General features: G+C 42.1%; 57 protein-coding genes and 1 pseudogene (1 of these 58 running past the window's edge). 22 read left to right on the forward strand and 36 right to left on the reverse strand.

Features of this window, described 5'->3' with window-relative positions; genetic code table 11:
* From FTV11_RS02140 to FTV11_RS02150, 3 genes are all read right to left on the reverse strand, one after another.
* Nucleotides 1-643 (reverse strand): PIN domain-containing protein (locus FTV11_RS02140; protein ID WP_257223141.1); only part of this gene is annotated, 643 nt, incomplete at its 3' end.
* Between the two features lie 25 nt (nucleotides 644-668).
* Nucleotides 669-1670, reverse strand: a complete 1002-nt coding sequence (locus FTV11_RS02145; protein ID WP_180073310.1) for a hypothetical protein — start codon at nucleotides 1668-1670, stop codon at nucleotides 669-671.
* 132 nt (nucleotides 1671-1802) lie between these two features.
* Nucleotides 1803-2048, reverse strand: a complete 246-nt coding sequence (locus FTV11_RS02150; protein WP_180073311.1) for a SlyX family protein — start codon at nucleotides 2046-2048, stop codon at nucleotides 1803-1805.
* 34 nt (nucleotides 2049-2082) lie between these two features.
* Between FTV11_RS02150 and FTV11_RS02155 the strand changes: the two genes are divergently transcribed.
* The 4 genes from FTV11_RS02155 to FTV11_RS02170 all read left to right on the forward strand — a co-directional run bounded on the left by FTV11_RS02155 (nucleotide 2083) and on the right by FTV11_RS02170 (nucleotide 7115).
* A complete protein-coding gene (locus FTV11_RS02155) occupies nucleotides 2083-3987 on the forward strand; it encodes an ATP-binding cassette domain-containing protein (RefSeq protein ID WP_180073312.1) in 1905 nt (634 codons plus the stop codon).
* Nucleotides 3988-4173: 186 nt separating this feature from the next.
* Nucleotides 4174-4935, forward strand: coding sequence for a 3-oxoacyl-ACP reductase (locus tag FTV11_RS02160; protein ID WP_180073313.1), 762 nt, complete (start codon nucleotides 4174-4176; stop codon nucleotides 4933-4935).
* 99 nt (nucleotides 4936-5034) lie between these two features.
* Nucleotides 5035-5970, forward strand: coding sequence for an LpxL/LpxP family Kdo(2)-lipid IV(A) lauroyl/palmitoleoyl acyltransferase (gene lpxL, locus FTV11_RS02165; RefSeq protein WP_180073314.1), 936 nt, complete (start codon nucleotides 5035-5037; stop codon nucleotides 5968-5970).
* Nucleotides 5971-6002: 32 nt separating this feature from the next.
* Nucleotides 6003-7115, forward strand: coding sequence for a glycosyltransferase family 4 protein (locus FTV11_RS02170; RefSeq protein ID WP_180073315.1), 1113 nt, complete (start codon nucleotides 6003-6005; stop codon nucleotides 7113-7115).
* Nucleotides 7116-7292: 177 nt separating this feature from the next.
* Here FTV11_RS02170 and FTV11_RS02175 read toward each other — a convergent pair whose 3' ends face one another.
* Together FTV11_RS02175 and FTV11_RS02180 are read right to left on the reverse strand one after the other, a co-directional pair.
* Nucleotides 7293-7598: a hypothetical protein gene (locus FTV11_RS02175; RefSeq protein WP_257223142.1), complete on the reverse strand. Its 306-nt coding sequence runs from the start codon at nucleotides 7596-7598 to the stop codon at nucleotides 7293-7295.
* A gap of 370 nt (nucleotides 7599-7968) precedes the next feature.
* Nucleotides 7969-9096: an endonuclease/exonuclease/phosphatase family protein gene (locus FTV11_RS02180; RefSeq protein ID WP_180073317.1), complete on the reverse strand. Its 1128-nt coding sequence runs from the start codon at nucleotides 9094-9096 to the stop codon at nucleotides 7969-7971.
* A 183-nt stretch (nucleotides 9097-9279) separates the two neighbouring features.
* Between FTV11_RS02180 and asd the strand changes: the two genes are divergently transcribed.
* The 5 genes from asd (at nucleotide 9280) to truA (ending at nucleotide 15187) form a co-directional block, all read left to right on the forward strand.
* Nucleotides 9280-10398, forward strand: a complete 1119-nt coding sequence (gene asd, locus FTV11_RS02185; protein WP_111884081.1) for an aspartate-semialdehyde dehydrogenase — start codon at nucleotides 9280-9282, stop codon at nucleotides 10396-10398.
* Nucleotides 10399-10541: 143 nt separating this feature from the next.
* Nucleotides 10542-11975 (forward strand): hypothetical protein, encoded by a 1434-nt coding sequence (locus FTV11_RS02190; protein WP_180007153.1) that lies wholly within the window; start codon nucleotides 10542-10544, stop codon nucleotides 11973-11975.
* A 75-nt stretch (nucleotides 11976-12050) separates the two neighbouring features.
* Nucleotides 12051-13361, forward strand: a complete 1311-nt coding sequence (locus FTV11_RS02195) for a fimbrial protein FimV (protein ID WP_180073318.1) — start codon at nucleotides 12051-12053, stop codon at nucleotides 13359-13361.
* A 49-nt stretch (nucleotides 13362-13410) separates the two neighbouring features.
* Nucleotides 13411-14373: an asparaginase domain-containing protein gene (locus FTV11_RS02200; RefSeq protein WP_180007259.1), complete on the forward strand. Its 963-nt coding sequence runs from the start codon at nucleotides 13411-13413 to the stop codon at nucleotides 14371-14373.
* Between the two features lie 16 nt (nucleotides 14374-14389).
* Nucleotides 14390-15187 (forward strand): tRNA pseudouridine(38-40) synthase TruA, encoded by a 798-nt coding sequence (gene truA, locus FTV11_RS02205; protein ID WP_078189716.1) that lies wholly within the window; start codon nucleotides 14390-14392, stop codon nucleotides 15185-15187.
* Nucleotides 15188-15316: 129 nt separating this feature from the next.
* Here the strand turns inward: truA and FTV11_RS02210 are convergent, their stop codons facing one another.
* Entirely contained in the window at nucleotides 15317-16324 is a 1008-nt protein-coding gene (locus FTV11_RS02210) for an AraC family transcriptional regulator (protein WP_078189717.1), read from the reverse strand.
* A 231-nt stretch (nucleotides 16325-16555) separates the two neighbouring features.
* On the opposite strand from FTV11_RS02210, the gene infA reads away from it, so the two are divergent.
* The 3 genes from infA to FTV11_RS02225 all read left to right on the forward strand — a co-directional run bounded on the left by infA (nucleotide 16556) and on the right by FTV11_RS02225 (nucleotide 17866).
* Entirely contained in the window at nucleotides 16556-16777 is a 222-nt protein-coding gene (gene infA, locus FTV11_RS02215) for a translation initiation factor IF-1 (protein WP_001284370.1), read from the forward strand.
* A 153-nt stretch (nucleotides 16778-16930) separates the two neighbouring features.
* Nucleotides 16931-17305 (forward strand): hypothetical protein, encoded by a 375-nt coding sequence (locus FTV11_RS02220; protein ID WP_180007150.1) that lies wholly within the window; start codon nucleotides 16931-16933, stop codon nucleotides 17303-17305.
* Nucleotides 17306-17419: 114 nt separating this feature from the next.
* Complete coding sequence (locus FTV11_RS02225) at nucleotides 17420-17866, forward strand: hypothetical protein (protein WP_306669366.1); 447 nt, start codon at nucleotides 17420-17422, stop codon at nucleotides 17864-17866.
* Nucleotides 17867-17940: 74 nt separating this feature from the next.
* Here FTV11_RS02225 and leuB read toward each other — a convergent pair whose 3' ends face one another.
* The 5 genes from leuB to FTV11_RS02250 all read right to left on the reverse strand — a co-directional run bounded on the left by leuB (nucleotide 17941) and on the right by FTV11_RS02250 (nucleotide 22291).
* Nucleotides 17941-19020: a 3-isopropylmalate dehydrogenase gene (gene leuB / locus FTV11_RS02230; RefSeq protein WP_078192754.1), complete on the reverse strand. Its 1080-nt coding sequence runs from the start codon at nucleotides 19018-19020 to the stop codon at nucleotides 17941-17943.
* A gap of 41 nt (nucleotides 19021-19061) precedes the next feature.
* Nucleotides 19062-19625, reverse strand: coding sequence for a hypothetical protein (locus FTV11_RS02235; protein WP_078189720.1), 564 nt, complete (start codon nucleotides 19623-19625; stop codon nucleotides 19062-19064).
* 109 nt (nucleotides 19626-19734) lie between these two features.
* A complete protein-coding gene (gene leuD, locus FTV11_RS02240; protein ID WP_078189721.1) occupies nucleotides 19735-20385 on the reverse strand; it encodes a 3-isopropylmalate dehydratase small subunit in 651 nt (216 codons plus the stop codon).
* Nucleotides 20386-20484: 99 nt separating this feature from the next.
* The gene (leuC, locus tag FTV11_RS02245) at nucleotides 20485-21933 is read right to left on the reverse strand and encodes a 3-isopropylmalate dehydratase large subunit (RefSeq protein WP_180026617.1); all 1449 of its coding nucleotides are present in this window, start codon (nucleotides 21931-21933) and stop codon (nucleotides 20485-20487) included.
* 157 nt (nucleotides 21934-22090) lie between these two features.
* A complete protein-coding gene (locus FTV11_RS02250) occupies nucleotides 22091-22291 on the reverse strand; it encodes a hypothetical protein (RefSeq protein WP_180026618.1) in 201 nt (66 codons plus the stop codon).
* On the opposite strand from FTV11_RS02250, the gene FTV11_RS02255 reads away from it, so the two are divergent.
* Complete coding sequence (locus tag FTV11_RS02255; RefSeq protein ID WP_078189723.1) at nucleotides 22290-22526, forward strand: DUF2061 domain-containing protein; 237 nt, start codon at nucleotides 22290-22292, stop codon at nucleotides 22524-22526. The two genes, FTV11_RS02250 and FTV11_RS02255, sit on opposite strands and share 2 nt — an antisense overlap.
* Nucleotides 22527-22654: 128 nt before the next feature.
* On the opposite strand, the gene FTV11_RS02260 is transcribed toward FTV11_RS02255, so the two are convergent.
* Nucleotides 22655-22864, reverse strand: a complete 210-nt coding sequence (locus FTV11_RS02260; RefSeq protein WP_180026619.1) for a hypothetical protein — start codon at nucleotides 22862-22864, stop codon at nucleotides 22655-22657.
* A 466-nt stretch (nucleotides 22865-23330) separates the two neighbouring features.
* Between FTV11_RS02260 and FTV11_RS02265 the strand changes: the two genes are divergently transcribed.
* A complete protein-coding gene (locus tag FTV11_RS02265; RefSeq protein ID WP_078189725.1) occupies nucleotides 23331-24194 on the forward strand; it encodes a LysR family transcriptional regulator in 864 nt (287 codons plus the stop codon).
* Between the two features lie 197 nt (nucleotides 24195-24391).
* On the opposite strand, the gene FTV11_RS02270 is transcribed toward FTV11_RS02265, so the two are convergent.
* From FTV11_RS02270 to FTV11_RS02280, 3 genes are all read right to left on the reverse strand, one after another.
* Nucleotides 24392-24634: a DUF2789 family protein gene (locus FTV11_RS02270; protein ID WP_078189726.1), complete on the reverse strand. Its 243-nt coding sequence runs from the start codon at nucleotides 24632-24634 to the stop codon at nucleotides 24392-24394.
* A 96-nt stretch (nucleotides 24635-24730) separates the two neighbouring features.
* Complete coding sequence (locus FTV11_RS02275) at nucleotides 24731-25204, reverse strand: DUF2628 domain-containing protein (RefSeq protein WP_180026620.1); 474 nt, start codon at nucleotides 25202-25204, stop codon at nucleotides 24731-24733.
* Between the two features lie 93 nt (nucleotides 25205-25297).
* On the reverse strand, nucleotides 25298-25954 hold the full coding sequence (locus tag FTV11_RS02280) for an HAD family phosphatase (protein ID WP_078189728.1): 657 nt from the start codon (nucleotides 25952-25954) through the stop codon (nucleotides 25298-25300).
* 181 nt (nucleotides 25955-26135) lie between these two features.
* Between FTV11_RS02280 and FTV11_RS02285 the strand changes: the two genes are divergently transcribed.
* From FTV11_RS02285 to FTV11_RS02300, 4 genes are all read left to right on the forward strand, one after another.
* Nucleotides 26136-26615: an RNA pyrophosphohydrolase gene (locus tag FTV11_RS02285; RefSeq protein WP_180010168.1), complete on the forward strand. Its 480-nt coding sequence runs from the start codon at nucleotides 26136-26138 to the stop codon at nucleotides 26613-26615.
* Nucleotides 26616-26692: 77 nt separating this feature from the next.
* Nucleotides 26693-28990, forward strand: a complete 2298-nt coding sequence (gene ptsP / locus FTV11_RS02290; RefSeq protein ID WP_168377918.1) for a phosphoenolpyruvate--protein phosphotransferase — start codon at nucleotides 26693-26695, stop codon at nucleotides 28988-28990.
* Between the two features lie 79 nt (nucleotides 28991-29069).
* Nucleotides 29070-29498, forward strand: a complete 429-nt coding sequence (locus tag FTV11_RS02295) for a hypothetical protein (RefSeq protein WP_180048825.1) — start codon at nucleotides 29070-29072, stop codon at nucleotides 29496-29498.
* A 67-nt stretch (nucleotides 29499-29565) separates the two neighbouring features.
* A complete protein-coding gene (locus tag FTV11_RS02300) occupies nucleotides 29566-29727 on the forward strand; it encodes a hypothetical protein (RefSeq protein WP_180048824.1) in 162 nt (53 codons plus the stop codon).
* A 22-nt stretch (nucleotides 29728-29749) separates the two neighbouring features.
* Here the strand turns inward: FTV11_RS02300 and FTV11_RS02305 are convergent, their stop codons facing one another.
* Complete coding sequence (locus FTV11_RS02305; protein ID WP_180042069.1) at nucleotides 29750-29950, reverse strand: hypothetical protein; 201 nt, start codon at nucleotides 29948-29950, stop codon at nucleotides 29750-29752.
* 195 nt (nucleotides 29951-30145) lie between these two features.
* A complete protein-coding gene (locus FTV11_RS02310; protein WP_180073319.1) occupies nucleotides 30146-31807 on the reverse strand; it encodes an acyl-CoA dehydrogenase family protein in 1662 nt (553 codons plus the stop codon).
* 91 nt (nucleotides 31808-31898) lie between these two features.
* Between FTV11_RS02310 and FTV11_RS02315 the strand changes: the two genes are divergently transcribed.
* Nucleotides 31899-32507: a TetR/AcrR family transcriptional regulator gene (locus FTV11_RS02315; protein ID WP_180073320.1), complete on the forward strand. Its 609-nt coding sequence runs from the start codon at nucleotides 31899-31901 to the stop codon at nucleotides 32505-32507.
* 204 nt (nucleotides 32508-32711) lie between these two features.
* Here FTV11_RS02315 and FTV11_RS17025 read toward each other — a convergent pair whose 3' ends face one another.
* The gene (locus FTV11_RS17025; RefSeq protein WP_257223144.1) at nucleotides 32712-32837 is read right to left on the reverse strand and encodes a hypothetical protein; all 126 of its coding nucleotides are present in this window, start codon (nucleotides 32835-32837) and stop codon (nucleotides 32712-32714) included.
* 265 nt (nucleotides 32838-33102) lie between these two features.
* Nucleotides 33103-33390: a hypothetical protein gene (locus FTV11_RS02320; protein WP_180073321.1), complete on the reverse strand. Its 288-nt coding sequence runs from the start codon at nucleotides 33388-33390 to the stop codon at nucleotides 33103-33105.
* A 1046-nt stretch (nucleotides 33391-34436) separates the two neighbouring features.
* On the opposite strand from FTV11_RS02320, the gene FTV11_RS02325 reads away from it, so the two are divergent.
* A complete protein-coding gene (locus FTV11_RS02325) occupies nucleotides 34437-35957 on the forward strand; it encodes a catalase (RefSeq protein ID WP_111884100.1) in 1521 nt (506 codons plus the stop codon).
* 81 nt (nucleotides 35958-36038) lie between these two features.
* On the opposite strand, the gene FTV11_RS02330 is transcribed toward FTV11_RS02325, so the two are convergent.
* From FTV11_RS02330 to hcaE, 9 genes are all read right to left on the reverse strand, one after another.
* Entirely contained in the window at nucleotides 36039-37094 is a 1056-nt protein-coding gene (locus FTV11_RS02330) for an MBL fold metallo-hydrolase (protein ID WP_078192767.1), read from the reverse strand.
* A 60-nt stretch (nucleotides 37095-37154) separates the two neighbouring features.
* Nucleotides 37155-38096 carry a cation diffusion facilitator family transporter gene (locus FTV11_RS02335; RefSeq protein ID WP_078192768.1) on the reverse strand — a complete coding sequence of 314 codons (942 nt, stop codon included), beginning with the start codon at nucleotides 38094-38096 and terminating at the stop codon, nucleotides 37155-37157.
* A gap of 231 nt (nucleotides 38097-38327) precedes the next feature.
* A complete protein-coding gene (locus tag FTV11_RS02340; RefSeq protein WP_180021141.1) occupies nucleotides 38328-39230 on the reverse strand; it encodes a DMT family transporter in 903 nt (300 codons plus the stop codon).
* 434 nt (nucleotides 39231-39664) lie between these two features.
* Nucleotides 39665-40900, reverse strand: coding sequence for a 3-phenylpropionate/cinnamic acid dioxygenase ferredoxin--NAD(+) reductase subunit (hcaD, locus tag FTV11_RS02345; RefSeq protein WP_180024487.1), 1236 nt, complete (start codon nucleotides 40898-40900; stop codon nucleotides 39665-39667).
* An 11-nt stretch (nucleotides 40901-40911) separates the two neighbouring features.
* On the reverse strand, nucleotides 40912-41874 hold the full coding sequence (locus FTV11_RS02350) for a 3-carboxyethylcatechol 2,3-dioxygenase (protein WP_180073322.1): 963 nt from the start codon (nucleotides 41872-41874) through the stop codon (nucleotides 40912-40914).
* A gap of 65 nt (nucleotides 41875-41939) precedes the next feature.
* Complete coding sequence (gene hcaB / locus FTV11_RS02355) at nucleotides 41940-42758, reverse strand: 3-phenylpropionate-dihydrodiol/cinnamic acid-dihydrodiol dehydrogenase (RefSeq protein ID WP_078192772.1); 819 nt, start codon at nucleotides 42756-42758, stop codon at nucleotides 41940-41942.
* 2 nt (nucleotides 42759-42760) lie between these two features.
* Nucleotides 42761-43087 carry a 3-phenylpropionate/cinnamic acid dioxygenase ferredoxin subunit gene (gene hcaC, locus FTV11_RS02360; protein WP_067763933.1) on the reverse strand — a complete coding sequence of 109 codons (327 nt, stop codon included), beginning with the start codon at nucleotides 43085-43087 and terminating at the stop codon, nucleotides 42761-42763.
* Complete coding sequence (gene hcaF, locus FTV11_RS02365; RefSeq protein WP_067763936.1) at nucleotides 43087-43605, reverse strand: 3-phenylpropionate/cinnamic acid dioxygenase subunit beta; 519 nt, start codon at nucleotides 43603-43605, stop codon at nucleotides 43087-43089. Before hcaF ends, hcaC begins: the two co-directional genes overlap by 1 nt.
* A complete protein-coding gene (hcaE, locus tag FTV11_RS02370) occupies nucleotides 43602-44969 on the reverse strand; it encodes a 3-phenylpropionate/cinnamic acid dioxygenase subunit alpha (RefSeq protein ID WP_078192774.1) in 1368 nt (455 codons plus the stop codon). Before hcaE ends, hcaF begins: the two co-directional genes overlap by 4 nt.
* Nucleotides 44970-45248: 279 nt before the next feature.
* Here hcaE and hcaR point away from each other — a divergent pair, with 279 nt between their 5' ends.
* Nucleotides 45249-46154, forward strand: coding sequence for a DNA-binding transcriptional regulator HcaR (hcaR, locus tag FTV11_RS02375; protein WP_180002937.1), 906 nt, complete (start codon nucleotides 45249-45251; stop codon nucleotides 46152-46154).
* A gap of 406 nt (nucleotides 46155-46560) precedes the next feature.
* Here hcaR and FTV11_RS02380 read toward each other — a convergent pair whose 3' ends face one another.
* The 8 genes and pseudogenes from FTV11_RS02380 to FTV11_RS17295 all read right to left on the reverse strand — a co-directional run bounded on the left by FTV11_RS02380 (nucleotide 46561) and on the right by FTV11_RS17295 (nucleotide 55135).
* Nucleotides 46561-47418, reverse strand: coding sequence for an alpha/beta fold hydrolase (locus FTV11_RS02380; protein WP_168377928.1), 858 nt, complete (start codon nucleotides 47416-47418; stop codon nucleotides 46561-46563).
* Nucleotides 47419-47711: 293 nt separating this feature from the next.
* Nucleotides 47712-48992, reverse strand: a complete 1281-nt coding sequence (locus FTV11_RS02385; protein ID WP_168377929.1) for an OprD family outer membrane porin — start codon at nucleotides 48990-48992, stop codon at nucleotides 47712-47714.
* 536 nt (nucleotides 48993-49528) lie between these two features.
* Nucleotides 49529-50548, reverse strand: a complete 1020-nt coding sequence (dmpG, locus tag FTV11_RS02390; protein ID WP_180048815.1) for a 4-hydroxy-2-oxovalerate aldolase — start codon at nucleotides 50546-50548, stop codon at nucleotides 49529-49531.
* Nucleotides 50549-50559: 11 nt separating this feature from the next.
* Nucleotides 50560-51456, reverse strand: a complete 897-nt coding sequence (locus FTV11_RS02395; protein WP_180048814.1) for an acetaldehyde dehydrogenase (acetylating) — start codon at nucleotides 51454-51456, stop codon at nucleotides 50560-50562.
* 36 nt (nucleotides 51457-51492) lie between these two features.
* Entirely contained in the window at nucleotides 51493-52290 is a 798-nt protein-coding gene (gene mhpD / locus FTV11_RS02400) for a 2-keto-4-pentenoate hydratase (RefSeq protein WP_078189749.1), read from the reverse strand.
* Between the two features lie 689 nt (nucleotides 52291-52979).
* Nucleotides 52980-53648, reverse strand: coding sequence for an HAD-IA family hydrolase (locus FTV11_RS02405; RefSeq protein WP_111884106.1), 669 nt, complete (start codon nucleotides 53646-53648; stop codon nucleotides 52980-52982).
* Nucleotides 53649-53799: 151 nt separating this feature from the next.
* Complete coding sequence (locus FTV11_RS02410; RefSeq protein WP_078189751.1) at nucleotides 53800-54771, reverse strand: RluA family pseudouridine synthase; 972 nt, start codon at nucleotides 54769-54771, stop codon at nucleotides 53800-53802.
* Nucleotides 54772-54826: 55 nt separating this feature from the next.
* A pseudogene (locus tag FTV11_RS17295) lies at nucleotides 54827-55135 on the reverse strand (hypothetical protein).
* A 394-nt stretch (nucleotides 55136-55529) separates the two neighbouring features.
* Between FTV11_RS17295 and FTV11_RS02415 the strand changes: the two are divergent.
* On the forward strand, nucleotides 55530-57671 hold the 5' portion of the coding sequence (locus tag FTV11_RS02415; protein ID WP_180026629.1) for an Rne/Rng family ribonuclease. Its footprint extends 1287 nt past the window's final position; the window shows 2142 of its 3429 coding nt (coding positions 1-2142); the start codon lies at nucleotides 55530-55532; its stop codon lies off the right edge, out of view.

Here is a 57671-nt window from a genome sequence, read left to right on the forward strand (position 1 = left end):
CAGTTTGTTTATTTGATTTCAAAAACTTCTGCAAACTTGGATCTTGATAAAATATTTTACTATTATCCAAGCGGATAATTTTGTGTTTTTTTAATAACTCAACTAAAACCTTGGCAACATCATCACTCACTTTAAGTATAGCTTTAAGTGAGTTTAATAAACTTTCTAACTTTGCAGGTCTAGCTGCATTTTTTGTTAAATATTCACAATATTGAAAAATTAGCTCACCCACATTTTGCTCAGCTTTCACTTCGTTAATTACATGAACAGAAACTAGCGGCTTTTCATGAATAATTTTAGCTTCAAATTTAGCTATTTTTAATAAATCAACAACATACCCCATGGAATGATCATTAGACATAACATCAAAACTAAATTCCTTAGCCGAAACTTGTGTAGAAAGTTGGCCTGCAATAAATGTTAGTCCAAAATCAGCTGCATCCTTCCCAATCTTTGGCATTTTTAATACTTTTAGTTTGCCATTCATAATAAATGGAGAGAGCTTAACCAAACCATCCAAGCTAAAACTTATTGGAGACTTGGCGTAAACTAAATAAATAGATGAGTATTGCTTTAAATAAGTTAGCAACTCATTTTCAGTTTTATGCAAATTTTCAATATCAAGTAATAATATTTTTTTCATAGCTCACCCATTTAATTATTTTATATTAATTCAGGAACATCTCGTGGCTATACAGCACTTCGTGACCATTCCAATAGATATATCCTTTTTCGATCAACTCTTTAAGTAATAATCGAACGTCAGATTGTGGGAACATTTGCTCCAATAAATCACGTAAGGCATAGATATCTTTTGGTTTATCTGACTTTAATTCATGCAATTTTCGGATCACTTCCATTTGCACAGGATCAATCTTATTGAAATTTTTAAATAAGCCTTGCTGTGCAGCCTGAATCATCGACGCCGTATCATCAGTATTTGAGGTTTGATCTTCGAGTGAAGCAGTAAATGCATTCAGGTCTGTTTTTATCGGCAATGTTGTTTCAGCAGTCGTATTTAAATCTAGCTGCACCCATTGTTTGAGTACTTTTTTTCGAATCGAAATCTGCTCATCAAAGCGTTTGACGATTTTTAGATTGATCAACATACCGACCAAATGCTGAGCTTTTTCGCTAGAGACTTGCAAAATATTCATCAATGAGTTTTTCAGTTTATCCAAACTGTTGGGTTTGCCACTGAGTTTTTCCAGACCATCACAATAGTGTTTAATCAGTAATAAATCAGGTTTATTCCGAATGGTTTCTAGGTCAGGAATTTTATACTTCACTTTATGTGAAACTTCTTGTTCTGATTGAATTTGAATAAGATGTGCGCTGAGTCCAGTGCCGTTCAATTGTTCCATCAGTAATTCAATATCAGGCATTGCTGAAATCACTTCAATATGCGCATCTGGATCCATCAAGGCCATCAGTTGCCCCACAATCACCGCATATTCAAATTCTTTTTGCGGCGTTTCTGGAATATCCAAAACCACCAATTGACCACTCGCGATCCACCCTGCAATTTCAGTCAAATCTTCAAGTGCATATTCAAATTTTCCGCTGCAGCTAAACACATACAAAGTACTGTAATGTTCAATGATATTGCGCAATAGATTTGCTGTGGGCGGGTTATTTTCCAAATCTAGCAGGACAACTTTTTGACTCATGAGATGAAATAATGGGTTTCGATCAGCAGATGCGGTGCATTAGACCTGTCACGCTGCAAAAGGTCAAATAAATTTACACCAATCCACAGCTTTGGCGCTGATTCGTCATCTGCCTGTCATTCAAAATCGACATTAATAATGCGGTGGGCGGTTGGTCATCGGGTCAAATGCCGCAATACCTTCAGATAAATCTGCCGATTCAATACGACGATACAACATCTGCATTTGTTTCTTTAAATCAGCGATTTCGGCGTTTTGACGCGCAACTTGACCATTCAGTTGGTCAACTAAATCATCTAAAAATGCAATTCGGACTTGCAAATCTTCAATGGGTGCGGAAAATGACGCCTGTTCATCAAGATTTTGTTGTGTAGTCAATTTACACTCCTCATATAAGATTTCAGGAAACATTATGGCCTATATTACTTTAAGGGACGTCCAGCTTGCGTTTGGCGGACCTTCCCTACTCGACGGCGCGAACTTCAGTTTAGAGCGTGGCGAACGAGTGTGTCTAATCGGTCGTAATGGTGAAGGTAAGTCTACTTTACTTAAACTGATTGAGGGAACTTTATTGCCAGACGGCGGTGAAGTTTCATTGCAAAATGGCATTACGATTTCAATGCTTGCGCAAGATGTACCCATGGATTCGGGCAAAGTCGCTGATATTGTAGCCGATGGTGCTGGTGAAGCTGCAACTGTTCTACGTGCTTATCATGAAGCCAGCGAAGCCTGCGTACTCGGCGATATGGACGCCTGTGAGCGCATGGGTAACTTACAACATCAGATGGATCAAATGGATGGCTGGTCACTTGAAACCAAAGTGAATGCTATCCTCAGTAAAATGGGCCTAGACCCAGAAGCTGACCTTGCAGATTTGTCTGGTGGTCGTAAGCGTCGTGTTCTATTGGCACGTGCTCTCTTAACGCAGCCCGATGTATTGCTACTCGACGAACCAACCAACCATTTGGACGTTGAAAGTATTGAATGGCTCGAAAAATTCTTACTCGATCAAAACAACTTAACCCTGTTGTTTATTTCGCATGACCGTTCATTTGTCGACAATATTGCGACTCGTATTGTGGAACTTGACCGCGGCATTTTGCGTAGCTATGAAGGCAACTATTCACGTTACCTCGAACTCAAAGCTCAGCAAATGGAAGCGGAAGAGAAACAAAATGCGCTATTCGATAAAAAACTCGCTGAAGAAGAAATGTGGATTCGTCAGGGCATTAAAGCGCGTCGTACCCGTAACGAAGGTCGTGTTCGTGCCTTAAAAGCGTTGCGTGAAGAGTCTAAAGCACGTCGTTCACAACAAGGTAAAGTGAGCATGGCAACGCAAGATGCGCAGCGCTCAGGTAAAGTGGTCTTTGAAATTGAAAACTTAGCTGTGCAATTTGGCAACAGTGCTCCAATCATCAAAGACTTCTCGGCGCTGGTATTACGTGGTGACCGTATCGGTTTAGTCGGTGACAACGGTGTGGGTAAAACCACCCTCATTAAAGCTATTTTGGGTGAGCAAGAACATACTGGTACAGTAAAAACAGGTACACAGCTTGAAGTTGCTTACTTTGATCAGCTTCGAAATGCACTTGATCTTGAAAAATCAGTGAAAGATAACGTCTCTGAAGGCTCAGACCATGTCGATGTAAACGGTAGCCGTCGTCACATCTACAGTTATTTACAAGACTTTTTATTCTCTCCAGAACGCGCACGTACACCAGTTAAAGCACTGTCTGGGGGTGAGCGTAACCGTATTCTGTTGGCGAAACTGCTACTGAAACCATCGAACCTGATTGTGATGGACGAACCGACCAACGACTTGGATATGGTGACGCTTGAACTGTTAGAAGAAATGCTCAGCGCGTACAAAGGCACACTGTTACTGATTTCGCATGACCGTGCCTTTATGGACAACGTGGTGACGTCGACTTGGGTCTTTGATGGTAAAGGTCAAATCGATGAATACATCGGTGGTTACCAAGACTATTTGGAACAGCGTCCTGACCAAACTGTCGTGGATCAAAAAAGCGATGTGAAAAAAGCCATGGCTAAAGCCGAAGCCGCGGCTGCCGCTGCCGTGCCTAAAAAAGTCAAGCTCAGCTATAAAGACCAACGTGCCCTAGAACAACTACCGACTGAAATTGAAGCATTAGAACAAGAGCAAGCTGAATTGTCTGAAAAATTAGCCGACGGTTCTTGGTTCATGACTGACGCCGATGCTGCCACTAAAGCATCACAGCGTCTTGCTGAAATTGATGACGAAATGCTAGAAAAAATGGAACGTTTAGATGAGCTAGAAATGCTCGCTAAAGGCTAAGTCCACAAATATTCCACACAGAAAAAGCCGTATTTCGATACGGCTTTTTTTATCTCGTATGACTCGACTGAATTATTAGATCGGATGACTCAGTTTCAAATTGGAGCATGCAGCGTCTGTAAAGACGATTCCGCTAATGTGAAAAGCTTGCTATGGTGACACTCAACATTAGATTGGGTCACGAACATGCAAATTTCAGATCAAATTGTCTTAGTTACAGGAGGCGCACGTGGCCTCGGTTTGGCAATTAGCCAAACTTTAATAGCTGAAGGCGCACGCGTGGTCGTGAACTATCTATCCAGTCAAACTGCAGCAGAACAATTGACTACCGAATTTCCTCAGCAAGTGTTTGCCTATCAAGCAGATGTCACTGATAAAGCTCAAGTAGAACAGCTTTTTGCCGCAGCAAGAGCACATTTTGGTGCCTCAATCACCTCTGTCGTGAATAATGCCCTCATCCATTTTCAATTTAATGGCGATGCCCGTCCTAAAATGGAAGAACTGACTGCACAGCACTTACAGCAACAATTTGATGGAGCAGTCGTCGCTGCACTCAACACCACTCAAGCGGCGCTTCCCAAGATGAAAGCACAGGGTTTTGGTCGCATTGTGAATATTGGTACCAACCTGGTACAAAACCCTGTCGTGCCTTACCACGACTACACTGCAGCAAAGGCAGCGCTGTTGGCCTTCACCCGCACAGCGGCGCATGAACTGGGTGAGTTTGGGATTAACGTCAATATGCTTTCTGGTGGCTTATTACAAAGCACCGATGCCAGTAAAGCGACACCCGATGCCGTGTTTGATTTAATCGCGGCATCGACACCTTTACGCACAGTGACCACTGCTGAAGAATTTGCTGCGGCCATCATGATGTTCTTGTCCCCTTACTCACGTGCGGTCACCGGGCAGAATTTGATTGTCGATGGCGGTTTAGTCAAAGGTTAAGTCAAAGGTTAAGTCTGATGCAGCATGAGGTTGAACTTTCTCTTTCAATTCAGCTTCATGCTAAACTGAACCCTATTTTTTAATCTTTGATTTAGCCCTATGAGTCAAAAGCCAACATATCAACCCGGAAAATTCCAATGGTCTTTCTTACTTCCTCAGTATTGGGGAATTTGGATAGGGATTGTATTTCTTATGATTTTGGCGATTCTTCCGTGGGCAATTCAGTATCGACTTGGGCAATTCCTCGGTTCTGTCGCATTTAATAATCTCAAATCACGTCGTAAAACCACGATTCGCAACTTGGAAGTTTGCTTTCCTGAATGGACAGCAGAACAGGTTGAGGCCAATGCACGACAGGTTTTTATCGACCAAATGATTGGCATTTTTGAAACTTTAAATGCATGGTACAGTCCGCAGTGGTTCAAAAATCGGGTGCAAATTGAAGGCTTAGAACATATTCAAAATGCACAAGCTGAAGGCAAAGGTATTTTACTCCTCGGCACACATTCTACCCTGCTCGATGCTGGTGGCTATTTATGCGCACAGTTCTTTGAGCCGGATGTGGTTTATCGTCCGCAAAATAATCCGCTGTTGGATATGTTGATTGTGCGTTGCCGTGCCACCATCTATGCCAACCAAATCGACCATGATGATATGCGTGGCTTGATTCGCAATCTGAAAAATGCCCATGCCATTTGGTACAGTCCCGATCAGGACTTTGGTTTAAAACAAGGGGTCATGGCACCATTTTTTGGTACTCCCGCAGCCACTGTTACTGCGCATCGTCGCTTATTAAAAATTGCTAAAGCCGTGGCGATCCCATTGTATTTTTATCGAGATGGCGACATCAGCAACCCTCAATATCATGTATTGATTGAACCTGCTTTGGACAATTTTCCGAGTGACGATGAAGTTTCGGATGCTATTCGAACCAATAAAATTATTGAAAATCAGCTGCGAATCGCACCGACACAATACATGTGGTTCCATCGCCGCTTTAAAACCCGCCCACAAGGCTATGACAAAATCTATTGAGTTCAACTCAGCACATAAAAAAGAGAAATGCTATGAAAGTGATGCAGCTTTTACCTGAATTGAACAGTGGTGGTGTCGAGCGAGGAACCTTAGAAATAGCTCGTGCTTTAGTGACCGCCGGTCATGAGTCCTTAGTGGTTTCAAATGGTGGCCGTATGGTGACTCAATTGGAAGCCGAAGGCTCAACTCATCTCACGCTCGCAATCCATAAAAAAGCCTTATCAAGCTTATGGCAAATTCGTCCTCTACGTAAACTGATTGAGCAACATCAACCAGATATCGTGCATGTGCGCTCACGTGTCCCCGCGTGGCTCACGCATTTTGCCCTCAAAGAGATTCCTGCAAACAAACGACCTCACCTGATTTCAACTGTACATGGCTTTTATTCGATAAATCGCTACAGTCAAATCATGACGCAGGCTGAAAAAGTCATTGCGGTCTCGGATAGTGTTGTCAAATACATCACGGACAACTACAAAAACTGTCCTACCAAGGACATTGTGCGTATTTATCGTGGCATTGACCCCGCTGCTTTTCCGCATGGTTATCAACCCTCAGCACAGTGGCTCAATCAAACCCTAAAAGATTTCCCTGAACTAGAAAATAAGCGTCTGATTTGCTTACCAGGCCGTATCACCCGTTTGAAAGGTCATGAAACCCTGATCCATTTAATGGAACAGCTACAAACACAGTATCCCGACGTACATGCGGCGGTGGTCGGGGGTGCTGATCCGAAAAAAGCAGCTTATTTACAAGAAATGCAAGACAGCATTGCGGCGAAAGGACTGAGTGATCGGATTACTTTTGTCGGTCACCGTTCAGATATCCGTGAATGGTTAGCTTTTAGCGATTTGGTTTTATCTTTGTCGAGCCAAGCGGAAACCTTTGGACGGACTGTACTCGAAGCACTGTCTGTCGGTACACCTGTGATTGGTTGGAACCGTGGTGGCGTAGCTGAAATTTTATCGAATGTCTATTCGCAAGGTTTAGTCACTGTCGATGATGAAACACAATTACTCGACACTTTAAAGTTGCATTTAGACCAACCACAACACGTGCAGCCTATCAGTATGTTTAGTTTAAAAGAGATGTGTGACCAGACTTTGGAGTTGTATACGCAGGTGGTCTCTCAGCATTCAGCTTGATTGACTACACTCCATAGATCTTTGCTGTGCAGGATAACGCTCTGGAAATATTTTTAATTCAGCAACTAGATCTGCATCTAGAAAGGATATTGTGAAATGCACAATATCCTTTTTTATTATGAATGACTCAATGGTGATTCAACCCTACTATTTAGCCCTTCAATTTCGCGCTTCCACTTAGCCCTTCCACACACGGTATCGAGCCATTAACCAGAGGATTAGCGGCAGCAATAAGACATTTAAAATATGTTGCAAACTTTGCCCTATACGCCAATAGCCTCTATCTAAAATATCATGCCGTACATTAAACAATTCCAACCCCACTGCGACAACCACAACGGTCCAAATCGCATAATGTGATTTCAATTGGCGGTGATGGCAAAAGGCCACAAAAAAAAACAGGATTAAGCCAATGTAAATGGAAAGTGCATCCGTAGATAAGTGTGTAATCTGCAATATTTTCTGGTGCCATTCGGACAGCATAGAACGCCTCATACCTATATTTTTATTGGAAATTCATCACCTTTTCTTGGCACACTGTATAAAGAAATTGATCAAAAGAAAAGCAAAAATATGTATATCACAAAAGCAAAACCCGAGTTCTGCATCCTGCAAAACTCGGGTCTATGAGGTTGTGCTTTCACAAGTATTCTTTTTATTTTTTATTGGCTTTCCTTTCCTGCATCCGTTCCGTGATGCTTCCATCGGCTTCGTCTTCCTTAGTGGGATGTTCCGTTCCCAGTTCCATGTGCCGATGAACAAAGAATAAGTCAATACACTTGACCTGACCATTCGTCAGAAGCCGAAAGCTGTGTAAGCTATTTCTTACACTTTTCTCTTAAATCAAACAAAATCAAGGTGCCTTCGTACCATCCTTATAATCACGGGCGATTTCATCAGTCACAATCTTCTCCTCTTCCTCAGCTTTTTCTATACCCTCCTGAATTGCCTCTTGCGCTTCTTGTTCATCTTCATCTGTTTGCTCTAATTCTTCTTGGATTTGCTCAAATACCCTGCATGTTTGCAGCACCACATAGACTGGAAAATGGTCTGAACCGATATTGGGCAAGCGTTCCATATGTACCAATGCAAAATCTGTACTATGAAAAATATGGTCGAGCGACCAACGCAGCAGTGGATAATTGGCATGAAAGGTATTTACGAAATGCCGTCCAACACGTGGGTCTAAAAGCCCACTGATTCGTTGAAAGAGTCGTGTGGTCCGTGACCATGCCACATCATTCAGGTCCCCCATAACAATGCAACTTTCATCTAAATCTTTAATCTGATCGCCCACAATCAGCAATTCTGCATCGCGTAAAGTTGAATCTTTGGCTTCTGTTGGACTTGGCGGTTTGGGATGTAAACAATACAGTTGAACCTGATTTCCTGATGCTAAGGTGACTCGGGTGTGGATCGAAGGAATTTCATCACTGAGAATAAATTTGACTTCAGTTTCACTAAGTTCTAACTTGCTATACAAATGCATGCCATACAAATTATCCAAAGGTACGGGTACGCGATAAGGATAATCAGCTTCAATCACTGCCAATTCATTTTGCCAAGTTTGATCTGTTTCTAGCGTGAGTACTAAGTCAGGTTGATGCTTTTGTATTTGTGCCAATAATAAGTGATATTGAGTATTCGGCGTGAGTACATTGGAGACAATGATTGAAATCTGTTTTTGTGTATCTAACTGGTCTGATTGAACTTGTTTGACTTGTTTTTTCCACAGAAAGGTATAAGGCAAGAGCATTTTCAATTGATAAGCCAAGGCGGCAATCAAACCAATTAAAATGATTTCACGCGCCAAGTCCCATTCCGCATTCCATAAAATTAGGCCCATGAAGGCGAATATGCCCAAAGCTAAAATTTGCAGGCGCGGAAAATCTGCACCACGAAACCACCATTCATCTCGTGGGATCAGTGACCAAAATGTCAACCAAATGACGAAGCCCGCCAGTATTTCAAACCAAATCATCACGCCTCCCTTATATTCTTTATTTTTTATTGATTCATAAATTTATATCAGTTTTGCATGTAACATAAACAAGATATATTGCACAATATTATTGGTGTTTTCATTATGTAGCGCTTGCAGTTATGCGCCCTTTTGGTACACTCGAACCCCCTTTTATTTTTTAACGCACCGAGGCAAAGTGACATGAAAGTAGGTCTGGTCGGTTGGCGCGGGATGGTTGGTTCCGTCCTTATGCAACGTATGGTTGAAGAAAACGATTTCGCTCATTTCGAACCGTTTTATTTCTCTACCAGTAATGCAGGTGGTGAAGCCCCTGCTTTTGGTGGTAAGACTGCCCCAGCACTTATGGATGCAACGGACATTGATAGTCTGAAGCAAATGGATGTCATTATCACCTGCCAAGGTGGCGATTATACAACTGAAGTTTTCCCTAAGCTGAAAGCTGAAAACTGGAATGGTTACTGGATCGATGCTGCATCGACTTTACGTATGGATGATGAAGCGATCATCGTACTTGACCCAGTAAACATGAACGTAATCAAAGACGGCTTAGTGAAAGGCACAAAAACATTCGTGGGCGGTAACTGTACCGTTTCACTTATGCTGATGGGTTTAGGCGGTCTATTCCAAAATAATTTAGTGGAATGGGCAACCTCAATGACTTATCAAGCAGCTTCTGGTGCAGGCGCGCAAAACATGCGTGAACTGATTTCAGGTATGGGCTACTTGTACAACAATACCAAAGATTTACTAGATGACCCACGTTCACCAATTTTAGATATCGATTCTAAAATTGCACAATTACAACGTGGCGAAGGTTTCCCATCTGCAAACTTCGGTGTGCCTTTAGCGGGTTCTCTCATTCCTTATATCGACAAACAGCTTGAAAGCGGTCAGTCGAAAGAAGAATGGAAAGGTCAAGTTGAAACCAACAAGATCTTAGGCAACCAGCAAATCGTTCCAATCGATGGCCACTGTGTCCGTATTGGTGCAATGCGTTGTCACTCACAAGCATTGACTTTAAAACTTCGTAAAGATGTTCCACTGGATGAAATCGAAGATATCATCGCAAGTGCCAACGATTGGTCTAAAGTGGTTCCGAATACGCGTGAAGCTTCAATGACTGATCTGACTCCTGTTGCTGTAACTGGCACCTTGTCTGTTCCAGTTGGTCGTCTACGTAAGCTCAACATGGGTAAAGAATACCTAGGTGCATTCACTGTGGGTGACCAATTGCTTTGGGGTGCTGCTGAACCTTTACGTCGTATGCTAAGAATTCTCATTGATTATAAAACTGCTTAAGCATTTTTAAGTCTCTGAACAAGAAGCCGATCACAATTGATCGGCTTTTTTATGTAACTGTCGTGTAAATATTTTACAATTCTTCGACAACTCGCTAATCTATAATTTTCGCCATGCGACATATATTCGAGCTAAAGATTAAGATGACCGTATATAACAAATTAAAGATCGCCATTTTAGCCGTTATTGCATCTCAAAACATTCAAGCGATCAGCATTGATCCTGTACAAGTCCAGTCAGCACCCGGGGAATTGCTGTACGCTGAGATTCATTTTCGCCACTCAAACACATCTGTGCCGCTCAATGCAAGTTTGGCCACGGCAGAGGATTTATTGAGTATGGGTACAGGGCATCAACCGCCGGGACATTTAAACTTCTTTACGCGTCGTGATGGTGCAGGCAACGGGGTGATTACCATTACCTCTTCGCGTCCAGTAACCGATGCAGAACTTAATTTTATTGTTAATATTAAAGAAGGTAATGCTTCACGTCTGCAACAAATTCGTACCCCATTAAAACGCAATCCAGCGCCGTCAAATGCGACTCAAACCCGTGCCAATGAGCGTGCTTTAACACCTGTCGTGATTGTAAATGAAAAAGAAATTGCCTTAAATTTACCTGTCAGCACCCTCTACACCGCAAAAGCACCCGTAGCTGTAGAACAACCCTTACTACTCAGCACCAAAACACCGCCGAAGTTAGCACAATTAGCAACGTCAACGCCTGTTGCGATTGAACCTGTCACGCATGTGCAAAATTATAGCGTTGCACCTGCGGAGCAAAATAGCGCAAGTACTTCATCAGGTTCTGAAACATCAATTTCGCAAGTTACAAAAACCAATTCGACCGGCTCTGTCAGTTCAGAAATGCAAGCCACACAAACTGCAACAGCATCAACTGCAAGATCTCAAGACCCATTGGCACAAAAATTTGCTGCGGAGCAGGCAGCACAAAAACGTGAAAATCCAACAACGACAACTCAAACAGCATCTACACCAAAACCAACAAGTACTGCAGCTGCATCGACAGCAACACCAGTGGCAAAATATGTGGTTCGCTCGAATGAAAGCCTTTGGGGAATTGCCTCACGTATTGCGACAGAACAAAACCGCCCTGTTTCTGAAGTCATGCAACAAATTAAAAACAGCAACGAACATGCATTCATTCAAGGCGATGTAAACCGTCTGCGCCGTGGTGCTGCCTTAAATCTGCATGGTATGCAGCAAGCAAAACAGCCTGTCAAAGTCTCTGCTGCAGAACTTGCCAAAGTACCTTCGAAGCAGTCAGGTAAAACCAAATACCGCTTGAATCAAGCTGAAATGAGTCTGGTTGCAGAGAAAGCGCAAGATTCGGCACAATCTTCTGCCAACAGTGCGGCAGAAAAGAATAAAACTTCGAAAGAGTTGTCATTAAAAGTTATGACATCTCGTGAAAAAACCGTTAAATTACAGAGAAACGTAACTCAATTAGAATTGGCGCTAAATCAAAAGGATCACAGAATTCAATTATTAAATGCTCGTCTTGCTCAACTGCAACAACAGTTGAAAGCTCAACAAGCAGATAAAAGAAGCCAATAAACTAAAACGTTACCAATCAAGATTTTATAGGGATGAGTGCAACTGTATATCGCTCTATCTCCAAGGGGTTAAAACATGCTGATTTATGTGATTCCATTAGTGATCTTAGTGATCGTATTGGTTTTTTTAAACAAACGCCAAAAAGGTCAAGAATCAGATAAAGCCAAACCAACATCCACTAAAACCAAGAAATCGGGTGTTTCAGCCAAAGCGACTCCGAAGAAAACTCAAGTGGTTGAAAGCAGTGTCATTGAAAAAAAATCAATGACGCCGTTAACGACCGATGCTCGTGGTAAAATTGAAAAATTAATTGCGGAACGTAATTTCTTTTCTGCTGAAGCGCAAATTAATCAATCATTAAAACGTGACAACTCACAACATGAGTTGTATCTATATCTATTAGATATTCACATTTTACAAAAAGACGAATTTGCCATCAGCCAATTGCTGAGCCATATTCGTTCACTTGAACTTGATGAAATTTTAGAACAAGCTGAAGCAAAAAAAGTAGAGTTTGAAAATTCTCAAAATGTGAAAGATGATGCCATTAACTTTGTATCACCGATCACTGAAGAGGCTCCCTCAAAAGCCCAAAATACCTCTGATTTTGATGCTTTAATGCAAAGTTCAACTGCTGCACCTGTTGAGCCCAAAGCAGCCGAAATTAAACCACTAGATTTTAATTTCACCACTGAAACGCCTGCAAAAGCAGACATTTCTACCCCAGTTGAAAGTGCGCCTGCTGAAAAAATACAGCCGCTTGAATTTGACACGCTTTCAATTTCACCAGAACCTGCACTTGAAGCAACACTGAAAACCGAAGAGATTGCTCAGCCATCTCCTGCCGTTGAAGAAATCAAACCAATTGATTTTGCAATGGACTTTGCCCCAAGCACTGAAGCTGCGGCTGAAACTAAAACAGAAACTGTAGAAGAAAAAATCGAGCCTTTAGATTTTTCATTTACAACAGAAACACCAGTTGTAGAAGAAAACAAAGTTGAAGCTCCAACCTTAAACTTTGACTTAGGTGCTTTTGAAACAGCAAAAACAGAAGAAGCCGTTGTCGCTCCTGCAACAGAGTTTAACTTAGAGTCTACGCCTAAAGAGAAACCTGCCGTACCTGCATCAAGTGGTGTGAGTTTTGACATTAGCGGTTTAGGTACACCGTCAACCCCATCTGCTACAGACCAAAACGATCCATTGGTTCAATCTTTCCCTGAACTGGTTGAAGTCAATGAAATTGAATTGAATCTTGAATTGGCAGCGCAATACATCAAACTAGGTGCTTATGACGCTGCACGTGAAATTTTGACTGAAAAAGAAGCTGAGTTTTCTTCAGCTCAACGTCAACAAGCAGATCAGTTACTGAATGAAATCGCATCTTAAGCAAAAGCGATTTAAACTAAAGCAGTCTTTCAAGGCTGCTTTTTTTATGATGAAAAAAATTGCTCTTATTTATATGGGTGGTACCTTCGGTTGTATCGGTGAACCGTTAAGCCCCATGCCAGCGAATGCGTTTTTACCTAAATTACAGCATGTGCTGCCACTACACCTAAACATTGAATGTTTTGTTGCACCTGTCATTCGTGACAGTAGTGCTTGTACTGCGCCCGACTGGCTGGCGCTGATTCAACAAATTCAAAGCTTACAATTACAACAATTTCAGCATTTCGTAATTATTCATGGTACAGACACGCTTAGCTATGCCAGTGCAGTGCTTGCACACTTTATAGGACAGTCTGCTCATATCGTGCTTACAGGCAGCCAATATCCGCTATTTAATGTGGCTGGTGACAATACCCGTGAATTTACTGATGCCATCGACAATTTAAATTTTGCATTGGAATCGGTACATCAATTGAGTGTTGGGGTTTATTTGGCCTTTCACCATCAATTGATGCATGCTCAATCCGCACTGAAAGTGCATACAACCGATCTAAAAGCCTTTGATGGGCTGCCAGCCACACAGCCACTTTCAATGCTGACATCGCCTTATATTGTTCAGGCCAATGATTTAGACAAAGCGGCTCATTTCAATTGCCTGAATTGGATGTGGCAACCGATTGCAACCAAGCTACACAGTCAAAATTTAACGACTCTGCTTACACACACGCCAGACGTTTTGATTCTGCAAGGTTTTGGCACAGGCAATATTGCCGTTGATGCTGAGTTACTCAATGTATTAAAGGCTATACAACAAAAAAATTGCAAAATTATTTTAAGTACACAGGTTGTTCATGGCGGTATAGATCAACGCTATGCTGTGAATGACTGGGTCAAAGACAGTGGAATATTACTAAGCAATTGTTTGGGTCATGCAGATCTTTATGCCAAATGTTTGAAAATGTATTTACAATACGGCAGTGCCGCAGACTGGACTGCGCATTGGAACGATTAAGTCATTTGAGGTAACTATGCAACGTTTTGCGATTGGGATTGAGTTTTGTGGCATGCAATACAAGGGCTGGCAAACTCAGCAACCGGGCGTACCAAGCGTGCAAGAAACCATTGAAACCGTCCTCAGTAAAGTAGCCAATGAGCCGATCATGTTGCATGGCGCTGGCCGAACAGATGCCGGCGTCCATGCAACCAATATGGTGGCACATTTCGATACTCAGGCGATTCGCCCCATTCGCGGATGGTTAATGGGCAGCAATAGCCAATTACCCCGTGATATCTCCATCCAATGGATTAAGGAAATGGATCAGGACTTCCATGCCCGCTTTAAAGCGCAAGCACGTCGTTATCGCTATGTGGTCTATAACAATCCACAACGTCCAGCTTTATTACATAAGCAAGTGACCCATGTTTATGCCAAGCTAGATGTGCTGAAAATGCAACGTGCCGCGGCCAAATTTGAAGGCACTCATAATTTCGAAAGCTTCCGTGCCGCAGCCTGTCAGTCCAATCAGCCAGTTCGTCATGTCAGCCATTGTCGCTTGATCCAACACGGATGTTACTTGGTCCTAGATATTCAGGCCGATGGTTTTTTACATCACATGGTGCGTAACATCATGGGCTGTTTATTGGAAATTGGGCAAGGTATGTATGACGTTGACCATATTGACGACATTTTTGCGGCTGAAGACCGAAAAGCAGCTGGTGTCACCGCACCGCCCGATGGGCTGTATTTTATCCATGCAGACTATCCAGCACAGTTTGAACTTCCTCAAGTTCCGCTGGGACCTCATTGGTTAAATATGCCTGAATAAAAAATTCCTCCCAACCTCCCTTTCACAGAGGGATGAGTGTCATTTTCGCCATTGCTAGGTTCTAAAAATGAAAGTACCCCTTTCAAAGGGGGGATTCTGTTTAGGAAAGGATTTTATCGAAGATCAACCTTAACGCTGCTTCCGCTTACGGTATTCCACAGGCGTTTCATTGGTCCAGCGTTTAAATGCGCGATAGAACGTACTTGGCTCAGAAAAACCCGTTAAGTAAACAATGCGCTCCACACTTTCATTGGTATTGGCCAATAATTTTTTAGCCAAACGACAGCGATAGTCTGACAAAATTTGCTGAAAACTGGTATTGGCTTCTGACAACTGAGTCCGTAAACGACGTGGGGTAATGTTGAGCTGTGCAGCGACCGTTTCGAGTGTGGTTTCACCACTTTCAAGCGTTGAACCAATAGCACGGCGAACTTCACCAACCAAATCATAACGCGCCAACTCCTGAAGTTTTTCAATCGCTAACTGCTCATGCAATTGTAATAACTCAGGTTCTGCCTGCCACAATTGATACTCTAAAATAGCCGGATCAAAATATAATCGGGTTTCTTTCTGCCCTAAACTCACAGGGCATTCATAAACACGGAAATACTCATCATCTGGCGCGCCCTGACTAAAGTTAAAGTCGATATAAATCGGCTGAAAACGCCCTTCAGTAATAAACTTAAAGAAACGCAAAACACCGGACATCGCGCATTCAGAAAAATGACGATTCACGATATTTTCTGCCCAAGGCTGATGACCATTGGTCAAATAGCAGCGGTCATCTTCAATCACCAATTGCGCATGAAAGGCATCGCTAATTAGGCGTTGATAGGCCAAAGCCCGCTTTAAACCTTCACCGAAATTCTCAGATGAAATAAATAAGTGTTCAATCACCTGCCCTCGATATAAAGGCAAATGCTCTCCCAGATGCAAACCAATGTCAGGATCCTTACTGACCTCTTCTGCAGCCACCCAGAATGCAAATTGTGCATTCAATGGGGTACGGTCATTGGTTTCAACCTGATTTAATGCCACACCCGCTTTTGTTAAAATTTCTTCTGTTGGCAATCCGGCACGACGAATCGCTTGATACCCTAAACGCAACACAACAGATGCATCAGTTAGCTGACCCACTCCAGAACCTTCCTTGTATGTACTTCATTTATACCTAAAAAGATTGATTTTAGATTAACTGCGATTGACCAAACTGACAACAGTTACTGCACATTTTTTGTTGAAAATATTTAACTGAATTGTTCGCTTATTTTACTGACAGTCGATCAGTTCAAAGCCTTTTACGGCTTGTATTCTGAAAAAAAATTGACTATAATTTGCGCCTTGCTAATTTATTCATTCAGGTAGGCTATGGCCAATAAAGAGGAACTCATCGAGTTCGAAGGCGTTGTCACCGAGACGCTTCCTAATACTATGTTCCGTGTACGTTTAGAAAACGGTCATGAAGTGATTGCTCACATCTCTGGCAAAATGCGTAAACACTATATCCGTATTTTGACTGGCGACAGTGTTAAAGTAGAAATGACACCTTATGATTTGACTAAGGGTCGTATCACTTACCGTGCGCGCTAAGTTTTAGCGAAGCGAAAAAGCCACTTTATAAGTGGCTTTTTTTGTATTTATTTCAATACAATGATAAAAATTGACTGCAAATTTGCTTTCCTTTACAGTCTAAAAACATAAAAATTCGATTATAAAATTCAAAATATAAGGACATAAAATCATATGAAACATCTAGGATTAGTCGGTGCTATCTTTTGTGTGGCTTGCGCCACGACAGGCCAAAAGCAACTCAATCAATCCCTACAACACTATATTGGACAGCCAGCTGATCAAGTTCATAAAGAGCTCAACTTGAGTCAATTGGGCTATAAAGTGATGGGAGCACCCGTACAAAGCAATGAAAAACTTAGCTATACCATTTTACGCTCGATGCCAATCCCGATTGGTACACCAAATATCGGCACCAGTATAGCCATGGGCGCCCCTATCCCAACGCCGTCTAAAGGTGGTGTCACTGTCGATATGGAATGTAAAATCGAGTTCAAATTACGCAATCAAATAGTTGAATCCATTGACTATGTTGGCAGAGCTTGTTGATCCTGCATGAGAATACTAGAGGCTAATCTTGCTCAGATGACCGTGTATCAAATGACTACAGTGTTATACAGACCGATCTGACTAAACTGAATTTATTTCGTGAGGAACTGACCCATGGAATTTATTTTAGAACATCAGGTTTACAAAGATCAGCGTTTTATTCGTCCGATATTGAGCATGGGATGCGTTCTAAGCATTGTATGCTTGGCTGGCTGTAGCACGACATCAACGATATCCTCCGTTGAACGTGAACGCTATTTAACCTCATTTATTGGTCAATCGAGCCAAACGATTCAAGCAGAACTTAATCTCAGCAAACTCGGCTATCAAAGAACCTCTCCCGTAGAGGTCAGTTCTGACTACCTCCGTTATCGTGTCGCACGCCCGATCAGTATTCCTTTACCGATGGCTGAAAATCCCGCAATGGGCATGGGCAGCGGCGCTGCTGTGCCGATTCCCAGTGGAAATACACGCTATGAGGTTGAGTTAAACTGCCTTATTCAATTTCGCTTAAAGCATAATATTGCAACTGATGTCCGATTAACTGGTCGCACCTGTTAGCGCATCAATTCTAAGATTGATAATTTCTAGGCACAAAAAAACGCAGCATAAACGCTGCGTTTTTTGATTCGCCATTAGTTCAATGCAGAAACTACAGCTTGACCCATTTCAACAGTACCGACTTGAGTACTGCCTTCTGACATGATGTCACCTGTACGTAAGCCTTGATCTAAGACGTTGCCTACTGCATCTTCAATCGCTTTTGCCGCCGCTTCTTCACGGAAGGTATAGCGCAGCATCATAGCAACAGACAGAATCGTTGCTAATGGGTTCGCAATGTTTTGACCTGCGATGTCTGGCGCTGAACCGTGGCAAGGCTCATACATACCTTTACCATTTTCATCTAAAGAAGCCGATGGCAACATGCCGATAGAACCGGTTAACATCGCCGCTTCATCAGACAAGATATCGCCGAACAAGTTACCTGTCACGATTACATCAAACTGTTTTGGCGCACGGACCAATTGCATAGCAGCATTGTCAACATACATATGAGACAAGTTAATTTCAGGATACTGCTCTTCTTTTAACGCAGTTACAGTTTGTTTCCAAAGCTCAGTCACTTCTAGTACGTTGGCTTTATCCACTGAACACACTTTACCACCGCGTAAGTTCGCCATTTCAAAAGCAACTTTGGCAATACGCTTGATTTCAGATTCAGCATATACGTCAGTATTGAAACCTTGTTTTTCGCCGTTTTCGAGTTCACGAATACCACGTGGTTGACCAAAATAGATCCCGCCAGTTAACTCACGTACGATCAAGATATCCAAACCTGCTACGATTTCAGGTTTTAAGCTCGACGCATCTGCAAGCTGCGGATAAAGAATTGCTGGACGTAAATTGGCAAATAAATTTAATTCTGAACGAATTTTTAATAGGCCACGTTCTGGACGAATTGAACGCTCAATGGTATCCCACTTAGGACCACCCACTGCACCCAATAAAATCGCATCAGCAGTCTTCGCTTGTGCTGCTGTTACTTCTGGATAAGGTGAACCGTGCGCATCGATCGCTGCACCACCTAAAAGACCTTGTTCCCAAGTCAAACCTAAGTTGAATTTCTCGTTTACACGTGTCAGCACTTGTTCAGCCGCTTTCACGATTTCAGGACCAATACCATCACCTGGTAAAATCAAAATATGTTTTGACATGAGTCGTTCCATTTATACGCTGGCTTGATTACCAGTCAGATTTAAAGTTTCTTTTCTACAAACTCACCAAGTCCTGTGAGGACATTGTAGGGTCGGCAGAAACGTCGAATCGTTTTTGCACCTTGCTTTAAGTCTACACAGAGCGGATCAGGCGCAGATTTATCCAGTAAACTGCCTCTGTTTTTTGAACGCTCACGGTACATTTTAAAGGTGTACTCGTGTTTGGACCTAAAGTTGTGAATGACATGCAAGCGCTCTGCTTTTTCCTGAGAAATTGGATAATAGCGAATCACGACTTCATGCTGACCTGAAGGTACAGACAAATACAAAGGATTAGGCTCAGACAATGAACGACCATTCAACCGTACAATGCCTGCTTTAATCGCAGCACGTTGTACATGTTGATTATTTGGATCAACCACTTGTATTTGATCAAAACGCTCAAATTCACAATGCGCTGTACCTGCACAGTAAATCAGAGCATTATTTTTTGTACTTTCAGTTTCTTTCACATTTTTAATGCGTGCCGTGTCAAAGCTTTGACAGGCAGAGAGCGTTGCGAACAGCGCTCCCGTTACAACCAGCTGACCGAAGAACTTTTTCATTTTTCGAACCCAACCTGATAAATTCTGGCTAACGTATAAATTTTGTTTCGCCTGATATTAGCAAGACTTAAGCCGACTGACTACTAAGAAGTTCTACAATGACACTGACTTAAGCTTTAATTTCTGCAAATACCCAAGGGCGAGATGCTTTGGTTTTTTCTTCATAAGCGCGAATATCATCGGCTGCTTGTAAGGTTAAACCGATATCATCCAAGCCATTCAATAGGCAGTGTTTACGGAATGGATCGACTTCAAATGTAAATGCTTCACCACTCGGTGTACGTACTTCTTGCGCAGCCAAATCAATGGTTAATTGATAGCCTTCAGATGCAGCACATTCTTTAAATAACTGATCTACGATCTCTTCAGACAAGATCACTGGCAACATGCCATTTTTAAAGCTGTTATTAAAGAAAATATCCGCATAGCTTGGTGCAATGACAGTACGGAAACCATATTCTTCTAATGCCCAAGGCGCATGCTCACGGCTCGAACCACAACCAAAGTTTGCACGAGAGATCAAAATCGACGCACCTTGATAACGCGGTTTGTTCAATTCGAAATCGGGGTTAATCGGACGTTTTGAAATGTCCTGACCTAAATAGCCTTCATCCAAATAGCGCAACTCATCAAATAAGTTGGCTCCGAAGCCTGTACGCTTAATAGATTTCAAAAACTGTTTTGGAATAATTAAATCTGTATCAACATTGGCACGGTCTAATGGTGCAACGATACCTTGTTCAACGGTATATTTTTTCATGTTTATTTCTCACTGAATCCGTGACCTCTCCCTAACCCTCTCCTAAAAGGAGAGGGAACTCCTTCTCCCTCAGGGAGAAGGTTGGGATGAGGGCTTAAACTAGAATGTACGCACATCCACAAAGTGACCAGCAATTGCCGCAGCTGCTGCCATTGCTGGACTCACCAAATGTGTACGACCACCATTACCTTGACGACCTTCGAAGTTACGGTTAGACGTCGATGCACAGTGCTCACCCGGTTGCAATTTGTCAGCATTCATTGCCAAGCACATTGAACAACCCGGCTCACGCCATTCAAAGCCTGCTTCGATTAAGATTTTATCTAAGCCTTCTGCTTCTGCTTGTGCTTTGACTAAACCTGAACCCGGCACCACCATGGCTTGCTTAATCGATGCCGCCACTTTTTTGCCTTTGGCCACTTCAGCCGCTGCACGAATATCTTCGATGCGTGAGTTGGTACATGAACCAATAAATACACGGTCTAATTGAATATCAGCCAAAGCTTGACCTGCTTCTAAGCCCATGTAGTTGTATGCACGTGTCCAGTCATTACGCTGTACGTCATCTTTAGCTTGTTCTAAAGTTGGCACTGCTTGAGATACAGGAATCACCATCTCAGGAGAAGTCCCCCAAGACACTTGTGGCTCAATCTCTTCACCTTGCAACACCACAACAGTATCAAAATGCGCACCTTCATCAGACACTAAAGTATTCCAATACTCTACTGCAGCGTCCCACTGTTCGCCCTTCGGTGCATACGGACGGTCTTTCACATAGGCAATGGTTTTGTCATCGACAGCCACCATACCCACGCGCGCGCCACCTTCGATCGCCATGTTACACACCGTCATACGACCTTCAATCGACATATCACGGAATACTTGACCACCAAATTCAATTGCGTGACCTGTACCACCTGCCGTACCGATTTTACCGATAATCGCTAAAACCACGTCTTTAGGAGTAACGCCTTGACCCAATTGACCGTCAACACGCACCAACATGTTCTTCATTTTCTTTTGAACTAAGCATTGAGTCGCCAACACGTGTTCAACTTCAGATGTGCCAATACCATGAGCCAAGCAACCAAAAGCACCATGCGTTGCAGTATGTGAGTCACCACACACCACGGTCATACCTGGCAAGGTTAAACCTTGTTCTGGCCCAACCACATGCGCAATACCTTGACGCACATCGTTGATGTCAAACTGGGCCACATCAAAAGTTTTACAGTTGTCATCTAAAGTTTGCACTTGGATACGTGAAGTATCATCTTCAATACCTGCAATACCTTCAGCACGCTCCTTAGTAGAAGTAGGTACGTTATGGTCTGGCGTTGCCACGTTAGCACTTAAACGCCATGGTTTACGACCTGCAAGCTGTAGCCCTTCAAAGGCTTGTGGAGAAGTCACTTCATGCAATAAATGACGGTCGATATACAATAATGAAGAGCCATCATCTCGTTGTTTTACTAGATGGTCATCCCACAATTTGTCATACAAGGTTTTTTTTGTTTGGGTTTCCGCTTTTTGGGTTTCGCCTGCCATGTCGATTTGCTCCACTGGACTGGGTAAATTCTTTCGTTAAATCGATTATAACCACGTATTCACATAAATCTAATTTATCATTTTTATTAGTTTAAAAACTTATAGGAATGATATTTAACTGCTGATTTCCGCTGCATTTTAAAGACCATTAATGCGTTTAAAACACGCTCACTTCAATACTTTCAGCAGATGAGACTTTAGAATTTTCTCCGACTTTTTGTTCACTTTCTGCCATTTTTAAACAGTAATTTAAAAATTCAATGATCATAAATTGAATTTTCTCTTTTACATTGCAAATAAGAATCATTATTATTAACTCATTGCCAAGATTTATCAATTTAACAAGGAGCATTTTCATGGCACACATTAACAAGTTCGTCGAAAATAATCAGCGCATGTTCAAAAAAACCTTGAGCTATTACATCATGCATATCACGGTTGCGATGTTGGTTGGTTATTACGTGACAGGCAGTATTGCAATGGCTATTACCTTAAGTTTACTTGAACCAACTGTTCAAGCGGTTGCCTTTTTCTTCCACGAAAAAGCATGGGAAAAGAAAGATAAAGCTGCAGAGGAAAATATCCCCGCTTAATCCAACCCTGCTCCTTGTAAAAAAACCACCATCACGGTGGTTTTTTAATGATCTTAAAACGTTCTTTTACTCCATCCACTTTAACGTTCCATCGATTTCATCCTATAGATTCAATTGCAGACGGATCATCAAAGCTTGGTTTTTTGCTGTAAAGCCAGTTGGTCATGCGCCTCAACCAATTGCTCTATCGCAAGAATCAGTTTGTTTTTTGCCGCATTACACTCGGCTGCTGCACGGTTTTCGTCGTCTTCATCATCTGCGATTTCATATACCGCACAGCGCTTTTCGACTGTCCCTTCAAAAATATCCAATAAATTTTTAATGTGCTTAATATCCATCGCCTTCTCCCTGTGAGGTACGCTATCACTAATCGATGCCGCCCTGACTGTACCTGTTACTTTAATTATTCACTGAAAAGTATGTTCCCCAAGCCATCAAAACTTCAGTTCATTTTTGTTTTAGTTCAATGCTGAGTTAAAAGAAACGCCATCGCTCCTCTTTAATTCAAACGGTTGAAATACTTTTCAGCCCTGTATTTTTTATATTATGCATAACTCTGGTTTCGGTTTAAAAAACAACTTTGTAACAACGCATTTGAGCTGAAAACGTCACAGCTCCATCTCGAATCATGCAACAATCAAGCACTCGAATAACGCTATAGAACTCGAAAAATCCCCTCAGATTTAACGCGTAGTATGGCTTGAACGCCTAGTTTTAAATCAAAAGATACAACTTTCCCTTTGATTTATTCTTAAAATATTATAACAATGAGACTACGCATAAAAATTCTTTATAGGAATGAAGATGAATCTCGCAGCCTTTGAAGCCTTTGTAAAAGTCATGGAAACTGGTTCGATCTCCTTGGCAGCAGATCAGCTCTTCATTACGCAACCTGCTGTGACCAAGCGTATTCACAGTTTAGAAGAATACTTCGGTGTCAAACTTTTTGAATCCGCGGGTCGTGGTGTTCAAGCGACGCATGCAGCAAACTCTCTCTTGCCAAAAGTAAAAAGCTGGCTGAATGAATTGGGTGATATTCACCATACGCTCAGCCATGAGCAAGGTCAGGTTCAAGGTAAACTGAAAATTGGCACCAGCCATCATATCGGCTTACACCATTTACCGGCGCATTTGCGTCAATATGTACAACAGTTTCCAGAAGTGACCTTAGATGTACACTTTGTTGATTCTGAACAAGCCCATGAGCAAGTTTTAGCTGGCGACTTAGAGTTGGCTTTTTTGACTTTACCGCCACAAGGTGACAGCCGTTTAAAATACATCACGACATGGAATGATCCATTGGTATTCGTGGTTGCACCTTTCCATCCTTTGGCGCAAGTTGAACATTTAACCTTAGAAGATTTGATCCAATACCCAAGTCTTTTACCTGCGGCGCAAACCTATACCAGTCAAATTACTTTGGCTGAGTTTGAAAAGTATGGCCTCAAGCCAAAAGTCACCATGAGCAATAACTCACTTGAGTCGATTCGCATGTTGGTTTCAATTGGTCTCGGTTGGTCAGTCCTTCCTAAAACATTATTGAACCAAGATTTAAAACAATTGAATTTACCTTCAAACATGAATCGTCAATTGGGGATGGTATGGCATCCAGGTCGTACTCAGTCACTTGCTGCACAAAAGCTGGTTGAATTGATGAAACACATCTAATTGAATTTTTACCTACAAAATTCAGTTATTAATCAAGCCACCGCTATGGTGGCTTTTTTTAGTGATCTGTTTGAGCATTTAGAAAAAGCGAATGATTTTCTATATGTTGAATGGTCGCTTAAATTTATTTTGCATTAAAAATGGGATCGCCTATTTCAGCCGATCCCATTAAAAAAACCAAGGAAGACCCGTCAGTTTTACTTCGTCAACGAATCTTCATGTAATGATTCATTCAATTGATCGACAATAATCGCCCATTCACCATCTGACTTAATTTTTTCGGCCAAGAACTGACGCTGAGCATCTGTCCAATAGTCTGCTTCGGTAATTTTAGTTTGGGCACTGAGTTGATGCGTCACGATAAATAAAGCAATCGCGTCTTCACTCGAATCTAAACCCAGTTGTTCAAATAGATGAGTCATGCGTGGACGTACACTCATTGTCATTCTCCGTGTTAAAACTTATTGTTTATGGATACAAAATTATTCTGTTTTAAGGATATAACACGGAACGGACACGCACTCAATTACAGAATTCTACAGCGGTGAAAATTGAATAAAAGGCAAACTGAGCATAATCATCACGACCGATTGAATAAATACCAACAACAAAGGCAGCCCCCAGTTCACTCCGCCTTCTTCAGCAAACACCTGCTCACTATATTTCGGCTGCTGCATATAGGCTTTGGTCTTTTGCACCGCAAAATCGCTATAAAGCCGCTTTCCGATGCCAGCGAGTATGAGGTTAGGAATCAATGCTAGCCCCATCAAGACTTGATCAGGCACTCCGATGATGAGTGCCAACATACTAATCAAAAAACCAACCGCAAAGAATAAGAAGAAATAGCGATACATCTTCCGATAGAGTAACCAATAGGGCCCAAAAATTAACCCCGCCCAACTCAGGCCACTGTTCTGCCCAGCTTGTTGTTCTATGAACTTTAAATAAGATTGAGCACGTGGCCCTATAAAGATTTGAATTAAATGTTTAAAAGAAGCTTCTGTCTGCATATAGAGCGATAGTTCAAATTAGTGAGCTGAAGTTTAATCAAAAGGACGTCAAATAAAAAAGCATCTAATGATGCTTTTTTATCATATCTATTTTTAGGCTTGAATTGACCAGTCTTGAATGTCCCAACCTTGTTCTTTTGCAAGGACTTCTAAACGGTCATCTGGGTTAATTGCAAAGGCATGATCGGCATATTCCAATAGGAAGCGGTCATTAATCGAATCTGAATAGGCCCAAGATTCTGTCACATCACGACCTTCTAACCATTGATTCAAACGGACTAATTTGCCCTTTTGGTAGCACGGAGTATTAATCACTTTACCCGTATATTTACCATCCACAACTTCGGCATTGGTCGCAATGATTTCAGTAATACCAAATTCACGAAAAATCGGTGCGGTAATAAAATCAGACGTTGCGGTGATCCCGACCAATTGATGTCCTGCATCTTGATGGCGCTGAATGGCAGCAAAGCCCTCAGGACGCATTTGCGCACGAATAACTTTTTTCATAAACAACTGATGTAACTCAGTTAAGTAGGCATTGTCATGTTGAGTTAAAAACTCAAATACAAATTCATTATAAGCAATCGGGTCAAGCTGGCCTTTTTTATAATCATCATAAAATTTATCATTCATGGCACGATGATGAATTGGATCAACCAAGCCTTCATTGACCAAAAACTCCCCCCAAGAATGGTCTGAGTCGGTATTTAATAAGGTGTGATCAAGGTCAAACAGTGCCAATTTCATGAAAATACTCGTAAAAGCTGAAATTTAAGAAAAAAATTGTAAATCTATCTCCGCTAGTCGATAGAAATTCGTTAAGATCATAACAATTTTAACATTTTTACACTTTGCTTTTTCGAGATGGACACAGAAATAAACGTCCCCGTGAGCAAAGTCATAAATTACACAATATTTAGGTAGCCAAATGATCGATTCAGAAGGTTTCCGACCCAACGTCGGGATCATTTTGGCAAACGACATTGGACAAGTTTTATGGGCAAAGCGCATTGGTCACAATGCCTGGCAATTTCCACAAGGAGGTATCCAACATGGAGAAACCCCCGAACAGGCACTTTACCGTGAGCTGAGAGAAGAAGTTGGCTTACTGCCCCAACACGTCCAGGTGATAGCACAAACCCAAGGGTGGTTGCGCTATCGTTTGCCACATCGGTATATACGTACGGATTCAGACCCCGTTTGTATTGGTCAAAAACAAAAGTGGTTTTTATTAAAACTGACGGCTTCGGCACAGCATATTCAGCTGGATTTGTCAGACCCACCAGAGTTTGATCAATGGCAATGGGTCAGCTATTGGTACCCTTTGGGTCAAGTGGTGAATTTTAAACGCGATGTATATCGTAAAGCCATGGTGGAGCTGTGCAATCAGCTTCCGCAAAAACCGTAAAAATTTGCAGAATGGATGCAGATTTTTAGGATGAGTGTTGTTATAAATAAAGCAGAATAAATTTTGGAGCAGACACGATGTCGAACATGCAACTGGATACCTTAAGACGCATAGTCCAAGAGATTAATGCGTCGGCCAGTTTGCATGAATCTTTAGACATTATGGTCAATCAAGTGGCCGAAGCCATGCATGTGGATGTCTGCTCAATCTACTTGCTTGATGAACGAAATCATCGTTATTTACTAATGGCTTCTAAGGGTTTAAACCCTGAAGCCGTTGGGCATGTCTCTTTGCATACCAGTGAGGGTTTGGTCGGCTTAGTTGGACAACGTGAAGAAATCGTCAACTTAGACAATGCACCCAAACACGAACGCTTTATGTATCTGCCAGAAACGGGGGAAGAAATTTACAATTCCTTCCTCGGTGTTCCGGTGATGTATCGCCGTAAAGTTATGGGCGTCTTGGTGGTTCAAAACAAAGAGCCTCAAGACTTTAGCGAAGCTGCCGAATCTTTCCTCGTGACCTTGTGCGCTCAACTTTCAGGGGTGATTGCCCATGCACATGCCGTCGGGAATATCGAAGTCTTTCGTAAGCCCAACAACCTCCCTGCCTATAAAACTTTCCAAGGTATTTCTGGTTCAGGCGGTATTGCGCTAGGTCGTGCAGTCATCCTGTATCCACCTGCTGACTTGGCTTCAGTCCCCGATCGTGAAGCCGATGACATCAGTGAAGAACTCGAATTACTCGACAATGCCATAGACGCAGTTCGTCAAGAAATTCTGTCCCTCGATGAAAAAATGCAAGATGCCCTCATGGCCGAAGAACGTGCATTATTTAGCGTGTTCTTGCGAATGCTCGATGCCAATGCCCTCCCCGCGGAAATCAAAAGTGAAATTCGTGACGGTAACTGGGCACAAGGTTCGGTACGCATTGTTATTGATAAACACATTGCGCTGTTTGCACAGATGGAAGATGACTATCTCCGTGAACGTGTTTCAGACTTAAAAGATCTGGGGCGTCGTATCTTGGCTTATTTACAAGAAGCAGATGCCAGTCACCGTGAAATCACCGATGAAAGCATTTTAATTGGTGAGGAAATTTCTACGGCTGCCTTGGTTGAACTCCCTGTCGATAAAATCGCGGCGATTGTGACCACCGAAGGTGCCATGAACTCACACATGGTGATTGTGGCACGTGCCCTCGGCATTCCAACTGTAGTCGGCGTGACTGAACTGCCAATTAATACCCTCGATGATGTCGAAATGATTGTCGATGCACATCAAGGCCGTGTATTCATCAATCCACCTCGTCGTTTACGCACACGCTATAAAGAGATTCAAAAAGAAGAAGAGCAAATTGCCAAAGATCTGAAGCAATACGAAACCAAAGATGCCATCACCCCTGATGGTGTTGCAGTTCGATTGTTTGTAAATACTGGCTTGATGATCGATGTGGTTCGCGGTGTACAACGTGGCGCCAAAGGTGTCGGTCTATACCGTTCTGAAATTCCGTTTATGCTGCGTGATCGCTTCCCTGGTGAAGAAGAACAGCGCGCTATTTATCGTCAACAGCTGAGTCATTTTGCCAATAAACCAGTGGTGATGCGTACCCTCGATATTGGTGCAGATAAAGACCTGCCTTATTTCTCGATTGAAGAAGAAAACTCAGCACTGGGTTGGCGTGGAATTCGCTTTACTCTCGATCATCCTGAGATTTTTTCAGCCCAAATTCGTGCCATGCTCAAAGCCAGTATTGGCCTGAACAACTTGCATATATTGCTGCCGATGGTGACCAGTGTCAGCGAAGTCGAAGAAGCGTTGTATTTGCTCGATCGTGACTGGCAAGCGGTGCAAGAAGAAGAACAGGTGAAAATTACCAAACCCAAAATCGGCATCATGGTCGAAGTGCCGAGTGTGCTGTTACAGATCGATGAGTTTGCTGAATTGGTTGACTTCTTCTCGGTCGGATCAAACGATTTAACCCAATACTTACTTGCGGTTGACCGAAATAACCCACGAGTTGCCAATGTCTATTCACACTCACACCCAGCCGTACTTCGTGCGCTGACTCGCTTGGTGCAAGAATGTCATAAATACGACAAGCCGATTAGTATTTGTGGAGAAATGGCCGGTGATCCACTCACAGCTATTTTACTGATGGCGATGGGCTTTAATACCCTATCGATGAGTTCGAGTAATATCCTCAAAGTCCGTAAAGCCATCTGCCATGTGCCGATGCCAGATGCAAAAGAGCTCTTGGATCGTGCTTTGAGCATGAATAATCCACTGATGGTGAAAAGCATGATGGAGTACTACTTCAAGACTCATGGTCTTGGTGATATGGTGAAATCGGCAACCCGAATCGTGAGTGCTTAAGAACACTCATGTAAAATAATAAAATGAGGTGATGATGGATTTTTTATTTTTTCTGGCTTTTGTCGCAATTGCCTTTTATATGACAAAGATCCATCCGCAACTCAAACAAAAAATGTTAGAGCTGCAACACGATACACCGATTGAAAAAGTATCCTCAACTCGACCTAGACCGTCCCAAGCACAACAAGTCAATATACGCCCAACCAAGCCAACAAAATCCAAAGCTCCGGTCAGCCGCTCTCGTATTCCCCCCTTACTCGGTATAGAAATTACTGCGTCACAGCAGCGCCGCTTAGGTAAAAATGATCCATCGGTACTGGCTGCACAGCGCGCCAAACAGCTAAACCAGACGCATCACACTGACTCAACATGGTTTGAGCAATTGACCAGTCAAGTGGAACACGTACTCCAGCAAACCAATGACGCCTCAAAACATCAAAGTACAGCGTCTAGACCGCAACAAAAATCCGCATTCAACAAAATGTTTGAAGACTTATTTTCAAAATAAGCCGTGTTTTAAGGTTCTACATTTAAATTCAAAACCCATGCGTTCAATCCCGCATGGAACCATCTGAATGAACGTCGGTATCTTATTATTCAACGAAGTTGAAGTCTTAGATGCTGCGGGGATTTCTTCGGGGATCAATGCATCTCTTTATATTGTGGCCAAATTGCATGGCCTAGAGATTGCGAAGCGAACAGTAAAACGTATGGAATATGATGTGAACTTTGTTTAAGCAGATGCTGAAGCCGAATCATTTAGTAGACTACAAACTGAGAAAACACACTGAAATAAAAAGGGAGATAATCATTCGAATATCCCCCTTTTTTGTGCTTTGCATAGCCACGTTTTGCATTTTTCTTTCGATCTACAAAAGTTTGGCTTTTGTTAAAATCGTTCATGTGTTTTGCCACAAAGTTGCGAACTTCAACTTCAGGCAGGACTTTTTTCTTTGCCATTTGCATTCACCTTTTTGCCTATACAGCACCCTCGTACTGTAGTGCATATATTGATCTATTTTTAGATTTTTTCAAGCACTTTCCTATGGCTTTTTGATACAGCGTAGTTAGCCCCAAGGCCATAAAAAAATTGCTTTGCCACATTATTTCCCTCTCCCTAACCCTCTCCCATTGAGAGAGGGAAATACGTTGTATTTAGCTAGCAAAAGCCCGTTCTAATACTCGCTCTACATCGACCTTTTTAGCATCCAGCATGCCCACCACTTGCCCATGTTTCGCACTATAGCGGCTTTGAATAAAACCATTTGCTACATAATCAGGCGCATAGCGTTTCAATAACACCGCTTGTGCAAGTACCGTTAAACGACTGACCAAACTGCGCCCCATAAATTGTAAATCTTCAGGTGATTGATGGAACAACCTGAACAAGTCCTGCAATTCTGTTTGCAAGCTTTCATCTGTACTTGCTGTACTCGCCAAATCTTTAAACAGCACTTCAATAGATTCAGGGTCACGCCCAATCGCACGCAGCACATCTAGGCACATGACATTGCCTGAACCTTCCCAAATGGTATTCACAGGTGCTTCTTTAAAGATGCGCGCCATGATGCCGTTATCGACATAGCCATTGCCGCCAAAGACTTCCATCATCTCCCCTGTTAGCTCTACGGTACGCTTACAAATCCAAAACTTGGCTGCTGGGGTCATGATGCGTTTCCATGCCACAGACAAAGTATCATCCGATTCATAGCACTGCGCCAAATGGAAACTGAGCTGCGTCGCTGCTTCACTTTCTAAAGCCAAATCTGCCAAGACTGCACGCATAAGCGGTTGATCAATCAAATGTTTACCAAAAGCCTGACGCTGACGGGTATAGGCAATGCATTGCACCAAAGCTTGACGCAGCATGGCGCTCGAACCGACCGAACAGGTCAGACGGGTGTAATTCGCCATTTCAATAATGGTTGGAATGCCTCGCCCTGCCTCACCAATCATAATGCCCCATGCATTTTTGAATTCGACTTCCGAGCTTGAGTTACTGCGATTCCCGACTTTTTCTTTTAAGCGCTGTACCTGAATATTATTCTTGCTGCCATCTTCCAACCAACGTGGCACAAAGAAGCACGCCAAGCCATCTTGTTCGGTTTTTGCCACCACCAAATGCGCATCACACATCGGCGCAGAGAAAAACCATTTATGCCCTGTGAGCAAATAAGCCTTGCCTCGTCCTGTTTCTGCTACAGGCACGGCAATGGTTTCATTGGCGCGTACATCCGAACCGCCCTGCTTTTCGGTCATGCCCATACCGAGCCAAATCGACTTTTTCTTCGCGATGGGTACATCACGTTCATCATATTCCGTCGATAATAGTTTCTCGCCAATTTTCGCCCATAGTTCAGGTTCACGTTGAATTAAGGGAATACTGCCCAGCGTCATGGAGTTCGGACATAAATTGCCACACTCGACCTGACCTGCGAGATAAAAACGTGCTGCCCATTCCACCCATTTAGTCTTGGAGTTAGGCTGATTAAAAGGATGCGCATGGGTATCAAACTGACGGTTGAGTCCCATCCATTTATGCCATGAAGGATGAAATTCGATAAAGTCAGTACGGCGACCACGAGCATCGAAGGCATGTAAAATTGGGGTATGTTTGTTGGCTAAAGCCCCATGCTGAAAGTATTCACTCGAACCTGCGACTTTGCCCATTTCGCATAAGATCGGCTGATCGTGGCTGCCATAGCGCTTTAAGATTTCATGTAAAACCGTATCGCTTGAAAATAGATTGTAGTTTTCCAGTTCATCAAATTGGTTGCTGATTTGATGCGTCATCCATGTCTGTTCTAATGTATTCATCGTCTATATTTTCCGCTTGTTCTTGTTGGCTTTTCATTTCAGTATAGAGAAAATTTAAAGCATAGACGTTCGGTTTTCCGCGCTTAAAAATATGAAGCATTCAGCCATTCAAATACGGCGTAAGCCACGTCAATCACGTGCAAAACTGACGCAAGAAGCCTTACAGGACAGTTTTGTTCGGCTTTTGCATGAGCGCCCTGCCAGCCAAATTACCATTCGGGAGATTACCGACCTTGCAGGCGTGGGCTTGGGAACCTTTTATGAATATTTTTCGAAGAAGGAAGATTTGATTGCGTTGACCATTCATTTGCATGTGAAACACAATGCGGAAAGCTTAAAAAGTTATGCACAAAGCTTGATCAAGTTATCCACAGATTTGGAGTTTCAGACGTATTTGGAGCGCATTATTCACTTTCAAATTGAGCAAATTCAAGCACAGCAGTTTTTATGGTCACAGGTGTTTTTGTTAGAACGGCAGATTTCAGATATTGAAAGTTACCGTAAGAGTTATGCCATGATGGTGCAAATGTGGCGCAGTATGCTTGAGCCATTTATACAGGATGATGAACAGCTCAAACAGATGGCTTTAAATATGCAGCGGGTGTGTTATGGCTTTGTGTCGCAAACTTTATTGATTGAGCCTGATTTTGGGGAGTGGGATGAATTAAAGCGAGATATAATTCATATGTTGCGCGATTAGACTTCGCGGACAAGTCTAATGATGTTTCAAATGCATCGGTGAATAAAATAAAGTCATGTTATTTACAAAAAATCGGCTCTTAAACCAGTTATTTTAGATATTTAGGAAATTCATTTTTACGGTAGAAGAAAATCATTCATCACTTGTTTCATCCGTCAATAAAAGTGCTTTAGAAGTTAAGCTTTTATTGCCAGCTTACTTGTCTCATTTATACGCCTTTGCAATGCTGGCCAGTTGTAAGCTCTTTAAAAATTCAGCCGTATATTTTGGACTATGGCCTAATGCACCACGATGATAGCCATTTGGGATCGCCTGATAGACTACTGGCAATTTTTATTTGCACACTTTCTGGTAATAACTTTGAGTACCAAGGTGATCGACAAATGGTCTGCGGCGCCTTAAACAAACATCAGTGTTACGGTTAGGGTCATATATTCAATCGACTGCCGTTTTAAATAGCTTGGGGATGGCCTTAAGTCTGAATTTTTTAAAAGATTGGCTGAGGTGCTTATTTTAACTAATTTTTTTATTTCTGATAAACAACGTTTACGGGCCTGATTTAGTAAAGACTTCATATCTGGACTAACCTGTTGATCTACATTGATCGATCTGCTTCGGCTGCTCCCAACAACACGATGGGGAAAAATGCCGCTACGTTGGTATCTGGGTTTGGATTGGTTTCTACGTATTCAGCAATACATTCATATTGATAACCACCCGGTGCCAAGGGTATTGCAGCTTTAAAATTTAATTCAAGCGCATCTTTTTGCTCCTGAGCTGCAACCGCAATCACAGCTGCACCACCTTGACTATGCCCCATCACCATCCAGTCTTTATTAAATTGCTTCGACTTGCAAGAATGCAGTGCATGTACAGAATGCACCAAATTATAAACTTAACTGACTACATTCATATGAGGGCGCAGTTTTAGCTTACCCAGTCCTTATAATCTGTTGCAACCACTACATAGCCATGCCTCAAACAACTGTCGATTGCACCATCTATGACTAGTTGCAAACTATATACAGGCCCATTGTATAATCACTTGAAGGAGCACTTGTATCAGCCACACAGTCGTGCCATGTGCTCATGCCAATACGGTCCAGTCTTGTTTAAGTGCTTATCCTTTTGGCAGTAAAATATATCCCGAGGTCAAAATGGGTTCGCCATTAACCCCCTCAACTACGATATGCGATCACGTAAGGTTGCCTAGTATGTTGATATGATATAAGAATCGATTCACGCTGGAGTGACAACACCTGACCTGACAACACCTGACCTGACAACAATAAAGATAGCTGTAACAACTAGCATCACCCCATAAAGAATTTATTTACAATTTTCTAAAACAACTTAGACCACTTGCCAATATTTCTTCAGCTGTATTTTTAGCTTATTTTAAGTATTAAATAATGTCTTTAATGTTGAAAATCTCTGCAATATTAACAACATAAAATGTCTTTCATTAACTAGAATCAGCTAAAAAACCTATATGAAGGCAAAAAACCATAATAAAAATATGGATTTAATTAGTTCGTCCTCTTCTACCTATCATAGCAACATATTTGAGTTTAATTCATGGATAAAATATTAAAACAAAATATATAAATAAATAATATAAATTCAATAACTTAATCAATCGAATTAACCATTTATACAAAACTATTTTTCCATTTGTCAAAAGCCACAGAAAGCTTTAGAGTCATTAAGTATATAGAGATTTTTAAGCTTTTAACGGCTACAGTTTTATAACTTCTCTTCGATTGATTGCTGCTTGAAAAATTTTAGAATAAGAGAAAAACTGTTGTCACATTGTCACTTTAAAATGAATTAACAAAACGGTTAAGGTCATGTGCTGTTGAGCGTGTTATCAATTGAAGGGTTATAACTCCCAACTTTAATACATGATTATAATAATGGAGATACTCAATGAGCGACGACGTTAAAAAATGTCCTGTCACCCACCTAACAACTGATGCTGGTGCTCCTGTTGTAGACAACCAGAACAGTATGACGGCAGGTGCACGTGGTCCTTTGCTTGCCCAAGACCTATGGCTTAATGAAAAACTCGGTAATTTCGTTCGTGAAGTAATTCCAGAGCGTCGTATGCATGCCAAAGGTTCTGGTGCTTTCGGTACGTTTACCGTGACTAACGATATTACCCAATATACCCGCGCTAAAATTTTCTCAGAAGTTGGTAAAAAAACTGAACTTTTTGCTCGTTTTTCTACCGTAGCAGGTGAGCGTGGTGCTGCAGATGCAGAACGCGATATTCGTGGTTTTGCCCTGAAATTCTATACTGAAGAAGGTAACTGGGATTTAGTTGGTAATAACACCCCTGTCTTCTTCCTACGTGATGCTCGTAAATTCCCTGACTTAAACAAAGCAGTAAAACGCGATCCTAAAACCAATAAGCGTAGTGCAACTAATAACTGGGATTTTTGGACTTTACTACCTGAAGCTCTACACCAAGTTACTATTGTGATGTCTGACCGCGGTATTCCAGATGGTTACCGTCATATGCATGGTTTTGGCAGTCATACTTTCAGTTTTATTAATGCCAATAATGAACGCTTCTGGGTTAAATTCCACATGCGCACTCAACAAGGCATTAAAAACTTAACCGATGCTGAAGCTGAAGCGATTATTGCCAAAGACCGTGAAAGCTCACAAACCGATCTGTTCAATGCAATTGAACGCGGCGATTTTCCAAAATGGAAAATGTACGTTCAAATCATGCCTGAACTTGATGCAGAAAAAGTACCTTATCACCCATTTGATTTAACCAAAGTATGGCCTAAAGGCGACTATCCGTTGATTGAAGTGGGTGAATTCGAACTCAACCGTAACCCTGAAAACTATTTCCAAGATGTTGAACAAGCCGCTTTTGCACCAAGTAACTTGGTGCCGGGCATTAGCTTCTCACCTGACCGTATGCTGCAAGCGCGTTTATTCAACTATGCTGATGCTGCACGTTATCGCGTGGGTGTAAACCATTACCAAATTCCTGTAAATGCACCACGTTGCCCTGTTCATTCCAACCGTCGTGATGGTCAAGGCCGTATGGATGGTAACTATGGTGCAACACCGCATTATGAACCAAACAGCTTCAGCCAATGGCAAGAGCAACCACAATACAAAGAACCACCATTGAAAATTACTGGTGATGCTGACTTGTGGGATTACCGCGAAGATGACAGCGACTATTTCAGTCAACCACGTGCATTATTCAACTTAATGAATGATGAACAAAAACAAGCATTGTTTAATAACACTGCTGGCGCAATGGGCGATGCACTCGACTTCATCAAATATCGTCATATCCGTAACTGTTACGCATGTGATCCAGCTTATGGTGAAGGTGTTGCAAAAGCATTAGGCTTAACTGTAGCGGATGCGCAAGCTGCTCGTGCAACTGATCCAGCTCAAGGTAATCCAGGCTTGCTTTAAGTTTTATCTTTGAATAAAAAAACCACCTTTTAAGGTGGTTTTTTCTTGGCATTAAATATTCCAATTACCGTCTATTAATCCTTAAACAATCAATTTTTTGCCTTCATGCATGGTTAAAAATGGATTCATTAACTTTGATGTTTTTCGCATTGCATGATGTAAGTCATGTTCAGGTTGGTCTCTAGCTTCATCAGTCAACTGAAAAGTCCGATAATGCATTGCCAATGAACATTTTGACTGTAAATCTTTATGCGCCTGAAAAGCTTCTTCGGGATTCATGTGCAAATATTTCATTAAACGACGTGGCTCATAAGCTCCAATCGGTAATAACGCTACTCGGGGTGCACCTAAGCGTGTATGGATTTGTTTGAAATGTGCGGCATAGCCCGTATCTCCAGCAAAGAAGAAATGTCCTGTACTATGCACGATGGAAAAACCTCCCCATAAGGCATGATTTTGATCTCGCCAACCACGACCTGAACCATGCTGTGCAGGCGTATAAACGATACGCAAATCTTCAAACATTTCCGATTGCCACCAATCAAGTTCAATGACATTGAAATGTGTGGGTAAATAATAAGCATTGCCTAAACCAGTATAAATCGGCATAGCAAATTGTTCATGTAACCAATTCAAGGTTGCTAAATCCATATGATCATAATGATTATGGCTCAGTAAAACCCCATGAATTGTAGGTAATTCTTCTAAGGCAATTCCTGCAGGACAAGCACGTCGTGGTCCAGTCCCTTGACGTGGGCCTGCATACTCCGCCCATACAGGATCGGTCAAAAAATTATATGGCCCAATTTGAATCAAAACCGTCGCATGTCCGACAAACCAAACCAACCAATCATCCATTTTAGCCAATGGCCGATTGTGCGGAATGCTACGCGAAGAAGCAAAAAACTGTTGGTATTCTTGCTCACGATCTACTTTCCATGTATCGCTTTTACGCGTCATGATCCATTTCAGCATATCTTTACGCGTAAACGCATCTGGATTTCGAAGGGTATTAAAGAATTTTTCCCCATTAAAATGGTCAGTTGCCAGATAATCAAATACAGGCTTCGTCCACGTATGTTTCATACAGCTTTTAGTACTGATTTGAAACTGTGCTGATTGAGTTTTTTGATTCATGTGTATTTAAAATTCATTCACTATGCTGACAAACCTTGCAAAGTATTTAACCTCGCAGACCTATTGATCAAGACGACCTTTCATGCGCTCAAGCCAAACCTTCCGAGATTGAGGCTTGACAAAGAGTGCCACAATTTCAGGATGAAGCTGTTTAATTTGTGCTTCAATTCTGTTGACACAAGCTTCTATATCATCTGACGTTAAATTATCTTTAAATTCAAGACTCAAAGATGCCAAAACTTGATGTGCACCCATCTGCTCTGTTAACACCCCATTGGCAGAATGCACTGCTGGATCTTGCTCTGCAACCATCAAGACATTATGTCTCAATTGTGGGTCAGCAGTTTCTCCCATGAGCAATCCTTTAGTCTCACGTGCAAGTAAAATTGCTGAAATAGCGAGTACAACCCCAATTAGAATTGATGCCAGACCATCAAGCATTGGCATATTCAGCGCGTGTGATAAATAGATACCGATCAGGGCAATAAACAGACCAATCAGCGCTGCTGAATCTTCAAATAACACGGTAAATGTCGTCGGATCTTTACTGCGTCGAAATGCTTCAAAATAGCCCTGTTTCCCTTTGATTTTACGAAATGCTTTCAATGCCACAAACCAAGAGGTCCCTTCACACAAAATCGCAATACCTAACACGATATAATTAATCATCGGATTTTGCATTTCTTCGGGGTGATAAATATGACTAATCCCTTGATAAATCGACACGATCGCACCCAAAGCAAAGACCATCAACGCCACAATAAACGCCCAAAAATACAGCTCTCTCCCATAGCCAAACGGATGGCGTGCATTTGCTGGCTGCTGCGATTTTTTCATACCGTAGAGCAGTAAGATTTCATTTAAAGTATCAACCACAGAGTGAATGGCTTCACTCAACATGGCCGAACTATTCGTGATGTAGGCAGCGACAAACTTCACCAGTGCAATCGCTAAATTGCCGAAGAGCGCTGCATATACCACGATTTTGTTAGATTCAGACATGTAAAATTGTCCTAAATTTATTTTTATCAAACAGATCTATTTGATTTTATAGCTCATTCCATAGTACTCAAACTGACTGTAGCTGTTGTTTGTTATTTTGTTGTTTTTACACCAACTGTCGATTGTTTCGACAATGCCATCATGTTCCATGTGAAACACGCTCTTTAGCGCAAAGGTATAGAAAAAAAAAGAAAGCCGCAGCTTCCTTATAATTCTGTAGATGTACACGGTTCAACGTACTTTATTAAAATATTGCTCGCGCCACTCTTTCCAAAAGTACATCACAATACCAAACATCACGACCACGATTCCAACAAAGGCATTGGAGCTAATATGTTCACTGTTCAACGTCGCTCCCAAAACCAATGCTATGACAGGTGTCATCACATTACTGAGTGACACCGTTGATGCGGCCAAACGTTTGATCAGCCAGAAGTAACACAGCATCGCCACAATCGATGACATGATCATGGTAAAGACAAAACCTATCATGGCACGGCCGCTTGGCAATTCGGTTGGAAAATGCTGCCAGATAAAAGGAATGATGAGTACCGAACCCAAGGCAGAAACAATCAGAGAACCTGTTGCCTGAGACATCGGTTTTAACGGTGCGTTAATCTGTTTCACCCAAAAAATCGAACTGATATATGACACCATGCTGATTAGCATCAGTACAACGCCAATTGGATTGACTTTGCTATCAGCAGAATCTGCAAAGACAAAAGTTAGACCTCCCACTGCAACCGCCATGCCCAACCACTGCAAAGCGACCAATTTATGTGTTTTTAAAATTACATGCCCAATCAAACCGGCAATTAAGGGTGAAAAACCAAAAATCAGTGCCATTAAACCAGAGGTGAGATAATTGGCTGCGAGATAAATAAACAACTGTGCGCCAATCAAATTCAAACTCCCTGCCACATAACTTTTTAATGAGGTTTCATCAAACGGCAAAGGATCACGCATCAATTTCAACAGAAACAGCGCAATAATAGATGCGCCGAAGTAACGGATAATCAACACCCACATCGGATGTATTTCCTGCACACTCCACACAATCGCGAGCGGCGTCGTCGCCCAAATCAGTACCAAAAGAGCATATATACTTGCCGTCAGCGGCAGTGAAGATTTCATTTCATTCTCAAATTTGATTGTTCTAACGACTTAACCTGAAACTCACTATTCAGATCTGGAACTACTCGTAAGACCAGTAACTAATAAAGTTTAAGACCAATTATTGCTCTCCACTTTATCAACTAAATTGGAGGCGGTATGAATGCCACCCGATCGTTTGGGGTATAAGGACTTCTCTTCAAACGATCAATAATCTCCCCTAACCCCTCTTTAAAAAAAGAGGGGGAATCATCCAAACGAAATCCATTCTTCACAAAGACTACTCCCTCCTTTGAAAAAGGAGGGCTGGGAGGATTAAAACCGTTGAATAGAACTATATAAGCTAAAACTGTATACATGGACTACAAAATAGCTTTATAAGTGCGATGCTAAAACTAAAGACATAAAAAAACAGACCTACGTTACCGTAAGTCTGCTCCTCTTAGACATTCAGCTTACTTTACAAGTTTACGTAAATCTTGGCTTAAATCTAAATATTTATCCGCTTCAAACGCCGCATTCTTGCTAATCAATTTTTTCAAATGACGCATCTCTTTCGCAGCATTCACAGTGATACCACCCACGATTACACCGTCAGTAACACCAAACAAAACAAATGATGATTCTGCAGCTAATTCAGGATTTACTTCGCCACGTGCAATCCATTCGCTTGCAGCCATATCACCCACAAATTGATAGTTGATATTCAATTGATCTGTCCAGAACCACGCTGGATTTGGGGTTGGATGTTCAACACCCATTACATGACGAGCAAAGATACCTGCTTGCAAGTTCGCATTTTCCCAAGTTTCGACACGACGGTGGTTACCACAGTCACGAAGCTGAGTCGCAACGTCACCCGCTGCATAAATATCTGGATGCGAAGTTTGGCAGTTATCATTCACTTTAATGGCAAAATCAACGTCTAAACCTGCATCAACCGCAAGTTGAGCATTTGGCACAATGCCAATACCATAGATCACTGCATCGGCACGAAGTTCTTCACCGCCTTCAAGCGTGATCACCACTTCTTCGCCATCAAGCTTACAGTCAGCAATAGAAGTCGAAAGACGAACATCTACACCTGCAAGACGTTGCTGTGCCAATAAGAATTCACTTAAAACACGTGGAGATGAACGACCCATGACCATCGGACCCATTTCAATCACGGTCACGATACAGTCTTTAGAACGTGCTGAAGAAGCAAGCTCAAGACCAATCACACCACCGCCGATCAATACAATACGGCGACCCGCTTGTAATACAGGCACCAATGCTTGTGAATCTTCAAGGTTACGTAAGGTATAAACGTGTTTACCCAAAGCATCGAAATTCGGTAAACGGCGTGCTGCACCACCGGTTGCTAGAAGCAACTTGTCAAATGCAACAATTTCGCCATTTTTCAGTTCAACTGTTTTTGCATCGCTATGGATTTTCACAACGCCATTGCCACGAATATGTTCAACACCGAGTTCTGCCAATTTTTCTTCTGACAGAATTTCGATTTTGGTCTCTTCAGGTTTTAGAATTACGTCTTTAGACAAAGGCGGACGTTCATAAGGAAGATGTGTTTCATCACCCACCAAAATGATTTTGCCTTCATACTTGTTCGCACGGAGTTCTAAAATGGCGCTAGCACCAGCTTGACCAGCTCCAACAATAACGATGGTTTCGATACCATTTTGGCTCATGGGTATATTCCTTATTTCAATTCTGCAGATACGATGCCGAAGCCCGCAATCCACTCACTAATATCTTCGTAGCAATGTGTAGTCATGTCGTATTCGCCCACTTCATGCAGTGCAGCAAATGCAGCCATCCAAGAACGAACTTCTTGACCACCACGACCGCCCTCGGCACGAATTTCAGCTTCAGTCATCGCTTCAATGGCAGCAAAGTCAGCTTTGGCGAACGTTGCGAGGAGTGCGCGGTCCCATTCAGGATTTAAAGGCACTGCGACAGAAGTATCACCCGCTGCGAGTTTTTGGCCGACAGCAATGATTTTGCCTTGACGTGTATTACGTGCCTCTTCAGTTGGGTTACGACCTGCAATCAAGAACTCTTCCACTTCAGGTGGAACTGAACCCATTTGCGGTGTTGGTGGATCATGTGAAAGACCACCTGTACCCAAAATCAATACACGTTCATTTTCAAGGTTCAGAGATTTGATGAACTGACCTACAGCACGGCCTAAAGCGATGGTACGCTTCGTAGTTGGCATCGGTGCAGCAGCACCATTGATAAAAATTGGAATCGTTGGATAACGATCAAGCTTACCACCACAAAGGAAATGTAATGGTTGAGTCACACCGTGGTCTGCCTGCATACGATAAGAGTATGCAACATCGACACCTTCATCCAATACGCGACGAACCAGACTAATTGCTGTTTCTTCAGGCACATTAATGTGGTCATTGTCTTTACCATAATCCCAATCACCTGCTGCTTTGGCACGAATACCGACGCAGAAAGATGGCATGAGGTCATAGAAGAAACCATTGAAATGGTCTGGACCAAAAGTAATGATCAATGTTGGATTATAGTCTTCAACTTCTTTAGCGAGTTTGGCAAAAGTTTCGCGAACTTTTTCCTCTTTGTATTTCTCTTGCGGAGAAGCGAATTCCATTAGGGGACTGTGCGATGCACAAATAAGTTTAACGGCCATGGGTGACTCCTAAACGGAAGGCAGCCAAGACGGCTGCCGAGTAAGTCCTTTACGTATTTGGCGAATTAAATCTCGTCAAAGAAGCCAGCACGTGGTTGACGTAAACCACGGATACCCAGACCACATTCAGCATTAATTAAAACACCAGTTAATGGGCGGTTGTTTTGACGAGAAGCCAATAACACGTATGAACCAGTCATATCTTCAGGTTCGGGTAAGAAATTGAGCGGCATGCCGCGTGCAATCTTCTCAGGATCACGTGCATCGAGTAGACCGAGGTTTTCTTGGCCTAAAGAAGCAGCACCTTTGATGTTTACATTCATACCCGACGGAGCAACAGCGTTCACTCGTACTTTAGGCGCAAGCTCGTAGGCTAATTCTTTCATGATCCCAACGCCAGCATGCTTAGACGCTGTGTATACAGGGCCTCCGCCTGCCGAATACAGTGCTGAGTTAGACAAAGTAAATATGATAGAACCTTCCGAAGCTATCAATGCATCAAGTGCAGCTTTGGCACCTAAGATGAGAGATTTGGTGTTAATACCCATAATCTCATCAAAAGCTTTTTCCAGCTGTTCACCCGATGTATTGACGATATCTGCGTAATGATCCCAGATACCTGCGTTTCCGACGAAACAGTCAAGTTTGCCATAATGTTCTACAGTTGCTTGAACTGCACGAACATTATCCTCATAGCTGGCTACATCTCCTGCGATCGCAAGCACGCGGTCACCAAAATGTTCTTTCAATGCATCAACTTTCGATTGAGAACGTTGAAGAACAGCAACTTGTGCACCTTCTTCTAAGAAACGTTCAACCAATGCCCAGCCTAAGCCTGAACCACCACCGGTAATAAGTGCAACTTCGCCTTGTAGCCAACCCATGATTACTCTCCTGCCATCTCTACGTATAAAGCACCATCTTCAACAATCACAGGGAATGTCTTGATAGGATCTGTTGCTGGTAAGCATAATGCTTGACCAGTTTTCAAACAGAATCGAGCCGAATGAAGTGGACATTCAACAGTGCCATCATCTTCAAGGTAACCTTCAGACATTGAAGCATTACCATGTGAACAACGGTCGTTCATCGCGAAAAATTCGCCATTGTTGTTGAATACTGCAAGCGCATCGATACCGTTAACGCCGCAATCTACTTTCAATGCTTCGCCTTCGTCTAATTCGTCAACTTGGCAAACAAAAATCTTATTCATTAGAAGAACACGCTCAGGTTATGTGAGTTGTAAGTCACCTGATCAAGGGTAATCTTACGGTTGAAGATTTCGAAACCTTGCTCAGTGTCGACTTTGCGGATCTTGTCGTGACGCTTACCACAGTAGATTGTTACATCTTTCTCTTTCTGGGTGCGGTACAACAAGTACGTTACGTAAACGTCGTATTCACCTTCAACTTCTGTCGCTTCAACAATCACATTTGAAACCATGTGTGTTGTACGTGAAGGAGGTTCTTCAGCCCAAGCCATACCTGTCTCTAAACGAGCTACACGGCGTTCCAACAAATCTTTAGTATCGTTAAATACCCAAGTTGTTGGCGGCTCAATCGAACGACGACGGTCACGTGTTTGCGCGTTTGGTGTTGTGCGTAACGTATAAGAAATATCTTCAGCTAATACAGCTAACCAATCGCGGAACTTCCAATCGTCAAGCAATTTTGCTTCACGATAAAGAAACTGACTAATTTGGTGATGGAGTTCTAAACTAATTTGACTCATTTCATAAGCTCCTTCTCATATTCGTCAGCCGCAGCTTCAACGTCTTCCCATTTTTCATGAATCAATAAATCTGCCCAACGGCGGTACATACCACGTGCTGCAGTCTCAGAGAAAATATAGTTAGTGATACCCGGGATACCATCTTCACGTACTTTCTCGTTGCCTTTACCCATTTCCATAATGAGTTTGTTTTGACGTGCTTTATAACCACGTAATACTTTTTGGATTTCGATCCAGTTTTCAGAGTCATCTTGCTCTAGGAAACCAGCAGGACCGAAGGCACGTGTTGCAGAACGTTCAAATGCTGCTTGTACATCTTCTGGCGCGTCCGCATCACAGATACAGAATGCCCATACTTCAGTCTTGTTTGGACCACGTGGGTGCCATACACGAAGCGTTGCAGTACCGTTCAACCAAGACAATGTTGGGAACATGGTGTTGTGACCAGCAAGACGCAGTGCACGAGTTTCACCTAGGCGTTCTTTCACTTCTTCATACGTTTCACGGAAGTAGTTTGCTACTTCACCATCCACCCATACGTTTGCGTCTGGTTTCTCAGTGAAGAAGAAGCCTGAACCGTGACCACGTGAACCGTATTGGATCGCGTCTTTGGCAGTTTCCCAAACTGGACGGGCAGTTTGTGCAGCACCTAATTTCTTAGAAGATTCATCATCTGGTTTAGCACCAAGCACCTGAATCGCAGATGCATGAGAGAACAACGCGTGGTATTGGTCAGAAGCGAACTGTTCAGCTGCAAATTTCCAGTTACAGTCGATTTCCCATTTGTGTACACCACCAACGATCACAGTACCACCTTCACGACGGTCTACAACGCCGTCCAGGTACCAAGCGATATCGCCCATGTATTCTTCTAGATCTGGAGTTGTTTCATCCCAGCAGCCGAATACTAAGCCTTTGTATGATTTAACACGGTTAACTTCTACCAGACCCCATTGCTCTTTACATGCACCATGTGGGTAAGCACGATCTTCAAGCGGGATATCTTTTAGAGAACCGTCAATACCGTAAGACCAGCCATGGTACGGGCAAGTAAATGCACGTGTATTACCACAGTCTGCGAAGCTCACACGCATAGAGCGGTGACGACATTGGTTTAAGAATGCTTTGATTGAGCCGTCTTTTTGGCGTGCCACGATAATCGGATCTTCACCCATGTAGGTATTGAAGAAATCGCCGGCTTTAGGAATTTGGCTCTCATGGCATAGGAATAACCATGTACGACCGAACACACGTTCTAATTCAAGTTCGTAAATGTCTGGATCGGTATAGATAGATGGCGTGATACGTCCATTTTGTGCATCGACCAAAGCATCGATTTCGCGCACATCAATTTTTCCACTCATGAAAAGCTCTCCTGTGACCAGTAAGGCACAAAGTAATAGACTCAACTTTTCAACGATGATGGATTTTAGAGCGATATTCGGGAAATATTTATTTTGTTTTAATTAAGAGATTTTATGGATTATTACGGTAGATTTTTTTTATGGCATTTTTTTTAAATTGCCGAGAACACCATTTATTTCGTGAATGGTAAAATAATCCTCACGCAATAGTTGTTTATAGATTATACTGAACGGACTTCTAAGTAAGACATTTTTTGGATTACTCCACGGGTTGATTATATGGAATTACGACACTTACGCTACTTTATTACTGTCGCTGAAGAACTCAATTTCAGTAAAGCTGCGTTAAAACTTTATACTGCTCAACCTTCTTTAAGCCAACAAATTAAAGATCTTGAAGAAGATGTCGGCGTAAAACTGTTGCACCGTACTAAACGTAAAGTTGAGCTCACAGAAGAAGGTGCCGTATTTCTAGAACAAGCACGTTTGACACTAGCTCAAGCAGACAAGGCCGTGGCGATGGCACGTCAGGTTTCACAAGCCAAACAGCAGATGCTGCGCATTGGTTTTGTCCCTGTCGCAGAGATGAAAATCTTCCCTTATGTGCTGCCAAATTTACGTGTTCAGAACCCAGAACTCAAGATTGAATTACTCAGTTTAAATAACCGTGATCAGATGAAATTGCTGCAAAAAGGTGAACTGGACATCACTTTTACCCGCAATAACTTCCACAGCGACGAAATTGAAAGTCAGTTTGTACTGCGTGAACCGCTGATCTTTATTTTACCCAAAGATCACCCTTTAGCGAAGTACGAGCGCATTCCAGTTAAAGCATTGAATGGGATTGATTTTATCATTCCTGCACGTGAACAATCTGGCACGTTGCATGAAGCCATTTTGGACTTTGCTTCGACCCATGATATTCAATTTAATATCGTGCAAAAAGCCGACAATATCCTGTTTAACATTAACTCCATCGGCATGGGCTTAGGCTGCACGATCCTACCGGGATACATCGCGCCATTGACCATGAACAATACGGTGATTCGTCCTTTAGATGTCGAATTACCGTATCTAGACTTGTATGTAAGTTACCGAAAAACGGCGAGTTCTGTGGCTGTAGATAAATTCCTTGAACTGCTAACCAAAGTTTTTTATCTCGATATTAATCGCGAACAGCGTTAATTTTCGCCAAGTCATAATTTATAGATATAGCACCATTATTTTTAAAATGAATAATGGTGCTTTTTTTATGGCTAAAAAGTCGCTTTTTTAATCGTTTAAATGTTTTAATCGACGCAATTTATCTATCATGCATATCGACTTGATGGAAAATAACTTATAAATTTTAGTTTAGACATTGATAAAAATTGCTAAAAATTGCCGATTTACAACTTAAGTCTAATAAATAATTCCCCTTCCCCAACCATTCAGATGAGCTTATTTTATGCCTTTTTACTGATTTAGACCGTACACTGTCGACCCATTAATGAGAATAATACTCATTTAAAGTATTTCTTTCAAAAGATTTATATAAAAAAAAGGATGGCAAAACCATCCTTTTTTTGAATTTCATGTCAGTGACAAGAAATTACACACCACGCGCTTTTAAATAATCTTTAATCACGGTGTTGAATTCTTCTGCTTTTTCAACTTGTGACCAGTGACCACATTGGCTAAAGATATGCGCATCCGCATTTGGAACTGTGTTCAAAATATCCCACGTACGAGATACTGGAATCACCACGTCTTGTACACCGTGAATCAACAATACTGGCACAGTAATGTCTTTCATTTTTTCAAAGTCGAGTGGGAATTCGAAACGGTCACGGTCGCGTGCGCCAACAACATCCATCAAACGATTTGATGCATAGTCATTTGCAGCAGAAGCGAAACGTACTTTTACCAATTCGTCTGTGATCAAGTCTTTGTTTACAACAAACATAGACAAGGTTTTCTTGATGCCTTCTTCGGTTAATACAGGGTTTGCATGTGCTTTAAGTGCTGCAGTTTGTTTAGCACCGCCTGTACCCATAGACACGATACCCAATACACGTTCTGGATAGTCCAAAGCCATTTGGAATGCTAACCAGCCACCGAGTGAGTTACCCACTAACCAAGTTTTTTCAATACCTAGGGCATCTAACGTACGTACAGCGTGATCAACCCAAGCACGGATACCATAAGCAGTATTCGGTGCAACAACAGTTTGACCATAGCCAATCGTATCGATAGCGATACAACGAGCTTGTTCACCAATTTGTGGAAGGTTTAACCACCAGTTTGCCGCAGCAGATACACCTGTACCTGAACCGTGTAAAAATAGAATTGGTGTGCCTTCACCCACTTCGTGGTAATGCGTTAATTCGCCTTCAGCAGTTTCAATCCATTTATCTTCTAAACCAAAGAATGAATCAGTTGTATAGTCAGGAATCTGAACAGTGCTCATACATGCTCCTCGTATTGCGTAGAGCTTATGTTTCAATCCATAACGGATTTAAACACAAGGGGGACTCTTTTGGATTTTGTGGTTTTTACAGTCTCATATTACCTGTTCAGCCACTGCTAACTGATACATATTTACGATCATAAACAACAAATAGACTATAATTTAAGTTATTGTTTTTAAATACATAACTCAAAAATATATCCATAAAATCTTTGAGGTATTTCTTTTTTAAATAAACCAGCGAATAAAAAGGGAAGCAATGAATCCACTTCCCTCTTTTTTATCCTGAGAAATTAGAACTTATAGGTATAAGTTGTCGCGACACGGTACTCTTGCAAGTCAGATTTGTAATCGAAATCGGCATCGATATACATTGCCTGGAAGCCTAAGCCCTTCAACTTACCTTCAGGCACGGTGTAGTTCACGATTAAGTTAAGCTCATCAGATTTTTGATCTTTCAGGATGCCATTTGCAGTACCAATTTCTGCATCAGAACCTGTAAAGTAAACCGCTGTAGCATTTAGGCCTTTCGCACCAAGCTCTGCAAAGTCATAACCATACGTAAAGCCCCATGATTTTTCATTTTTTGCAGTAAATGTTGCTATACCCCAGTTGACTAAGTACGGCTGCGGCACCCATCCACCCAGTGTTGGGAATGCATTATCACCAAACATTTGTTGATAACCCAAACCAAAGGTATGCGAACCGTAATTCACTTTCGCACCAACCGATAACGCTTGGTTATCAATTTCGCCATATAGTTTGTCACCCGAATCCGAGTTATCGAAGTAACGGATATGGCTATCCAGTTTGGCTTTGTCACCTAACTTGGTTTTATAGTTCGCGCCGACATATTGCTGTGTGTAGATGTCTTGAACATCGGCATACCAGTAGCTACCACCAATTTCAGGTGTGAATTGATGGTCAATACCCGCAATATACATACCATCAGAAGTTGGCCCAAGATCATAATGACCCATGGTGCCATCTGGTAATCTTTTACCTGGAGCGAACATTGATAAATCACGGAATTGGTTGTCATAACGGTTATTGATCCCGTCAATGTATGCCAAAGTTAACTTAGTATCTTTAATCTCTTTCGACTCTAACCATGCACCGCTATAAGTTGTCATTAGCTGACGAGATGGATCGAAAACCAACACTGGAGAAACTGGTAATAACTCACCCACTTTCAACTCAGTTTCAGATACTTTGGCTTTAAGGGTCACGCCCACTTTACCAAAGTTATCTTTTGATTCTTTACCATCGTGCGGCAAGATCCAGTCTGGGTTTTTATCGCGTGCATTAAGTTTAAATGCATGTTGAACCAAAAGGTCAGCACCCACTTGAATACCTGCACCAATATCTTGATACCCTGACTTGGCATCCAAAGTCACACCCTGTGACCATGAACCCCAGTTACCCGCCGGATTTTCTTTAATTTGACGGTCTAAGTAGAAGTTTTTAAATTTCAATTGTACTTGGCTGTCGTCAACAAAGTCCGCATAAGTTGCAGATGTTCCTAATGTTGCTGTCGCAGCAAGAATTGCTATCCATAAATTTTGACGACGCATGGCTTATTCCCAGTGATCAAATTAAGCTATGACATCATCATGCTCAACAATACCTTGGAAAAAAATCCGACTACAGTATTAAGGTTTATCAGGCTTTTGTGCGACTTGAACTTTGGAAGCTATTTCTGCTTATTTTCCTTAGAGATTAAAACAATAACTCTTTTTTATCATTTAGAACAACTGATTAAATTAACCCCATGTTTTATTAACATAAAATTTAAAGTTTTTTATTTTTTGCAATTACATGCGCTGTATTAATTGCTTTTAAGTTTAAACAAAGTTTTTTGCTGAGATTTATCCTTATTTGAGTTATAAAATTTAGCTATGACATGATATTTAATTTATATAATCATCAACAACTTAAAGTTAAATTTCACCACCATGACTGCTCGAAATCGACCATTGGTTCGCAGAATTTTTCTTATTTCAATCCGCTTTCTATGCATCAATTCAATCTCAACTAAAAACCAAGCCCATATAGTCAGTTGAGACATAAAAAAAGCGCCCATTTCGGGCGCTTTTTGACTTAAAGCAAATTAAGCATTGGCTTCTTTTGCTTTAGACATGGTCAATGCCAAGTCTTCAATCATATCTTCTTGACCACCAACCGTACCACGACGACCAAGCTCAAGAAGAATTTCACGAGCAGATACGCCGTATTTCGCTTCAGCGCGTTTTGCGAACAATAGGAATGAAGAATACACACCTGCATAACCTAAAGTTGCTGCATCACGGTCAGCACGGATTTGATGTGTCATCATCGGGATGATCAGATCTTCTGCTACGTCTTGCACTTTAAACAAGTCAACACCTGTTTCAAGTTGCATACGGTTCGCAACTGCAACGAACAATTCAAGTGGTGTATTACCCGCACCTGCACCAAGACCCGCAGACGCTAAATCGACACGTGTTGCACCTGCTTGTACCGCAGATACAGAGTTCGCAACGCCCATACCTAAGTTATGGTGACCATGGAAACCAATTTCGATGTCTGAACCTAGGTTTGCACGTAAAATGCCAACACGGTCAGTCACATCTTGCGGCAACATATAACCAGCAGAGTCAGTCACATAAATACAGTTTGCACCGTATGACACCATTTTGCTGGCTTCTTCCAAAAGTTTTTCAGGAGTTGCCATGTGCGCCATCATCAAAAAGCCCACAGTGTCCATGCCAAGTTTACGTGCAGCAGTAATGTGCTGTTCAGAAACGTCAGCTTCAGTTGAGTGCGTTGCAACACGAATGGTTGCTACACCAACATCATGTGCCATTTTCAAATGGTCAACCGTACCAATACCAGGAAGTAAAAGTGCAGATACTTTCGCCTGTTTCAGGTTTGGAATCACCGCTTTTAGGTATTCTTCATCGGTTGCTGCTGCAAAACCATAGTTCACAGAGTTACCGCCTAAGCCGTCACCATGCGTAACTTCGATTAAAGGTACACCTGCATCATCCAAAGCAGTTGCAATGGCAACCATTTGTTCAGGTGTAGTTTGATGGCGCATTGGGTGCATGCCATCACGTAAAGTCATATCATTAATAATAATCTTAGACATGAAGACGCTCCTTATGCTTCAACTGAGTTTAAAACGCGTTCCGCAAACATTTCTGCGGTACGCGCAGCAGCTGCAGTCATGATGTCAAGGTTACCGGCATATTTAGGCAGGTAATCACCCAGGCCTTCAACTTCCAGGAAGATTGAAACACGGTTACCGTCAAATACAGGACCATTCACCAGTTTGTAACCTGGTACGTATTTTTGAACTTCTTTGATCATCGCATGCACTGATTCAGTGATCGCAGCTTGATCTGGCTCACCTTCAACAAGACAGTGCACAGTATCACGCATCATCAATGGTGGCTCAGCCGGGTTAATGATGATGATCGCTTTACCTGCTTTAGCACCACCGACTTTTTCAATCGCACCTGCAGTGGTACGGGTAAATTCATCGATGTTTTTACGTGTACCTGGACCCACAGATTTTGTTGAAACTGTTGCAATGATTTCGCCGTATTCAACAGGCTGAACTCGTGAAATCGCAGCAACCATAGGAATCGTTGCCTGACCACCACATGTCACCATGTTGACGTTCGGAACTTCACCTGCGTCCAATAACGCTTCTAAGTTTACTGGTGGTACGCAGAATGGACCGATTGCAGCAGGTGTTAAGTCAATCATTAACACGCCAAGTTCATTTAATTTGCGGCTGTTTTCAGCATGAACATAGGCAGAAGTTGCATCAAATGCGATTTTAATGTCGTCTTCAATTACGTGTGCAAGTAAACCATCTACGCCTTCAGCAGTGGTTTTTAAACCCATTTTAGCAGCGCGAGCCAAACCTTCAGACGTCGGGTCAATCCCCACCATCCATACTGGTTCTAAAAATTCGCTGCGTTGAAGTTTGTAAAGCAAGTCAGTACCAATGTTCCCTGGACCGATCAATGCACATTTAATCTTTTTCATGAATGCGTACTCTTAAAAATTCCGTAAAACCCAAGCTTATTTCGCTGCAAATGCTGCAGTCACAGAACCAAAGCCTTCAATTTCAACTTTGAATTCATCACCAGGATTTGCCACAACCATTGGGCCTAAAGCACCGGTCAATACGATGTCACCTGCAAGCAATGGACGACCTCGACGAACCATTTCGTCAGCCAACCACACTGCTGCATTTAATGGGTTAGAAAGACACGCTTTACCCACACCTTGTGAAACTACTTCTTCACCACGCGTCATGACCATTTTGCAATTTACAAGGTCAAGATCTGCAAGTTTTACAGGCTTAGAACCCAGTACAAAACCTGCTGAAGATGCGTTATCTGCCACAGTATCAATCAACGAGATTTTCCAGTTTTCGATACGGCTATCGACCACTTCAATTGCAGGCAGTGCATATTCTGTTGCACTAATAATGTCTGCATAGGTGTGTTTTTCTTTGGTCAAATCTTGGTTAATCACCAAAGCAATTTCTGCTTCAACTTTTGGCTGAATCAATAAACCAGCAGGGATTTCTTCACCATCGCCATACGCCATGTCAGCAAACAACATACCGAAGTCAGGTTGATCAACGCCTAACTGCGCTTGTACAACTTTTGAAGTTAAGCCAATTTTACGACCTACAAGGCGACGACCTTCTGCCACCGCACGTTTGGTATTCACTTCTTGAACGGCATAAGCAATATCTACATCAGCACTTTCACCACCAAGTTGTGGACGGATCGGTGCAATCGCAGCCTGATTTACTTCCGCATCGCGTAATGCTTGCGCAACTGATTCAACAACAGCAGAATTCGACATCAATGTTTCCTTAAACTGCAAAAATTGGATGCACAACGTGTTTCATCCCGATCACCATCAAAATCAAAGTGATGAAAGTCATGTCAGGATTCGCCTAAAGCATTTCACTTGACATACTACACGTTATGTTTAGATGCATTTAGCATCGAGATTTTAGAAAGTGAATACCAATACTTATTTTATTTATGACTATAGCTATTAGCTATAAATTAATCATTATTTATTATTAATATTCAAAAACTTAAGTCAAAATAATTAGATAAAATTCACTATTTTTTTCGCCCTTAAATCTGAATCTCTACTAAAAAACTTGGCTTATACGACTAAAAGATAAGATTAAAAGATTATTTTAGCGTCAAGCCAGCTTTTACACATAGGTGTTCAATTTCATCTGATTTAGTTTAATAAATTGAAAATTTAAAAATAAATCAATAAACAACAATAAGATAAAACTAAAAATTCAAACAAAAAATCTATTCCAGCTTGTGGTAAAAGGCCAAATAGTTGCGCTCAACTTTTTAAGGTAAATTTGCTAGAAGACTGCTTGTTATTGTAGAAAAATCTAGTGTTATTACTTTTTTAAATAATTGAATTTACTCATTTCAACAACTAGAGCTTGCGTTACTATTCATTTGGTAACAAAAAAGGTGAAAACAAATTTCACCCTTTTTACTCGTTTGTATCTAAAACTATACAGCTAGACGTAATTTCACGTGTTCTAGTAGAAATTCAGTCAAATCACCTACGCTATGTGCAATATGTAAGGGTTGAAAACACTGGAGTGTTTCTACAGTATGCACTCCATAGCTCACGCCTACACGTGGCATCTGAATATTGAGGGCCATTTCTAAATCATACGACGTATCACCAACCATAATGGCTTGATCGGCACGTAGTCCTGTTTCCGCCAAAATTTCTGCCAACATCAACGGATCTGGCTTAGATTTGGTTTCACTGGCTGCACGTGTCGCACGAAACAACTCATGACTTTGCGTTTGAGCCAAGACACGGTCTAGACCTTTACGACTTTTTCCTGTTGCAACAGCCAATTGTAGACCGGCATCGCGTAATTCCTGCAACATATCCGCGACACCATCAAACCACATATCCCCTTTGGAATGGGCCACATAGTGATCGGCATAACTTTGCAAAATGTCGCTGTGCAATTCGGGAACCGTCGGAAATAACCGCTGTGCGACTTCCGGCAGACCTAAACCAATAATACTTTTCGCATCAGCATCGGTCAGCGGCTGTGAATATTGATCTGCTGCAAATTTTAAACTCGCTACAATTTGACCCACAGAATCAAATAAAGTGCCATCCCAATCGAAAATGACTAGTTTTACAGCTGAGTTCATACGTTTTCCTAGATTTGATTCAGTGTTTGGTAATTCAGATTCTGGAGTGCATCAATTTATTTACCTCACCCCGGCCCTCTCCTTAAAGGAGAGGGAGAAAGAAAACTTACGAAGCAGTCCTGCTCAGGGAGAGAAGTCTCGTATTTAAAACTTACTCGTCATCTTCTGAAGACTTCACCACTTTGTCGGCTTTTTGCGCGCGTAGCTGCGCCACAAGGCTTTGCATATCTTCTGGCAATGGCGCTTCAATGGTTTGGTAACCCGGAATTTCTAAACGCATAGCATGCAGACATAAACGACGTGGCTTTGGACCACGGTATTCAGTTTCATGACCGTATTTTTCATCGCCCACCAATGGATGACCAATACTTAAACCATGTACACGGATCTGATGGGTACGGCCCGAAAGTGGAGACGCATACACCAATGTGGCATGCATAAAACGCTCTTTCACGTTCCACAGCGTCTTCGACTCTTTACCTTCTTTAGGTGATACACGAACACGACGCTCGCCATTTGCCAGTTCGTAACGATGCAAAGGCTGATCAATGAGCTGCTTATCCAAACTCACCACGCCTTTCACCACAGCAGCATAAGTTTTTTGGATTTTGTGCTCACGTAACATGTCTTGCAGGCTTTTTAACACACTACGTTTTTTCGAAATCATCACCAACCCAGAAGTGTCGCGGTCAATTCGGTGAATCAGCTCAAGGTATTTCTTCCCTGTTGCGGCACGTAAGCCTTCGATCAAGCCATACGCCACACCACTACCGCCGTGAACAGCAATACCAGAAGGTTTGTTTACCACCATTAAGCCTTCATCTTCGTACACCACACGGCTCAGTAAACTTTGTGCCACTTTGTCCGATACGGGAACCGCAGACTCATCTTTTTGCTCATAACGAATTGGAGCAACTCGAACTTGGTCACCAATATTGAGTTTGGTTTCCGCTTTGACGCGTTTTTTATTGACGCGGACTTGGCTTTCACGAATCAGACGATAAATGCGACTTTTAGGCACACCTTTCAGACGACTAAACAGGAAATTATCAATACGTTGACCCGCCTGATGCTCGTCCACTTCAAACCAGGTGACGCTTTGCCATTCTTGCGTAGAATTCATACAGTTACTGTGACCTAAAAAAATACTAAAATTGATTAAAAATTGATCATTTAAGCTATACTTTTCGCAAGAAACATAAGCTTAGCCCATAGGCAGATGATGCAAGGTTTGATATAGTCAGCGCACGGAAACCACCGTAACTGAGTAAAAGTTGATTCATTTCAGTATTTACTGTCATTGAACTTTCAAGCAATTACTCATTTAGCTCGGAAAGGTCCCAAAAGAATTATGCCGACGCCGAAGGCTTATTATATCGGCAAAACTGCAAACTGTTGCGTTTAATTGTGCCGTAGGTACATAAAACAGTTTGCCCCAAAAAAATATGTGCCAACCAAGGTTGGTTTTTAAACGTAAACTGATACACATCAGACCAGTCGCTCCCTGGAAATCGTGTTCAGGCCACAACGTTTGATGCATTGGATCTGCACAGTTTGTAAAGGTACGATGATAATTCCGTATCAAGACGCTCTATCAGATATGAATGGATGCTCTTCGAGCAATGTGACAGTGAAAGTTACTCACATCCAATGCACCGTTTGTCCGCCAGTGAAACGCGTTCAGGTGACTTTAATCGTTTAAAAGATTGAAGCCGTATTGCCATCATCAATACGTGAATCAAAAATCGTTGCCCACCCAAAGAAGGTCGGTACACATGCACAGATGATGTTTTTCGATCTGTGCAACTTGATCCATGCTATCTGATGCTCGCTACGAGTCAGGCGATGTTCTTCTGTGTATCACTATTAGGTGTTACACCCATGAAACGTATGTTGATTAATGCAACACATGCCGAAGAAATTCGCGTTGCACTTGTCACTGGTCAGCGTCTTTACGATTTTGACTTAGAGAATCGTACCCGTGAACAAAAAAAATCGAATATCTATAAAGGTCATGTGACTCGCGTAGAGCCGTCTTTAGAAGCTGTATTTGTTGAATACGGTGCAGGTCGTCAAGGCTTCTTGTCGATGCGCGAAATTGCTAACTCTTATTACAAAGCCGATCCTCGCCAAACTTCAAACATCCGCGAATTGATCACTGAAGGCACTGAGCTTTTAGTTCAAGTGGAAAAAGAAGAACGTGGTAATAAAGGTGCTGCCCTTTCCACATTTATCTCACTTGCTGGTCGTTATTTGGTCTTAATGCCAAACAACCCGAAAGGTGGCGGTATTAGCCGTCAAATTTCAGGTTCAGTTCGTGAAGAATTGAAAGAAATGTTGGCGTCTTTAAATGTCCCTCGTGGCATGAGCGTGATTGTACGTACTGCAGGTATTGGTCGTTCTCAAGAAGAACTCCAACTTGACCTGCAACACTTGCTTGACCTTTGGGCACAAATCCAAAGCACATCAAGTTCAGGTCCATCACCAATGTTGGTTCACCAAGAAGCCGGTGTGGTTACACGTGCAATTCGTGACTATTTACGTGATGATGTTGCTGAAATTCTGATTGACTCTGAGCAAGCGTATAACGAAGCGTATAACTTTGTTAAAGCAGTGATGCCACGTCAAATCGACAAATTAAAAACCTATACTTTAAATGAACCGTTATTCGCTCATTTTGGTATCGAAAGTCAAATCCAAACTGCCTATGAACGTGAAGTAAAACTTCCTTCTGGTGGTTCAATTGTGATTGACCAAACTGAAGCATTGGTTTCAATTGATATTAACTCTGCAAAATCAACACGTGGTAGCGACGTAGAAGATACAGCGCTCAATACCAACCTTGAAGCTGCTGAAGAAATCGCTCGCCAATTACGTTTACGTGATATCGGTGGTTTGGTTGTGATCGACTTCATCGACATGACCAAAGACCGTAACCAACGTATGGTTGAAGCTAAACTTCGTGAAGCAACACAAAGTGACCGTGCACGTATCCAATTCGGTCAACTGTCACGCTTTGGTTTGATGGAAATGAGCCGTCAACGCTTACGTCCATCGCTTGAAGAAGCCACTGGTTATGTGTGCCCACGCTGTCATGGCACAGGTATGGTACGTGACCTACGTTCTTTATCACTTTCAATTATGCGTAAAGTGGAAGAAATTGCGCTACGCGAACGTCATGGTGAAGTTCAAGTTGAAGTGCCTGTTGAAATTGCTGCATTCTTATTGAATGAAAAGCGTCACAGCCTTGTATATCTTGAACAAACTTCAAATGTTCGTGTGACTGTACTTCCACACCCTCACCTAGAAACACCACATTACGAAATTTCGTATAACCCTGAAGGTTTTGCACCTACAAGCTATGAACGCACTGAAGCGACACGTTCTAGCGAAAAAGAATTGGGTTACGAAGCATCTGAATGGCATTTAGGTGAAGAACAGGCCGCTGCTGCTCAGCAACAAGCACCTGTACAACAACAAGAAAAAGGCCACAAAAAGAATAAGCAACAACCCGTTGCTGCTCAACAAGCACCTGCACAAGTTGCCGCTTCTGCAGCATCATCTAGTCCATGTGCATGGTTAGAAAACTTATTTGTTCAAAAACAAGCTGCAACCGTTGACCAGTCGCGTACTGCAAACAATGCCGCTGCTGCAATTGAACAAATGGTAAATAGCGGTGCTGCAAGCCGTGGCCAGTTTGGTCAAATTACCCCTGCATCGGCAGTGCCTGTTGTTGTCGTAGACAATAATGCTTACCTTGCGCCTTCTTCTGTTGTGCACAAACAAGAACGTGACAGCCATTCAGAAAAAGCTGACCGTGAAGAAAAACGTCACAACAAAAAGCGTACTAAGCATAAAGAACCACGTGAACAAGAAGCTCAATCGCATCAAGTTCATGAAGAAGTGTTACAACCTTCACGTCAAGACCGTCAAGAACAGCGTAATAACGAAGCACGTCAAAACGAACGCCAAGAGCAACGCTCTGAACGTCAAGAACCGCGCCAAGACAACCGTCAAGACCAA

Origin of the sequence: Acinetobacter sp. YH12231 (assembly GCF_013417755.1) — a bacterium.
GTDB classification, from domain to species: domain Bacteria; phylum Pseudomonadota; class Gammaproteobacteria; order Pseudomonadales; family Moraxellaceae; genus Acinetobacter; species Acinetobacter amyesii.

Coding starts and splice junctions, on each gene's coding strand:
- FTV11_RS02145 (WP_180073310.1), bottom strand. CDS start 1,670: ATGAGTCAAAAAGTTGTCCTGCTAGATTTGGAAAATAACCCGCCCACA.
- FTV11_RS02155 (WP_180073312.1), top strand. CDS start 2,083: ATGGCCTATATTACTTTAAGGGACGTCCAGCTTGCGTTTGGCGGACCT.
- FTV11_RS02160 (WP_180073313.1), top strand. CDS start 4,174: ATGCAAATTTCAGATCAAATTGTCTTAGTTACAGGAGGCGCACGTGGC.
- lpxL (WP_180073314.1), top strand. CDS start 5,035: ATGAGTCAAAAGCCAACATATCAACCCGGAAAATTCCAATGGTCTTTC.
- FTV11_RS02170 (WP_180073315.1), top strand. CDS start 6,003: ATGAAAGTGATGCAGCTTTTACCTGAATTGAACAGTGGTGGTGTCGAG.
- FTV11_RS02175 (WP_257223142.1), bottom strand. CDS start 7,598: ATGCTGTCCGAATGGCACCAGAAAATATTGCAGATTACACACTTATCT.
- FTV11_RS02180 (WP_180073317.1), bottom strand. CDS start 9,096: ATGATTTGGTTTGAAATACTGGCGGGCTTCGTCATTTGGTTGACATTT.
- asd (WP_111884081.1), top strand. CDS start 9,280: ATGAAAGTAGGTCTGGTCGGTTGGCGCGGGATGGTTGGTTCCGTCCTT.
- FTV11_RS02190 (WP_180007153.1), top strand. CDS start 10,542: ATGACCGTATATAACAAATTAAAGATCGCCATTTTAGCCGTTATTGCA.
- FTV11_RS02195 (WP_180073318.1), top strand. CDS start 12,051: ATGCTGATTTATGTGATTCCATTAGTGATCTTAGTGATCGTATTGGTT.
- FTV11_RS02200 (WP_180007259.1), top strand. CDS start 13,411: ATGAAAAAAATTGCTCTTATTTATATGGGTGGTACCTTCGGTTGTATC.
- truA (WP_078189716.1), top strand. CDS start 14,390: ATGCAACGTTTTGCGATTGGGATTGAGTTTTGTGGCATGCAATACAAG.
- infA (WP_001284370.1), top strand. CDS start 16,556: ATGGCCAATAAAGAGGAACTCATCGAGTTCGAAGGCGTTGTCACCGAG.
- FTV11_RS02220 (WP_180007150.1), top strand. CDS start 16,931: ATGAAACATCTAGGATTAGTCGGTGCTATCTTTTGTGTGGCTTGCGCC.
- FTV11_RS02225 (WP_306669366.1), top strand. CDS start 17,420: ATGGAATTTATTTTAGAACATCAGGTTTACAAAGATCAGCGTTTTATT.
- leuB (WP_078192754.1), bottom strand. CDS start 19,020: ATGTCAAAACATATTTTGATTTTACCAGGTGATGGTATTGGTCCTGAA.
- FTV11_RS02235 (WP_078189720.1), bottom strand. CDS start 19,625: ATGAAAAAGTTCTTCGGTCAGCTGGTTGTAACGGGAGCGCTGTTCGCA.
- leuD (WP_078189721.1), bottom strand. CDS start 20,385: ATGAAAAAATATACCGTTGAACAAGGTATCGTTGCACCATTAGACCGT.
- leuC (WP_180026617.1), bottom strand. CDS start 21,933: ATGGCAGGCGAAACCCAAAAAGCGGAAACCCAAACAAAAAAAACCTTG.
- FTV11_RS02255 (WP_078189723.1), top strand. CDS start 22,290: ATGGCACACATTAACAAGTTCGTCGAAAATAATCAGCGCATGTTCAAA.
- FTV11_RS02250 (WP_180026618.1), bottom strand. CDS start 22,291: ATGAAAATGCTCCTTGTTAAATTGATAAATCTTGGCAATGAGTTAATA.
- FTV11_RS02260 (WP_180026619.1), bottom strand. CDS start 22,864: ATGGATATTAAGCACATTAAAAATTTATTGGATATTTTTGAAGGGACA.
- FTV11_RS02265 (WP_078189725.1), top strand. CDS start 23,331: ATGAATCTCGCAGCCTTTGAAGCCTTTGTAAAAGTCATGGAAACTGGT.
- FTV11_RS02270 (WP_078189726.1), bottom strand. CDS start 24,634: ATGAGTGTACGTCCACGCATGACTCATCTATTTGAACAACTGGGTTTA.
- FTV11_RS02275 (WP_180026620.1), bottom strand. CDS start 25,204: ATGCAGACAGAAGCTTCTTTTAAACATTTAATTCAAATCTTTATAGGG.
- FTV11_RS02280 (WP_078189728.1), bottom strand. CDS start 25,954: ATGAAATTGGCACTGTTTGACCTTGATCACACCTTATTAAATACCGAC.
- FTV11_RS02285 (WP_180010168.1), top strand. CDS start 26,136: ATGATCGATTCAGAAGGTTTCCGACCCAACGTCGGGATCATTTTGGCA.
- ptsP (WP_168377918.1), top strand. CDS start 26,693: ATGTCGAACATGCAACTGGATACCTTAAGACGCATAGTCCAAGAGATT.
- FTV11_RS02295 (WP_180048825.1), top strand. CDS start 29,070: ATGACAAAGATCCATCCGCAACTCAAACAAAAAATGTTAGAGCTGCAA.
- FTV11_RS02300 (WP_180048824.1), top strand. CDS start 29,566: ATGAACGTCGGTATCTTATTATTCAACGAAGTTGAAGTCTTAGATGCT.
- FTV11_RS02305 (WP_180042069.1), bottom strand. CDS start 29,950: ATGGCAAAGAAAAAAGTCCTGCCTGAAGTTGAAGTTCGCAACTTTGTG.
- FTV11_RS02310 (WP_180073319.1), bottom strand. CDS start 31,807: ATGAATACATTAGAACAGACATGGATGACGCATCAAATCAGCAACCAA.
- FTV11_RS02315 (WP_180073320.1), top strand. CDS start 31,899: ATGAAGCATTCAGCCATTCAAATACGGCGTAAGCCACGTCAATCACGT.
- FTV11_RS02325 (WP_111884100.1), top strand. CDS start 34,437: ATGAGCGACGACGTTAAAAAATGTCCTGTCACCCACCTAACAACTGAT.
- FTV11_RS02330 (WP_078192767.1), bottom strand. CDS start 37,094: ATGAATCAAAAAACTCAATCAGCACAGTTTCAAATCAGTACTAAAAGC.
- FTV11_RS02335 (WP_078192768.1), bottom strand. CDS start 38,096: ATGTCTGAATCTAACAAAATCGTGGTATATGCAGCGCTCTTCGGCAAT.
- FTV11_RS02340 (WP_180021141.1), bottom strand. CDS start 39,230: ATGAAATCTTCACTGCCGCTGACGGCAAGTATATATGCTCTTTTGGTA.
- hcaD (WP_180024487.1), bottom strand. CDS start 40,900: ATGAGCCAAAATGGTATCGAAACCATCGTTATTGTTGGAGCTGGTCAA.
- FTV11_RS02350 (WP_180073322.1), bottom strand. CDS start 41,874: ATGGCCGTTAAACTTATTTGTGCATCGCACAGTCCCCTAATGGAATTC.
- hcaB (WP_078192772.1), bottom strand. CDS start 42,758: ATGGGTTGGCTACAAGGCGAAGTTGCACTTATTACCGGTGGTGGTTCA.
- hcaC (WP_067763933.1), bottom strand. CDS start 43,087: ATGAATAAGATTTTTGTTTGCCAAGTTGACGAATTAGACGAAGGCGAA.
- hcaF (WP_067763936.1), bottom strand. CDS start 43,605: ATGAGTCAAATTAGTTTAGAACTCCATCACCAAATTAGTCAGTTTCTT.
- hcaE (WP_078192774.1), bottom strand. CDS start 44,969: ATGAGTGGAAAAATTGATGTGCGCGAAATCGATGCTTTGGTCGATGCA.
- hcaR (WP_180002937.1), top strand. CDS start 45,249: ATGGAATTACGACACTTACGCTACTTTATTACTGTCGCTGAAGAACTC.
- FTV11_RS02380 (WP_168377928.1), bottom strand. CDS start 47,418: ATGAGCACTGTTCAGATTCCTGACTATACAACTGATTCATTCTTTGGT.
- FTV11_RS02385 (WP_168377929.1), bottom strand. CDS start 48,992: ATGCGTCGTCAAAATTTATGGATAGCAATTCTTGCTGCGACAGCAACA.
- dmpG (WP_180048815.1), bottom strand. CDS start 50,548: ATGTCTAAGATTATTATTAATGATATGACTTTACGTGATGGCATGCAC.
- FTV11_RS02395 (WP_180048814.1), bottom strand. CDS start 51,456: ATGAAAAAGATTAAATGTGCATTGATCGGTCCAGGGAACATTGGTACT.
- mhpD (WP_078189749.1), bottom strand. CDS start 52,290: ATGTCGAATTCTGCTGTTGTTGAATCAGTTGCGCAAGCATTACGCGAT.
- FTV11_RS02405 (WP_111884106.1), bottom strand. CDS start 53,648: ATGAACTCAGCTGTAAAACTAGTCATTTTCGATTGGGATGGCACTTTA.
- FTV11_RS02410 (WP_078189751.1), bottom strand. CDS start 54,771: ATGAATTCTACGCAAGAATGGCAAAGCGTCACCTGGTTTGAAGTGGAC.